Genomic DNA, 54,484 nt, shown 5'->3' on the forward strand with positions numbered 1-54,484 from the left:
CCTCCTCTGGCTCGAGACGCAGCACGATCGGGCCGAGGCGCGCCTCGCCCTGGTCGCGGCGCGAGCCACCGGCCTCGAGGCGGTGGTCACCTTCACCCCCTCCGGCGGGCCGCCGTGGACGCTCACGGACGGCACGCCCGTCGAGGAGGCGCTCCTCGCGATGGCGTCGCTCGGCGCGAGCGCCGCGGGCGTGAACTGCGTCGCCCCCGGGGCGGCGCTCGCGGAGCTCGCGGCGTGGGCGCGGGGTGCCCTCCCCGTCCCCTTCGTGGCGAAGCCGAGCGCGGGGCTGCCGGGCGCGGTGCGAGCGCCGGAAGCCTTCGCGGCGGACCTCTCGCCCGCGCTCCGCGCTGGGGCGGCGCTCGCGGGCGGCTGCTGCGGCGCGACGGGCGATCACCTCCGCGCGGTCGCGGCGAGCTGGCGCGCGATCGCGTAGGCGAACGGGCTACGGGGTCCCGCCGCGCGGGTACGACCCGAGGAGCCAGAGCCGGTGCACGCGCGCGCGGACCCCGGCGAGCGCCTCCGCGCCCGCGGCGTCGAGCCGGTGCGCCTCGAAGTCCAGGAAGAAGACGTAGTGCCCGAGGGCCTGCTTCATCGGGCGGCTCTCGACCTTGGAGAGGTTGATCCCGCGGCTCGCGAGCTCGCCGAGGACCTCGTACAGCCCGCCCGGCCGATCCCGGTCGAGCGTGAAGGCGATGCTGGTGCGGTCGGCGCCGGTCGGCGCCTCGTCGGCCTGCGCGAGCAGGACGAACCGGGTGAAGTTCTCGTCCACGTCCTGGATCGACTCGGCGAGCAGCTCGAGCCCGTAGCGAGCGGCGGCCGCGCGCGAGCCGATGGCGGCCGCGCCCGCGCCCGCCTCTCCCGCCCCGACCTTTCGCGCCGCCTCCGCGGTGGAGTGGGTCGGCTCGAGCGTCACGCCCGGGAGCCGCTCGCCGAGGAAGCGGCTGCACTGCCCGAACGGCTGGGGGTGCGAGAGCACGCGGCGGACCTCCTCGAGCCGCGTGCCGGGGCGCGCGAGGAGGTGCTGGCGGACGGGCAGGAGCAGCTCGCGGCGGATGAGCGGCCCGGGCTCGTGCACGAGGAGATCCAGCGTCGCGCCGACGCTCCCCTCGATCGAGTTCTCGATGGGGAGGAGCGCGCCGTCGACCTCGCCCCGGCGGAGCGCGTGGTAGGCGTCGGCGAAGGTGGGCCGAGGGATCGCCTCGCCGCCGCGGACGAGGTCGCAGCGCGAGACGGCCTCCTCGCTGAACGTGCCGGGAGGGCCGAGGTAGGCGATGCGCATCCTCGACTCTTACCACGGCGCAGAGGCCTCGCCGCGCTCTCGCGCGCCGGCTTCGTTCAGACCTCGGAGGTGCAGGCGCGGCACCGGCGCGCGGCGGCGGGGATCGTCTCGAGGCACTGCGGGCAGGCCTTCGTCGGCGACGGCGCGGCGGGCGGTGGCGCGCGGACGAACGCCTTCAGGACGAGGAACACGACGAGCGCGATGACGCCGAACTCGAGCAGCCTGCCGAGCACCTCGCCGTAGCCGATCGCGTTCCCGCGACCGAGCTCGAGCTTCATCTGCCGCCACTCGTTCTGCCCCGGCAGCAGGAGCCCGACGATCGGCATCACCACGAGCTCGACGATCCCGGAGACGACCTTCCCGATCGCCGCGCCGATCACCACGCCCGCGGCCAGGGCGACCACGTTCTGCTTGAGCAGGAACTCCCGGAACTCCTTCGCGAAGCCGGTCCGGCGCGTCGCCTCGGTAGCGTCCACCATCGTGTCCTCCGTCCAGCGGAGCCGCGCGCGCGTTCGTGCCGCGGGACGGCCGCCCCGCGGGAGCGTAGCCCGGCGTGCGCGCGGGTGGGTGAGGAGCTGCTGCGCCCGGTGGGGTGCGAGCCGTCGCTCCCGGCGACGGCTAATGGCCGGCCGCCGCGGCGAGGGCCGGCAGCGGGGCGAGATCCTCGAGCAGCGCCAGGGCACCCGCGGCGAGGAGCCGCGGGCCATCGCACGCACCGTGGAGGACCCCGTAAGCCCTCACCCCCGCGGCGCGCGCCGCGACGATGTCATGTGGCGAGTCCCCGACGAGGATCGCCTGCGTCGGGGACCGCTCGAGCCGCGCGAGCGCGACGTGCACCGGCTCGGGATCCGGCTTGCACCGCGCGCAGGTGTCGGCGCCCACGATCGCCTGCATGTACCGCAGGAGGCCGGTGTGGCGGAGGGTCCTCAGCGCACCCTCCTCGGTCTTGGCCGTCACCACGCCGATCGGGTGCCCGCTCGCCGCGAGCGACTCGACCACCTGGAGCGCCCCGGGGAAGGCACGCGTCATCCGGTCGTGATTCTCGACCCAGAACTCGCGGTAGCGCGCCACCAGGGGGTCCACGTCCTCCGGGCGGCGCACGAACGAGGCGACCTGCGCCCTGAGCGGGGTGCCGATCCCTGCGATCCACTGGGCGTCGGTCGGGCAGAGGCCGTAGCCCTCGAACGCATGCCGGACCGAGGCGAGGATGAAGGGGACGGTGTCGACGAGCGTGCCGTCGAGGTCGAAGAGGATGGCGATGGGGTCGCGTGCCGACAAGGGACGCGGAGCATAGTGCAAATTCTCCCCTTGCGCCGCGCAGCGAGTGCCTAACGTTCCTTCGAGATGACGGGCGCAGCGATCGTTCGATGGCAGGCGGGGGACGCGGTCGTGCTGGCGGTCCACGGCGCGTTCGACGGCGCGTCGGCCTGGGCGCTGCGCCTCGCCATGGAGGAGTCGGAGGCCACGCGCTTCGTGGTCGACCTCACGCACGCCGAGGAGGCGTTCGAGTTCGCCGCGAGCATCCTCGCGACGTTCAGCCGGCAGTGCTGGCGAACGAAGCAGATCGCCTTCCTGCCGGGCAGCTCAGATCACGCCCGCCTGCTCTCCGGCTTCGGGCTCGAGGTGCTCGAGGACGAGGTCGCCGCCGGGCTCCCCCTCGCGCTGGCGTGGTCGGCCGAGGACCTTGAGCCGGGCGCGACCGCCTGACGATTCACCCTCAGTCCAACGCGGCCTCGCGCCGCGGACGGGCCGTCGCAGGGCCAGGGGCGCGAGATCACGAGAAGAACACCGCCCCACACAGCGGCCTACGACCGGGATCGTGGGACTCCCGGGTCGGAGGTTCTGCGCGAATACTCGCAAGCGTTGGTTCCGCGACCCGGTCCGCCGTAACCCGATTCCGGAGGAACCATGGACCGCATCCACTTCGTTGCGAAGAACGCGGCGCTGTGCGGAGCAGTCGAGGCACGCTGGTGCACGATCCTCCAGGAGACGGTCACCTGCGCCGAGTGCCGGCGCCGGCTGCGCGAGCGAGAAAGGTCCCAGGACTCGCGCTGCGAGCTCCCGGCGCTCACGCCGAACACCTGAGCGGGCGGGGAGCGCCAGGCGGCGGGGCCGGTGCGCGGGCCCTGACGCAGCTGCTCCCTCCGCGAGCTCGTGCGGCGCGGGCTTGCGTCCTCGCCCGAGCGTGCGCGTTGTTTCCCCCAGAGCCTGGGAGGTGGTCATGGAGGGAGCGCACGCGGCCGAGCCGCCGCTGACCGGTCGCGGCGAATACGCCGCAGCGGAGGCGCCGCGCCTCGTGACCGTCGAGCCGGCGCGGTACCTCGCCAAGGTCGGGCGGGGCGAGCCCGGAGGCGGCGCCTTCCAGGCGGACGTGGCCGCGCTGTTCGCGGTGGCCGGCGAGCTGGCGCGCCGCGGTGTCCCGACCGAGCCCGGGTTCCTCGAGGCGCTCTGGTGGACCCCCGACGTCACGCGGGGGACGTTCACGTGGGAGCTGCTCCTGCGCCTCGCCGACGCCGCGCCCGGACGCGTCGCGCTGGCCGAGGCCGCTGCCGCCGTCGCCGAGGCGTCGCCGCTCGCGCGCGACGTCCGCATCCAGGAGCTCTCCGAGGGTGAGTGCCTGCAGACGCTCCACCGCGGGCGCTACGACGCCGTGGGCCCGGCCGTCGCGCGCCTCGAGGCCGCGGCGCAGGAGGAGGGGCGCCGCCTCGCCCCTCCGATCCACGAGATCTACCTGAACGGTCCGCCCACGCCGCCGGACGCGCTGCTCACCATCGTGCGCCACCCGCTCGCGCCGTTCGAGCACTGAGGACCGAGGGCGCGCTGCTCGGCACGCCGTGCGCGATCGCGGTGGCGCGCCGACGCGCCCGGCCGCGCGCGAGGCGAGCGGGACTCGAGCCGCGCTACACTCGCGCCATGGACCTCGGCCTCAGCGGGAAGATCGCGATCGTGACCGGCGGTAGCCGCGGGATCGGGCGCGCCATCGCCGTCGAGCTCGCACGCGAGGGAGCGCGCGTCGCGATCGGCGCGCGGGGGGAGGCCGCGCTCGGCGAGACGCTGCGCGCGCTCGAGGCCGAGGGACCCGGGCCGCACCTCGCCCTCCCCTGCGATCTGACCACGGCGGAGGGGGTCGACGCCCTCGTCCGGGCGGCGGCGGAGCGCCTGGGGGGCGTGGATCTGCTCGTGAACAACGTGGGCGGCTCGGGCGCGCGCCGCCTGGCCGAGGCGGACGAGGCGGACTTCCGCGCGGTGCTCGACCGGAACCTCTTCCCCGCGCTGCGCGCGAGCCTGCGGGTCATCCCCGAGCTGCGGCGCCGCGGCGGCGGCGCGATCGTGATGATCGCGTCGATCTGGGGACGCGAGGCCGGGGGCGGGCCTTCCTACAACATCGCGAAGGCCGCGGAGCTGAGCCTCGCGAAGGCCCTCGCCGGAGAGGTCGCCGCGGACGGGATCCGCGTGAACGCGGTCGCGCCCGGCTCGATCGAGTTCCCCGGCGGCGGCTGGGAGCGCCGCCGGCTGGCCGACCCGGAGGGCATCGCCGAGTTCGTGCGCCGCGAGATCCCGGGCGGGCGCTTCGGGCGTCCCGAGGAGGTCGCCGCGGTCGTGGCCTTCCTCTTGTCGCAGCGCGCGAGCTGGGTGAACGGTGCGTGCTGGGTGGTGGACGGCGGTCAGAGCCGGACGTTCTGAGCCGAGGCGGCCGCGATCGAGGACGGCGGTCAGGCCGCGCCGCGCGAGCCGCCCGCCTCGCAGCGGTGCACCTCGACGGTGACGTGCGCGAGATCCGGGAAGCGCGCGAGCCGCTGCTTGTAGGCGGCCGGGGGGCGCGGGTCCTCGGTCACGACCGAGACGATCGCCCCGAGGTGGCGCGGGCCGACGCGCCAGACATGCAGATCCGCGAGCCGATCGCCGCCCTCCTCGAGCGCCGAACGGATCTCCTCGCGACGTCCGGGCGCCACCTCCGCGTCGAGCAGCACGGCGGAGGTGTCCCGCAGGAGCCCCACGGACCAGCGGGCGATGACCAGCGCACCGACGATGCCCATCACCGGATCCATCCAGGTCCAGCCGAGCGTCTTGCCCGCGAGGAGCGCCACGATCGCGAACACGGAGGTGAGCGCGTCGGCGAGCACGTGGAGGTAGGCAGCGCGGAGGTTGTGGTCTCGGTGGCCGTGGCGGGACGCGTGGGCGTGCCCCGCGCCGGGATCCCCGGGGCCGGGGTGGTCGTGCGCGGGGTCCTCCTCGTGATCCTGATCGTGGTCGTGATCGTGGGCATGGCCGTGGTCGTGCCCGTGGTCCTCGCGCAGGAGGAACGCACAGAAGAGGTTCACGGCGAGGCCGATGCAGGCGACCAGGATCGCCTGATCGAAGCGGATCGAGACCGGCGAGGCGAGCCGGACGGAGCTCTCGGCGAGCACGAGGAACGCGATGACCGCGAGCCCCACCGCGCTCGCGAACCCGCCCAGGGCGCCGACCTTGCCGGTGCCGAAGGTGTAACGCGGGTCGGCGGCGTGCCTTCGTGCGTAGGCGTAGGCGAACGCGGCGACCGAGAGGGCCGCCGCGTGCGTTCCCATGTGCCAGCCGTCCGCGAGGAGCGCCATCGACCGGAACAGCATCCCGGCGGCGATCTCCGCGACCATCATCGCGAGCGTGAGCCCGACCACCCAGCGGGTGCGCCGCTCGGCGCGCGCCGGCTCCTGCCCGACGAAGGCGTGCTCGTGCCGCCAGCTCTCGACGCTCTCCGCGTGCATGTCGCCCTCCGCCCGGGCCTGAGCCCCGAGCGGGCGCACCATAACGCAGCCGTGACCCGCGCGCGCGCTCCGCGTGCGAGCGGCTGCTCCCCTGGTGTCAGCCCGGCGTGGCGGCCTCAAGAAAGCAGGCTTGCGGTCACCTCCCCGCCGTGGCCGTGCAGGGGGTCGTCACAGCGGGTGCGACCGGGTTTCACGCACAGTCGTTATCACGGGTTGTGCGGACCATCCCGGAATCTCCGCTGCATTCGACACGTTGCACGCGCCGCAGGGGTCGTCACCTACGGTGGAACCCGTCGCCTGGTCCATGGACGGCGGGATACCGGGCGATGGCTCGCCTGCCTAACTCCCCCCCTGCGCGCCAATCAAGGCCGCCTCTTCCAGGACAGGGGAATCAGATGAAGCTCCTCAGCAAGCTGCTCGTGGCGTTCGTCGTGCTCTCCGGAACTGCGTACGCGCAGTCCGCCAAGGTCGACATGGGGATGGGAGTGCTGAAGGCGCTGCCGAAGGCGGCGGCCGCCGGCGCCGGTGAGTGGCAGACCCTCATGACGGGCAGCATCCACACGTCGTCCCAGAAGGACCTCATGTTCGGCGTGTCGCTCGTCACCTCGCTGTTCACCGACACCACGGTGGCGAGCAGCCAGTACCGCAAGAGCGAGGCCGAGGCCGAGGCGAAGATCGAGGTCCGCGTGCTGGTCGACGGCAACGAGGCGGCGCCCAACGAGGTGACGTTCGATCGCCGGCGCCAGTACCTGATGGCGCAGTTCGACGGCTTCAGCTGCCAGATCCTCGCCGACGGCACCGTCGCGCTCGACGGCTGCGCGTATCAGGACGAGATCCTCCAGCTCGTGCTCGACACCGAGGCGGCCCACGCGTTCTTCTTCGGCGCCGCGAACGTGGACGTCGGCTACCACACCATCACGGTCCAGGCCCGCACGACGACCTCCACGACCGGCCTCGCGAACGCCCAGGCGCTCATCGGGAAGGCCGCGTTCACGGTCGAGGAAGTGCGGCTCGTGAACGGCGCCACCATCGAGCTCAAGTAGCCTGCTCGAAAAGCCCCGCGGTGAGGGCGCCTCGCACGAACGGGGGCGCCCTTTGCTCGTCCGTCGCATTCGAATGCCGTCCGAGCGATCCGGGCCGTCCCGCATGGGCCGCGAGGAGCGCGCTATAGTGCACCTCGACCTGCGGTCGGAGGCGCGATGAGCCGCTCGGGCACGACGGGGCCGCGCCTGGTCGCCATCTTCCTGATGGGCGGCGCGCTGCTGAACTACCCGATCCTCTTCCTCTTCGCGCGTCCCGGCGAGCTCGCCGGGATCCCCCTGCTCTACGCCTACGTGTTCGCGGTGTGGATCCTGATCATCCTCCTCATGGCGCTCGTCATCGAGCGGGCGCGGGTCTAGGAGCGGGGCCCATGCTCCAGCGCTGGGTGATCGGCGTCGCCTCGTTCGCCTACCTCGGCGTGCTGTTCGCGATCGCGTACTACGGCGACCGGCGCGCCGCCGCCGGCCGGTCGCTCATCGCGAACCCGTACATCTACGCCCTGTCGCTCGCGGTGTACTGCACCACCTGGACGTTCTACGGCAGCGTGGGCCGCGCGGCGTCGAGCGGCGTCGGCTTCCTCCCCGTCTACCTCGGGCCGACGCTCATGGTGCCGCTGTGGTGGTACGTGATGCGGAAGATCCTCCGCATCAGCAAGGCCTACCGCATCACCTCGATCGCCGACTTCGTCGCCTCGCGCTACGGCAAGAGCCAGCTGCTCGGCGGGCTCGTGACGATCATCGCCGTGCTCGGCGTCATCCCCTACATCTCGCTCCAGCTCAAGGCGATCTCCGGCAGCTTCACGATCCTCCTGCACTATCCGGGCATCGTCATGCCGGGCAAGGCGCAGGCGCAGCCGTTCCTGCAGGACAGCGCCCTCTACATCGCGCTCATGCTGGCCGCCTTCACGATCCTGTTCGGCACCCGCCACCTCGACGCCACCGAGCGCCACGAGGGGCTCGTGGCGGCCATCGCCTTCGAGTCGGTCGTGAAGCTGCTCGCGTTCCTGGTCGTCGGGGCGTTCGTGACGTTCGGCATGTACCGCGGCTTCGGCGAGGTCTTCCGGCTCGCCGAGCGCACGCCGGAGCTGCGCGGGCTCCTCACCGTGCCGAGCACGAGCGGCAGCTACGTGACCTGGGCGTTCCTGACGCTCCTGTCGATGCTGTCGATCATGTTCCTGCCGCGGCAGTTCCAGATCACCGTCGTCGAGAACGTGGACGAGGACCACCTCGGCAAGGCGATCTGGCTCTTCCCGCTGTACCTCCTGCTCATCAACGTCTTCGTCCTGCCGGTCGCCATCGGCGGGCTCTCCCTCCTCGCTGAGGCGGGCGTGGACGCGGACACCTTCGTGCTCACCCTGCCGATCTCCCAGCAGAAGGAGGCGCTGACGCTCTTCGTGTTCATCGGCGGTCTCTCCGCCGGCACCGGGATGGTGATCGTGGAGACGATCGCGCTCTCCACCATGGTCTGCAACGACCTCGTCATGCCGGTGCTGCTGCGGCTGAAGTCCCTGCGCCTCAACGCGTGGCGCGACGTCTCGGGCCTCTTGCTCTCGATCCGCCGGCTGGCGATCGGGGCGATCCTCCTCCTCGGCTACGTCTACTTCCGCGTCGCGGGCGACGCGTACGCCCTCGTCGCGATCGGCCTCATCTCCTTCGCGGCGGTCGCCCAGTTCGCGCCGGCGATCCTCGGCGGCATCTACTGGCGCGGCGGCACCCGCTCCGGCGCGATCGCCGGGCTCTCCGGCGGGTTCGTCGTCTGGGCCTACACCCTGCTCCTCCCGTCCTTCGCCAAGTCGGGGTGGCTGCCCGCGCGCTTCCTCACCGACGGGCTCTTCGGCCTCGCCCTGCTCCGGCCCCAGGAGCTGTTCGGGCTCGTGGGCATGGACGAGATCCCGCACGCCCTGTTCTGGAGCATGCTCGCGAACATCGGCCTCTACGTGGGCGTGTCGGTCGCGAGCCGGCCCGGCGTCGCCGAGACGAGCCAGGCGACCCTGTTCGTCGACGTCTTCGAGCGCACCCACGCCTTCGACCGGTCCCGCTTCTGGCGCGGCAGCGCCTCGGTGCAGGATCTGCTCCCCCTCACCGGGCGGTTCCTCGGACCGGACCGCGCGAGGGAGGCCTTCCTCGCCTACGCGCGGCGACGCGGGTGCGCGTCGCTCGACGCCCTGCCCGCCGACGCCGATCTCGTCCACTTCGCCGAGACCCAGCTCGCCGGCGCGATCGGGGGCGCCTCGGCGCGCGTCCTCGTCGCCTCCGTGGTGCAGGAGGAGCCGGTCTCGATCGACGAGGTGATGGACATCCTCGACGAGGCGTCGCAGGTGCGCGCCTACAGCCGCGAGCTCGAGCAGAAGTCGCGCGAGCTCGAGACCGCGACCGCCGAGCTGCGCGCGGCGAACGCCCAGCTCCAGGAGCTCGACCGGATGAAGGACGAGTTCATGTCCAGCGTCACCCACGAGCTCCGGACGCCGCTCACGTCGATCCGCGCCTTCTCCGAGATCCTCAGGGAGGATCCCCGCACGAACCTCGCCGACCGCTCGCGCTTCCTCGCCATCATCGTCAAGGAGACCGAGCGGCTCACCCGCCTCATCAACCAGCTCCTCGACATGGCGAAGATCGAGTCGGGCAGCGCGGAGTGGCACACCTCCGAGCTCGACGTGCAGGAGGCCATCCAGGACTCGGTCGACGCGACGAGCCAGCTGTTCCGCGACAGCGGCGTCGAGCTCACGGTTTCGTTCGCGCCGGCGCCGCGCGTCCGCGCCGACCGCGACCGCCTCGTGCAGGTGCTCATGAACCTCCTGTCGAACGCGGTGAAGTTCTGCCCGCGCGGCGGCCGCGTGGAGGTCCGGCTCGCGCCGGCGCCGGACGGCGTGCGGGTGGACGTGCAGGACAGCGGCCCCGGGATCGGCGCGGCCGACCAGGAGCTCATCTTCGAGAAGTTCCGGCAGGTGAGCGACACGCTGACCGGCAAGCCCCGCGGGACGGGCCTCGGCCTGCCCATCAGCCGCAGGATCGTCGAGCACTTCGGGGGACGGCTCTGGGTCGAGAGCGAGCCCGGCCACGGCGCGACGTTCTCGTTCGTGCTGCCGCTCGACGCGGGCGCCCGCGCCGCCGGCGAGGCTCCGCGCGTGGCGGAGCGGAAGGAGGTCGGGCGATGAGCAAGCGCGTGCTGATCGTGGACGACGAGCCGAGCATCGTCATCTCGCTCGAGTACCTCCTGCAGCGCGAGGGCTACGAGACGGCGGTCGCCCCGGACGGCGAGGCGGCGCTCGAGGCGATGGCGGCGGCGCCCGACCTGGTGGTGCTCGACGTGATGCTGCCCAAGCTGAACGGCTTCGAGGTGTGCGAGCGCATCCGCGCCGACCCGCGGTGGCGGGGGACGAAGATCCTCATGCTCACCGCCAGGGGCCGCGACACCGAGGTGGCCCGGGGGCTCCGGGCCGGCGCCGACGCGTACGTGACGAAGCCGTTCTCCACGAAGGAGCTCCTGGCGCAGATGAAGGACCTGCTCGGCGTCCGGCGCTGAGCCTCGCGCGAGCGACGGAGGAGCGACCGTGGGGACCGAGGGGCGACGCGCGACGCTGTCGATGTTCAGCCCGCTGGCGGCGATCATCCGCCGCCCCGCGGTGACGGTGCCGCTCGACGCGACCCTCCGGGTGGCGCTCGAGCGCATGGAGCGGACGCGCATCGACTCCATCGTGGTGACGGACCGGACGGGAGACGTCCCACTCGGCATCTTCACCCTGCGCGACCTCCTCCGGCGCGTCACGCTGCCCGGCGGCGACCTGCAGCAGCCGATCGCCGCGGCGATGACGGGCGGCCTCGTCACGCTCCGGCCCCAGGCGACCGCGCACCAGGCCGCGCTGCTGATGGCCCGGAACGCCATGGGACACGTCGTGGTGGTGGACGGCGAGGGGCGGCTCGCCGGCGTCGTGTCGCGGGACGATCTCTTCGGGCTCCAGCGGGTCGGCCTCGGCGAGGTGAGCGGCGAGATCGCCGCGGCGAAGGACCTCGCCGCGCTCCGCGGCGCGGCGGCGGAGATCCGGCACCTGGCGATCGGCCTCGTGGCCCAGGGCGTCGGCGCGGAGCTGCTCACCCACTTCACCTCGACGCTCACCGATCTGCTCACCATCCGGATCATCGACCTGACGATCGACGAGCACGACCTGCCGCCGGTGCCGTTCTGCTGGATCGCCCTCGGGTCGGAGGGCCGCCTCGAGCAGACGTTCAGCACCGACCAGGACAACGGCCTCGTCTTCGAGGCCGAGGAGGCGGACGCCGCGGAGGTCCGCGCGGCGCTCGTCCCGTTCGCGCGGGCGGTGAACGAGAAGCTCGACGCCTGCGGCTTCCCCCTCTGCAAGGGGGGCATCATGGCGGGCAACCCGCAGTGGTGCCTCACCCTCGACGAGTGGCGGCGCGCCTTCGGGCGCTGGATCCACGAGCCGCAGGCGCAGGCGCTCCTCCACGCCTCCGTCTTCTTCGACCTCAGGCCGATCCACGGGGCCGACCGCCTCGCGGAGCAGCTCCGGGAGTGGCTCCTCGCCGAGACTGCGGAGCGGCCGCTCTTCCTGCGCGTCCTGGCCGAGAACGCGCTCACGTGCCAGCCGCCGCTCGGCACGCTCCGCGACTTCGTCTTCGACAACCGGGCGAAGGACTTCCCCCACACGCTCGAGCTCAAGACCTACGGCTCGCGACCGTTCGTGGACGCCGCGCGCATCCTCGCGCTCGCCCACCGCATCCCGCACACGAGCAGCGCCGAGCGCCTCCGTGCGGTCGCGGACGCCGGGCACCTCGGCTCCGGCAGCGTCGCCGCCCTCGTCGACGCCTTCTACTTCATCCACCTGCTCCGCCTGCGAAACCAGGCGACGCACGCGCCGGGCGAGGGCGCGAACCGGGTGGACCCGAGGGAGCTCAACGACCTCGACCGCCACGTCCTCAAGGAGGCGTTCCGGCAGGCGCGCAGGCTGCAAGGCCTCGTCGCCCGCGAGTACGAGCTGTGATCGTGCGCGGGGCGCGACCCGGGGGGCGACGGGCAGGCGCTCTAGCCGACCGAGAAGGGCGAGCTCGGTCGTGATGGCGATGGCGCTCCGGAGCGTGCGGTACAGGGGGCACGCGTCCGCGAAGAAGCCGTGCACGCGCTCGGCGGTCTCCCGCTGCTCGGCGCTCCCTTTCAGCTCCAGGACCACGTGGATGCGCCGGATGACGAGCACGCGCTCCTCGAGCTCGACCTCGCCCGTGACCCGCGCACGGAGCCTGTCGCCGGTGGCCGGGATCTGGCGCGCCTCCAGCGCGCCTCCGAAGGTGCCGAGCAGTCAGCCGCCGGTGGCGCCGATGACGTAGTCGAGCGTCGTCGCATGGGGCTCGAACGTGCCGGGCGCCCTACCGTAGTGCTCCGCGACCGCGCCGTGGGTCCCGAAGAGCACGGGCTCGGGCTCGGCAGGGAGGTGGGCTCTCCGGATCGAGCCCGCGAGCCGCTCGATGACGATCTCCGGGCGATACGCGACGTCCGCCATGGCGGCCTCCTGGCGCGGGGCGGACGCGTCGTGCGCCGCGCGCCGCAACTCACCCTGTAGCAGGGCGCCTCGGTGCGCGCAGCCCCGCGAGCGTCCTGCCGGCGATGGCCCGTCCGGCCCCCGGAGGTCACCCTGGGTGACGCACGGCCACGCTCGGCAGCCGCGGATCGTCGCTGCCGAGAGGACGCGGGGTTTCCCGGCGGGTAGGCGCCCGAGGCGACCCTCCAGAAAAGGGAAAGGGGCTGGCGTCTCCGCCAACCCCTCGATCTTCTTGTGGGCGCTGCAGGTTTCGAACCTGCGACCCCAGCCGTGTGAAGGCTGTGCTCTACCGCTGAGCTAAGCGCCCCGGTGCAACGAGGCGGCGGAGTATGCCGTCGGTCCCGGGTCGTGTCAACGAGCTCAATGCGTCGTGGGACCGTCCGGTCCGTCGCCCGGCCGACCCGGCTCGTCGAGCCGGTGCGAGAGCTCCCGCGCCTTGCGCTTGATGCGGGCGAGCTGCTTCGCGAGCTCCTGGTAATCCTGCCGGCCGGGCACGCCCGCGGCCTTCATGAAGCGGGTCTGCGCCTCCTCGAGCCGCTTGCGACCGCGCTGCGCGGCGCCCACGGCGCGCGCCACGGCCTCCTGGCCGCGCGGGTCCTTGAGGACCGCCTCCGTCGCCTGGGTGACGAGCCGGGTCCCCGTCTCGAGGAGCCGCTCTGCGAAGCCCTTGCGCGCCATCCGTCTCCGCCTCCTCAGGGGAACTCGGTCACGACGGCGCAGAGCGCCGCATCGACCACGTAACGGAATCCGCTCCGCCGCACCAGCGCCTCGAGGTCACCTTCGACCCGGACGCGGCCGGAGATCGCGGCCTTCACGGGGTCGCCCCCGTTGAAGAGCCCCTTCCATGTGCCGTAGGGCGCGCGCACGACGTAGGCGGGCTCGAGCTCGAGGAGATCGTCGGGATCCTCGAGCAGACGCCACTCCACGATCTGCCCGCGCGCGTGGCGCGCGTAGGCCGCCACGTCCGCCTTCCAGGCGGGCCTCTCCGCCTCGACCACGAAGGCGGCGTCGGCGCCGAGCCCGGCGAGCGCCCTCGCGAGGTCCGGCTGCCGGTTGAGCGCGGCGGCGACCGCGTCGATCCACTCGCGAGATCCGAAGCGCATCGCTAGCCCCGCTTCAGCCACCCGAAGATGCCGCCGCGGCGCTCGCCCGCGTCGCCCTCGGCGGCGCGACCGCCCTCCCCCGCCGCCCGCCCGCGCGCGTCCTCGGCGAGCGCGCGCCGGATCGCCTCGGGCGTGTCGCGCGTCGCGAGCTCGAGCTCGGTCATGCCCTTCACCGGATCGTCGAAGCTCACCTTGAGCAGGCACTCCTCGTCGAGCCTGAAGTCGATGCGCCGGCCCGTCGCCGCCGCGGGCAGCCGGATCGAGCCGAGGAACTCGTCGTCCACCACGTGGTCCGAGTCGCCCTGGTAGATGTCGATCTCGATGGGCTTCCCCGGCTCGCGCGGCGGCGGGAGGCGGAAGCTCTTCGAGGCGGGGATGGTGGTGTTCTTCTCGAGCACCCGGCGGAACAGGTTCTGCGGCGTGGCGATGCCGATGGGCATCGACAGCACGTCCACGAGCGTCACCGAGTCGATCTGGCCGAGGGAGTCGCCCAGGATCGCCGCGCCGAGCGCGACGCACTCGTCGGGGTGGACGCCCTTGCGCGCCGGCTTGCCGAAGTGCTGCTGGATCTTCTGCTGGACGAGCGGCATCCGGCTCTGCCCGCCGACGAGGATGATCTCGTCGATGTCCTGCGGGCGGAGCCGCTTGTCGGCGAGCACCTGGTCGCACAGCTCGAAGGTGCGGTCGACGAGGTCCATCGTGAGGTCGTCGAGCTGCTGGCGGGAGAGCGGCACGCGGACGTCGAGCGGGCGCCCCTTCTTCTCCTCGATGTAGGGCAGGTCGATCGTGACGTTCGGGATGAGCGACAGGTCGATCTTCGCCGCCTCGGCGCCCTTCTTGACCCGCTGCATCGCGATGGGCGAGCCGGCGAGGTCGATCTTGTGCTGCCGCCAGAAGTCCTCGAGGACGTAGTCGATGATGCGGTTGTCGAAGTCCACGCCGCCGAGGAACGTGTCGCCGCCGGTCGCCAGCACCTCGAAGACGTTGCCCTGGAGCTGGAGCACCGAGACGTCGAACGTCCCGCCGCCGAGGTCGTAGACCAGGATCTTCTGGTCGAGCGCGCGCCCGAACCCGTACGCGAGCGCGGCCGCGGTCGGCTCGTTCACGATCCGTCTCACCTCGAACCCGGCCAGCCGTCCGGCCTCGCGCACCGCCTGGCGCTGGGCGTCGGAGTAATAGGCCGGCACCGAGATGACCGCCTCGTCGATGTCCTTCTGCAGGAACTGGCCGGCGATCTTCTTGATGTGCGCGAGCACCATCGCGGAGATCTCGGGGAGCGTGAGGATCTTGCCCCCCAGCGTCACCGCCGCGTCGCCGTTCGGCCCCTCGACGATGTCGTACGAATAGTAGTTGCGCAGCTCCTGGACGACCTTGGAGCTCCACTTGCGCCCGATGAGCCGCTTCGCGCCGTAGATGGTGTTCTTCGGGTTCGTGACGAGCTGGTCCTTCGCCACGGCGCCGACGAGGAAGTCGGCCTTGTCCGAGAGCGCCACGACCGTGGGCAGGATGAGGTTGCCGCGGTCGGTCGGGACCACCTTGGGGAGCCGGCTGCGGACGTGCGCGACGCAGGCGTTGGTCGTGCCGAGATCGATGCCGAGGACGGGCTTCTCGCGGGCGGCCATGTGCCCGGATCCTTAGCACGAATCTAGAACGGCACGTCGTCCCCGTCCCCGTCCCCGTCCCCGTCCTCGGGCCCGTCGTTCGCGGCCGGCAGCTCGCGCGCGGCGCTCCCGCGCGCGCCGAGGCGCGGCGCGTCGGCGGGATCGGGCGCGCCGAAGAGCGCCGGCACGACGCGCGGGTCGCGCGGCGGGAGCTGCCCGTGCGGCGGCGGCGCGGCGCCGAGCGCGGGCGCGCCGCCCCCCGGCTCGTCGAGCTGCCAGCGCTCGAACAGCTCCGGCTCGCCGGGGAGCTCCTCGACGAAGCGCGAGGCCTTCATGACGACGCGCTCGCGGTCGCGCGGCGCGGCGAGGATGGGGTACGTGAGGTACAGCTCGTCCTTGGCGCGGGTGCACGCGACGTAGAACAGGCGCCGCTCCTCCTCCTCCCCGTCGCGATCCTTGAGCGCCTGCGCCGACGGGAACCTCCCGTCGGAGAGCCACACCACGAACACCGCCCGCCACTCGAGCCCCTTCGCCTGGTGCACCGACGAGAGGATCATCTTCTCGTCCGGCTCGCCGCCCTCCGAGACCGTCTCGGCGGTGAGCTCGGTGAGGAGCGAGATCTCGGCGAGGAAGGTCTCGGTGTCCTCGTAGCCGCGCGCGTACTCGGCGAGCTGGCGGAGGTCCTCCACGCGCGAGTCGGCGTTCAGGAACTCGGCGCGGAGGTACTCCTCGTAGCCGCCCTCGATGACCTTCTCGATCGCCTCGCCCGGCAGGTCGGCGGTGGGCTTGCGCGAGAGCGCCCGCAGGAGCTCCGCGAGCTTGCGGTACCCCGTGCGCCCCTTGGGCGGCACGTGGGAGGCGACGTCCGGCGCGAGGAGCTCGTCCACCGTGCCCGCCCCGCGCCGCCGCCGCCCGAGGAACGCGTTCCAGACGGCCTCCGCGGTGGCGGTCCCGACGCCGGGGGTGATCTTGAGGCAGCGCTTGAGGGCGAGCTCGTCGCCGGGGTTGCGGACGAAGCGCAGGTGGGCGAGCACGTCCTTCACGTGCGCCGCCTCGAAGAACCGCACCCCGCTCCGCACGACGAAGGGGATGCCGCGCCGCGCGAGCTCGAACTGGATCTCCATCGCGTGGTGGTGCGCGCGGTAGAGGACCGCGATCTCCGGCAGCGGGATGCCCTCGTCGCGGAGCTCGAGCACCCGCTGCGCGACGAACGCGGCCTGCTGCTGGACCTCGCGGCAGGGCACGACCGCCGGGAGCGTGCCGTCGGCGCGGACGCTCGTGAGCTCCTTCTCGAACTGCCGCACGTTCGCGGCGATGGAGGCGTTCGCGAGGCCCAGGATCTGCGGGGTGGAGCGGTAGTTGACGGTGAGGTCGTAGCGGCGCGCGTCGGGGTAGCGCTTCTCGAACTCGAGGATGTTCGCGAAGTGGGCGCCGCGGAACGCGTAGATGCTCTGCGCGTCGTCGCCGACGACGCAGAGGTTCCGGTGCCCGGCGGCGATGAGGTCGACGACGTCGCCCTGGAGCCGGTTCGTGTCCTGGTACTCGTCCACGAGCACGTGGGCGTAGCGGCCTGCGACGGCGCGCCGGACGGTCTCGCGCTCGGCGAGCAGGATCTTCCAGTTGAGGAGCAGATCGTCGAAGTCCATCGCGTTGAGCTCGTGCTTCCGCTCTGCGTAGCGGCGCGCGACGCGGAGGACGTCGTCGGTCAGCGGGACGAACTGCGGGCGTCGGTCGGCGAGGACGTCGGCGAGCGGCGTCTGGGTGTTCACCGCCATCGAGACGAGGTCGATGAGGACGTCCGCCTTGGGGAAGCGGCGGGCCCCCACCGCGAGCCCGCAGTCGGCGATCGCCGCGGTCATGACGTCGCGCGAGTCCTCGCGGTCGAGGATCGAGTAGCCCTTCTGGTAGCCGAGCTCGCCGCCGTGCTCGCGCAGGATCTGGTGCGCGACGTGGTGGAACGTGCCGCCGGTGATCTGGCGCGTGTCGAGCCGGCAGACCTCGCCGACCCGCCGGAGCATCTCCTGCGCCGCCTTGTTGGTGAAGGTGAGGAGGAGGATCGACTCGGGCGAGACGCCGTCCGCGAGGAGCCGCGCCACGCGCCAGGTGAGCGTGCGCGTCTTGCCGGAGCCGGCTCCCGCCACGACGAGGATCGGCCCCTCGCCCGCCTCGACGACCGCGATCTGCTGGTCGTTGAGCAGGCCCTGGTAGTTGAGCGCGCGGGCCGGGGCGGCCTGGGACTTGAGCTGGTAACGCCGGGACATACGTTCAGGGACGTGCAACGTAGCAGGCGGGTCCGACACGGGTCCAGCCGGCCCCGGCCCCGGAGGCCAGGGGCGCGCTAAGATCGTCGCATGCCGAGCGCGCCCCTCCAGTTCTGGTTCGACTTCGCGAGCACCTACTCGTACGTCGCCGCGCTGCGGATCGAACCGCTCGCCGCCCGCGCGGGCGTTCCGGTCGAGTGGAGGCCGTTCCTGCTCGGTCCGATCTTCACCGAGCAGCTCGGGATCAAGGACTCCCCGTTCAACGCCTACCCGGTGCGCGGCCGCTACATGTGGCGCGACGTGGAGCGGCTCTGCGCGAAGTACGGTCTCCCGTGGCGGAGGCCCTCGCTCTTCCCCCGGAACGGCCTGCTCGCCGCGCGGATCGGCTGCATCGTCGCGGCCGAGCCGTGGGCGCCCGACTTCTTCCGCTCGGTCTTCCGCGCGAACTTCGCCGAGGACCGGGACATCGCGGACCCCGCGGTCGTCGCGGCGCTCCTCGCGGACGCCGGGCAGGACCCGCAGGCCCTCGTCGCGCGGGCGTCGTCCTCCGAGGTGAAGCAGGCCCTCCGCGACCGGACGGCCGAGGCGTCCCGGCTCGGCCTCTTCGGCGCGCCCGACTTCGTCACGCGCGGCGAGCTCTTCTTCGGCCAGGACCGGCTCGACGACGCGCTCGAGTGGGCCACCGGAACCTGACTCGACGCGCGATCCTTTCCAGGCTTCGGCTTCGCCGGACCCAGAGTGTTCGAGGACGCGGCGGCGTGCCTCGAAGCCGAGTGCCAACCCGAAGAGTTTCGACGCGTTGCGCACGGAGCCCGCCACCCGGCCGCGCGAGGAGCCCGCTGCGGCTGAATACGCGGAGCGCCGCCGGAGTCCCCGGTGTCGTACGAACCACCGCTTGCGGGCGGCCCCGAGCCCCTGCGACCCTGCGCGCCCAACCCGGAGGCCCCGATGCTGCTTCGACCCCGCACCCTCGCCCTTCTCGCCCTCGCCCTCGTGCTGCCCGCCGTCGCTACGGCGCAGGCGCGGTCGATCGATCCCTACGGCCGGCCCAGCGCGAGCCCGGTCTCGGTCGAGCTCGATCGCGGCCTGGTGGCGTCGTACCCGCTCGACGGCGACGCCGTGGACCGCGTCACGCGGAGGCCGGCGCGCGTGGTCGGCGCGCGCCCGCTCGAGGGCCACGATGGGCGGCCCCGGGGCGCGCTCTGGTTCGACGGTGCGCGCGCATGGGTCGTCCTCGGCGACGCGCTGCAGCTCCCGCGCTTCACCATCGCCGCCTGGATCCGGCCCGACGCGACCGACCGTGTGATGGCGATCGTCTCCAAGATCCGGAACCTCCCGGGCCACTACGAGAAGAACCTCGAGCTGCGCCTCGACCCCGGCGGCCGGCTCTTCCTGCACGTCCCGGGCGGTGGCGACTGGGACGCGGCGCAGGGGCAGCGCGCGCTCGAGCCCGGCCGCTGGGTGCACGTGGCCGCGACCTACGACGGCAGACGAGCGCAGCTCTGGGTGGATGGTGTCCGCGACGGCGCTCCGCTCGAGGTGGCGTACGCCCAGACCCGCACCGAGACCTTCATCGGCGCGCGCCCCGAGGGTGGTGGCCGCGACGGTCGCACGCCGGCGGGCCCAACCTTCGCGTTCCAGGGCGGCATCGAGGACGTGAACTTCTGGGATCGCGCGCTCGGCGACGCGGAGCTGCTGGCCGTGGCGGGCCGCGCGCCGCCGCGCTGGTGGCGTGGTACCCGCTCGACGGCGACGCGGCCGACCGGCAGGGCCGCGCCGACGGCAAGATCGTCGGCAAGGCACGCCCGGCGGAGGACCGCGGCGGCGACCCAGAGGGTTCGCTCGCCTTCTCCGGCAGGGACTACGTGGACCTCGGCCAGCGGGCGGAGCCCGATCGGTTCACCATCGCGGCCTGGGTCCGGCCCGGCCGCACCGACCGCGAGCAGGTGATCTTCTCGAAGGTCTCGTCCGCTGAGGGCCCACGGGATCGCTGGCTCGAGCTGCGGATCGACGCGGGCGGCAAGGTGGCCCTCGCCATCCCCGGCGGTGGGTACGGCTCGCGGGCGCAGGGCGTGCGGACCGCGCGCGCGGTGGCCAAGGGCCAGTGGGTCCACGTCGCCGCCACCTTCGATGGCGAGCGCGCAGCGATCTTCCTCGACGGGTCCGTCGAGGCCGAGGCGTCGCTCCAGCGGCTCGAGGGCTCGAAGGGCCCGGCCTTCCTCGGCGCCCGCCCCGACGCGACCGGGGCCCGCGCGCGGCTCGGGACCGGGCTCGAGGGGCGGCTCGACGACGTCCGTGTCTACCGCGGGGCCATCGCCGACGACGAGGTCGCAGCGCTGGCGCATGAGCGCACCGGCGGCTCGGGCGGAGGCCGGCCCGGGCGCGGGGGCGACGACGAGGAGGTGAGCGCGTTCCTGGTGAAGGTGGACCGGCTGCTCGCCCAGTTCGACACTGCCTGCGTCCGCCGGAGCGCCGACCTCGTCGCGCGGGTGGAAGCGAGGATCCTCGACGAGCTGGAGCGGGCCGAGCAGGCCGCCCGCACCGAGCGGAGCGGGCGCATCGCCGGGTACCTCCGCCGCGCCGCGCAGGAGTTCCAGGCCGGCCGCGGTCGCACGGACCCGATGAGCCTCGATCGCAAGCGCAGCGCGCTGTCCGGGCTCGCGGAGTCGCTCTGGAACGACCTCGCGCAGGATCTCGACGACCAGGGGCTGCGGCCGGGAGCAGGCGTGCGCCGCGACGATCTCTGGTACTGACGGCTGGCCCGCCGCGGGTCCCCCGGGTCGGCGCCGGGGGACCCGCCGTGGCCGCGCAGCGCGGGTGAGCAGGTGGTGCCGTCGGGCCGGCCGCTGAAGCCGCCGCCGCGCGTTGCGTCGCTGCCGGTGAGCGAGGCGCGCCCTGGGATCACTTCCCGGGCTTGACGCGCGCGAGCGGCTCGGCTGCATTCGCGACGCGGCGGGTGCGCCGCCCTGGCCCCGCGAGCGCCCGCGCGAGCGCCGCGTGTCGCGCTCCGACGCCCTCGATCTCCACGTGCCGCACCGACGGCGCCTTCGCGTCGTGCGACAGCGTGAGAATGAGCCGCTCGGCGGAGAGCGCCGAAGGGATCCGGTCCGCCCACTCCACGAGCAGCGCGCCCTCCCCGCCCACGAGGTCGCCGAAGCCGGTCCCGTAGAGCTCGTCCTCGTCGCCGATCCGGTAGAGGTCGGCGTGGTGCACCGGGATCCTGCCGCGGTAGGTCGCGACGATGGCGAAGCTCGGCGACGAGACCTCCTCCGCCGGGACCTCCGCGCCTTCGCAGGCGCCGCGCACGAGCTGGGTCTTGCCCGCGCCGAGCTCGCCCACGAGCGCCACCACGTCGCCGGGCTGGAGGAGCCCGCCGAGCTTCCTCCCGAGCGCGTAGGTCGCGCGCGCCGAGCGCGTCGTCCGCCGCGCGGTGAACCGCTCCGCCGTCATCGTCCCCACTCCGCCCAGACCTCCCCGATCGCCTCGCCCAGGTCGCCGGCCAGGAGCCCGCGCTGCCCGAGGCGCGCCGCCACCCGATCTCCCGCGCGCCCGTGCACCCAGGCGCCCACGCGCGCCGCCGCGCCGGGCGCGAGGCCGCCCGCGAGCAGCGCGCCGACGAGCCCCGCGAGCACGTCGCCCGTCCCGCCCGTGGCCATGCCGGCGTTGCCGGTCGGGATCACCGCCGCCGGACCCTCCGGGTCCGCGACCACCGTGCGCGCGCCCTTCAGCACGATCGTCGCGCGCCACTCGCGCGCCTTCTCGGCGGCGACGCCGAGGCGGTCCGCCTGCACCGCCTCGATCGTCGTCCCGCACAGGCGCGCCATCTCGCCGGGATGCGGCGTGAGCACGAGCGGCACGCCCAGGCCCGCGAGCCGTACGGGATCGTCCGCGAGCGCGTTCAGCGCGTCGGCGTCGAGCACGGCCGGGAGCCGCGCGCGCTCGAGGAGCGCGCGCAGGAGCTCGCCCGTCTCGTCGCCGCGCGGGATGCCTGGGCCAATGGCGAGCGCGTCCACGCCCTTCGCCGCGGCGAGCAGCGCCTGGAGGTCCGCGCGCCCGAGCGGTCCCGTCCCGGGCACCGCCGTGCTCATGGCCTCGGGGCGGCCGAACAGGGCGAGCGCCAGCGCCTCCGCCCGCGCCGCGAGCGTGACGAGGCCGGCGCCGCCGCGGAGCGCGCCCGTGAGCGCGAGGTGCGCCGCGCCGGTCTTGCCGGGCGAGCCGGCGACGACGAGGAGCCGCCCGGCGTCGCCCTTGTGCGCGTCGGGCCTGCGCGGCGGCAGGAGCGCGCGGGCCCCGTCCGCCTCGAGGAGCTCGCACAGGACCGCGACGCGCCCGGCCGCCTCCGGCGGGATGCCGATGTCGGCGACGGTCACCTCGCCCGCGAAGGACGGGCCGGGGTGCAGGACGAGCCCGCGCTTCTGGAACGCGAAGGTGACGGTCCGGTCGGCGCGGACGCAGGCCCCGAGCGGCCGGCCGGTGTCGGCGGAGAGGCCGGAGGGGACGTCGACGGCGAGGACGCGCGCGCCGGCGGCCCGCGCGGCGTCGACGCGCTCGATGGCCCGCGCGAAGGCGCCCTCGGGCGCGCGCGAGAGCCCGGTGCCGAAGATCGCGTCGACCACCACGTCGCCCGGCCCGGCGTCGAGCCCGCCGAGCGCGCCCGCCTCGTCGATGGGCACGCCCGCGCGCTCCGCCTCGTCGCGCGTCGCGCGCGCGTCCCCCGCGAGGCGGGCCGCCGCGACGAGGGAGAGGACCCTGGCGTCGCGCCCCGCCGCGCGGAGGATCCGCGCCGCGACGTAGCCGTCGCCGCCGTTGTTCCCGCCGCCGCAGACCACGACGAACCGGCCGTCCGGCGCCGCGAGCGCGCGCGCCGCCTCCGCCACTGCGCGCCCGGCGCGGTCCATGAGCGCGAGCGAAGGCACCCCGAACGCGTCGATGGCGGCGCGGTCGATGGCCCGCATCTCCGCGGAGCCGACGAGCCTCATCGCGCCTCCCCGTCGAGCACGACGGTCGCCGCGGCGACCCCGCCGTCGTGGGTGAGGGTGACGAGCACGCGCCGCACGCCGAGCCGTTCCGCCGCCTCCCAGGCCACGCCGCGGAGCGCGAGCGCGGGCGCGCCCTGCCCCCGGACCACCTCGACGTCGGTGAAGCGGATCCCGGCGGGCGCGCCGAGCGCCTTCGACGCCGCCTCCTTCGCGGCGAAGCGGGCGGCGTAGCGCGTCGCGCGGTCGCGGGCGGCGTCGCAGTAGGCGCGCTCGCCCTGGGTGAAGCAGCGCGCGAGGAAGCGGTCCGCGCGGCCGGGAGGGCCCGCGAGGACGCGCTCGATCCGCGCCACCTCCACGACGTCCATGCCGAGCCCGAGGACCACGTCGCCTCCCCTCGCCCGCGCCGCCCGACAGCTCAGGGCGAGCGGATCGAACCTACGGCCGCGCCTTCGCGATGAGCTCCCGCATCTCGCGGACGGCGCGCTCCATGCCGACCAGCACCGCCCGCCCCACGATCGAGTGGCCGATGTTGAGCTCCTCGATCTCGGGGATGGCCGCGACCGGCAGCACGTTCTGGTAGTTGAGCCCGTGCCCCGCCGCCACCTCGAGCCCCAGCTTCGACGCCGCCTTGCAGGCGTCCACGAGCCGCGAGAGCTCCTTGCGGCGATCCGGGGCGAGCCGCGCGTCGCAGTAGCGCCCGGTGTGGAACTCGACCGTGGACGCCTCGGCGCGGTGCGCCGCCTTCACCTGATCGAGATCCGGATCGATGAACAGCGAGACCTTGATGTCGGCGTCGCGCAGCGTCTTCACGACCTTGCGCACGTTGTCGCGGCCGCCGACGGCGTCGAGGCCGCCCTCGGTGGTGAGCTCCTCGCGCCGCTCCGGCACGAGCGTCACGACGTCGGGCTTCACCTCGTAGGCGATCTTCACCATCTCCTGGGTGGCGGCCATCTCGAGGTTGAGCCGGGTCGAGACGGTGCGCCGCAGGATCTGGAGGTCCCGCTCCTGGATGTGCCGGCGGTCCTCGCGGAGGTGGATGGTGATCTGGTCCGCCCCGCCCAGCTCGGCGAGCACCACCGCGGCGACGGGGTCCGGGTACGTCGTGCGGCGGGACTGACGGAGCGTCGCGACGTGGTCGACGTTGACACCGAGACGAGCTGGCATGGCCGGAATCTAACTCATTTCGTGCCGGAGGGACGCACACGGCGCGTCCCCCCCCGAACCCGCGCTCGGCTCCGGCGCAGCCTCACCCGGCTGCGCCTGTGCCCGCGACGGACCTTCGGTGGCCGCTACCCCAGCGCCTTGCGCAGCTCCTCGGCGATCTGCTCGGCCTGGGCCCGGATCCGCTTGCCGTCCGTGCCCTCGACGAGGACGCGGACCTTGTTCTCCGTGCCGGAGAAGCGCACGAGGACGCGCCCGTCCTTCCCGAGCGCCTTCTCCACCGCGGCGATGGCGCCCGCGACCCCCGGCAGGTCCGAGAGCGGCCGCTTCTCCTTCACCGCGACGTTCACGAGCGCCTGCGGCACCGGCTCGAAGCAGCGGGCGAGCTCCGAGAGCGGGCGCCCCTCGCGCTGCATCACCGCGAGCACGTTCAGGCCGGCGGCGACGCCGTCGCCGGTCGTGACGTGGTCGAGGAAGATGAGGTGCCCCGACTGCTCGCCGCCGAAGTTGTAGCCGCTGCGGCGCATCTCCTCGACGACGTAGCGATCGCCCACCGCCGTCCGGACCACCCGGCCACCCGCGCCGGCGAGGGCGCGCTCGAGGCCGAGGTTCGACATGACCGTCGCGACCACCGTCTTCTTGGCGAGCGCCTTCTGGTGGATGAGGTCGCGCCCGACGAGGGCCATGACCGCGTCGCCGTCCACGATGCGCCCGTTCTCGTCCGCCAGGATCACGCGGTCGGCGTCCCCGTCGAGCGCCAGGCCGAGGTGCGCCCGGTGCTTCTGGATGGCCTTCGCCATGCTCTCCGGGTGAACGGCGCCGCACCCGTCGTTGATGTTCTTCCCGTCCGGCTTCACGTTGAGCGCGATGACCTTGGCGCCGAGCTCCTCGAACACCGCCGGCGCCACGTGGTAGGCCGCGCCGTGGGCGCAGTCGACCACGATGGTGAGCCCGTCGAGGGTGAGGCTCTTCGGGAAGATCGACTTGAGGAACACCACGTAGCGGCCGATGGCGTCGTCGATCCGCTTCGCCTTCCCGATGCGCGTGGCCGTCGGGCGGAGCGCGTGGAACTCCTCGAGGCCCGACTCGCCGAGCACGAGCTGCTCGATCTGGAGCTCGACGGCGTCGGGGAGCTTGAACCCGTCGCGCGAGAAGAACTTGATCCCGTTGTCCTGGTACGGGTTGTGGCTCGCGCTGATGACCACGCCCGCGTCCGCCCGCATCGACTCGGTGAGGAACGCGATGCCGGGCGTCGGCAGGGGGCCCGAGAGCATCACGTCCACGCCCATCGAGCTGATCCCGGAGGCGATCGCCTGCTCGAGCATGTACCCCGACAGGCGGGTGTCCTTGCCGATGACGATGCGGTGCCGGTGCGAGCCGTTCCGCACCACGTAGGCGAGCGCCCGCCCGAGCTGGAGCGCCATCTCGGCGGTCATCGGGTGGACGTTCGCGACGCCGCGCACGCCGTCGGTGCCGAACAGCCGGCGAGCGACCGGCGCGTGGCTCCGGGCGCCGTTGCCGGAAAGGCCGTCGCGCAGGGTGTTCCGCGCCTCGTTGCGGGGGAGGCGCGCGCGCGCCGCGCCGTTCACGGCTGCGCGGGACGTCGGGGAGGGTTCACGGGTGGGCATCGCAGGCAACCTAGGGTTTGAGGGAGGAGCGTTCAACGGGCGTCCCGCCGGAGATCGATCGTGCCCTGGGCGGGGGTGATGGACTCGAGGCGCAGGCCGTGAGGGAGGCGCAGCGCCTCCGCCCGCGCGCGCCACGCGACCTGGCCGCCGCCGGCGCGCGTGACGTCGACGCGGACGGGGCCGAGGCTCGCCGGGTCGAGGACCCGGAGGCGCGCCCACGGCCCGTTCACCGCGACGGTGACCTCGACCGGGAGCGCGTCGAGAGGCGGAACGCGCGGTGGAAGCACCGCCTCGACCGGCACCGCGTAGACCGCGGTGACGCGCCGCTCGCCGCGCACCACGACGAAGAGCGCGAGCGCGATCGCGACGGCGAGGAGCGCGAGCGCGACGTCAGAGCGCCGCATGCGATCCTCCCTGCCGGCGCCTCGCGGGCGACGCCTCCCCCGGCCGGGCGACGGCGGCGAGACCGCCCGCCCCGCCGTGATCCGCGCCGAGGACGGCGGCGTAGAGCAGCGCGCGCAGGCGCTTCTCGTCGAGCCCGCGGTGCAGCGTCCCCTCGAGCGCGACGGAGATCTCGCCCCGCTCCTCGGAGACGACGACCACCGCGGCGTCCACCTCCTCGGCGAGGCCGAGGGCGGCCCGATGGCGCGTGCCGAGCTCGAGCGCGGTGGGCGCCGCGGAGAGCGGGAGCAGGCACGTCGCGGCGGCGGCCCGGCTCCCCCGCACCACGACCGCGCCGTCGTGGATCGGGCTCGCGGGCTGGAACAGCGCGACGAGGAGCTCGGGCGTGATCGCGGCGTCGAGGCGGAACCCGGAGCCGGCGAGCTCGGCGAGATCGGCGGTCCGCTCGACCACGACGAGGGCGCCCACCCGCCGCCGGGCGAGCTCGAGGGCCGCCTTCACCACCGCGTCGATCGTGCCGATCCGCGCGACCCGCTCGGCGTGCGCGCCGCGCTCGTCGTGGACGATCCTCGCCACCACCCGCGCCAGGCGCGGAGAGCGGCCCAGCTCGGCGAGCGCACGCCGGAGGTCCGCCTGGAACAGCACGATGACGCCGAAGATGAACGAGTAGCTGAGGAAGTGGCCGAGGAGCCAGGAGAGCGTGGCGAGCCCGGCCCCCTCGGCGCCCGCGTACGCGAGGCCGACGAGGGCGAGCCCGACGAGGATCGCGGTCGCGCGGGTGCCCCGGATGAAGCGGAGCACGTGGTAGCAGAGGAACGCCACGACGGCGACGTCGACGAGCGCGAGCAGCGCGTCGCGGACGGTGGCGTCCGGCCCGATGAGGAACGTGAGGACGGATTGCAACGGAGGTCTCCGGGCGCGGCAGTCTACCGTGAGGCCGACTTCAAGCCGAGCACTCGTCAGCGGGGCCGCGCGGCGTCCCGGATGGCCGCCGCCACCCGGGCAGCCTGGCGAGCGGGCGCCACGTCGTGGACCCTCAGCCACTCCACCCCGGCGAGCACCGCCGCCGTCACGGCCGCGAGCGTTCCGGGCAGCCGATCCTCCACGGGGGCGCCCGCGGCCTTGCCGATGAAGCTCTTGCGGGAGGGCCCGACGAGGAGCGGGCGTCCGAGCGCGCGCAGCTCTGCGACCCGGGCGAGGAGCTCGAGGTTGTGCTCCGGCGTCTTCGCGAAGCCGATGCCGGGGTCGAGGATGGTGTGCTCCGGATCCACACCCGCCGCCTCGGCCCGCCGCAGCACCAGGGCGAGCTCGGCGCGGACCTCGGCGGCGACGTCGCCGTAGCGCGCCCGCGACTGCATGTCCGCCGGCGTCCCGCGCGTGTGCATGAGCACGACCGGGACGCCCGCCTCCGCGACGACCCGCGCGAGCGCGGGATCGGCGAGGCCCGACACGTCGTTCACCAGATCCGCGCCGGCCTCGAGCGCGGCGCGCGCGACCGTCGCCTTCGTCGTGTCCACGGAGATCGGGAGCGCGAACCCGCGGGCGCGGAGGGCCGCGACGACCGGGACCACGCGCCTCTGCTCCTCGTCCGCGGGCACCGGCGGCGCGCCGGGCCGGGTCGACTCGCCGCCCAGGTCGACGAGGTCCGCCCCCTCCTCGGCGAGCCGGAACGCGTGCGCGACCGCCAGGTCCGGGTCGAGGAACCGGCCGCCGTCCGAGAACGAGTCGGGGGTCGCGTTCACGATCCCCATGAGATAGGGGCCAGGCCCGTCGAAGAGCCTGGCCCCGATCCGCATGCGCATCGCGCTAGGCCTTGGCCGGCACGGGCGCCGTGGCCGCGTCGAGGAGGCCGCCCTTCTTCTTCTCGGCGGCGGCCGCGGCGAGCGGCTTCGGCGGCGGCGGACGGCTGATCGAGCCGCCCGAGACGAGCAGGTCGATGTCCGACGCGTCGAGCGTCTCGTACTCGATGAGGGCGTCGGCGATCTTGTTGAGGATCGTCTGGTGCTCGAGGAGCACGCGCTTCGCCCGGTCGTACTGCTCGAAGACGATGCGGTGCACCTCGGCGTCGATGTCGCGGGCGGTCTGCTCGGAGAAGGTCTGGACCGTGTTCATCTCGCGGCCGAGGAAGACCTCGCCCTCCTTCTTGCCGAAGGCGAGCGGGCCCATCTTCTCGCTCATGCCCCACTCGCAGACCATGGAGCGGGCGAGGTTGGTCGCGACCTCGATGTCGTTGCCGGCGCCGGTCGTCTTCTGGCTGAAGGTGATCTCCTCGGCGAGCCGGCCGCCCATGAGGATCGCGACCTGGTTGAGCGCGTACTCCTGGGAGATGTTGAGCCGGTCCTCCTGCGGGAGCTGCTGGGTGAGGCCCAGCGCGCGGCCGCGGGGGATGATCGTGACCTTGTGGACGGGGTCCGTGCCCGGGAGGATCTTCGCGACGAGCGCGTGGCCCGCCTCGTGGATCGCCGTGGTGCGCTTCTCCTTCTCGGAGATGATCATGGAGCGCCGCTCGGTGCCCATGATGACCTTGTCCTTCGCGAACTCGAAGTCCTCGATCGCGAGCTTCTCCTTGTTGCGCCGCGCGGCGTAGAGCGCCGCCTCGTTCACCAGGTTCTCGATGTCCGCGCCGGAGAAGCCGGGCGTGCCGCGCGCGATCTGCGTGAGGTCCACCGCCGTGTCGAGCGGCGTCTTCTTGGTGTGGACCTTGAGGATGCCGAGCCGGCCGTTGAGATCCGGGCGGGGCACCACGATGCGCCGGTCGAAGCGGCCGGGCCGGAGCAGTGCGGGATCGAGCACGTCGGGCCGGTTCGTGGCCGCGATGAGGATCACGCCCTCGTTCGACTCGAAGCCGTCCATCTCGACGAGCAGCTGGTTGAGCGTCTGCTCGCGCTCGTCGTGCCCGCCGCCGAGGCCCGCGCCGCGGTGGCGGCCGACCGCGTCGATCTCGTCGATGAAGATGATGCAGGGCGCGTTCTTCTTGCCCTGCTCGAACAGATCGCGGACGCGCGAGGCGCCGACGCCGACGAACATCTCGACGAAGTCCGAGCCGGAGATGGAGAAGAACGGCACGCCCGCCTCGCCCGCGACCGCGCGGGCGAGCAGCGTCTTGCCGGTGCCCGGCGGCCCCATGAGCAGCACGCCCTTCGGGATCCGGCCGCCGAGGCGCGTGAACTTCTTGGGGTCCTTGAGGAAGGAGATGATCTCCTCGAGCTCGTCCTTCGACTCGTCGATCCCTGCGACGTCGGCGAAGGTGATCTTGTTGTGGTGCTCGGTCATGAGCTTCGCCTTCGACTTCCCGAAGCTCATCGCCTTCCCGCCGCCGGACTGCAGCTGGCGCATGAAGAAGAAGAACAGGAGGAACAGGAAGACGAGGGGGAGGTACTGGAGCAGCACCGTCACCCACAGCGAGCTCTGCTCGGGCTTCTCGAACGAGAGGTTCACGCCCTGCTGGCGCAGCTTCTCGGCGATCGTCGCGGACGCGTCGATGGGACCCGTCGTGACGAACTCGGAGCCGTCGCGGAGGTGGCCGATGTAGTCGAGGTCCTTGATGCGGACCTCCTTCACCTCGCCCGCCTCGACCTTCTGCATGAACTGCGACCAGTTGTAGGGCTTCGCCTGAGCGCCGCGCTGCTGGAACAGCTGCCACAGCGCGAGGAACATCACGATCAAGAAGACCCAGAGCAGGGCGGTCTTGTAGGACTGTCGCAAGGCTCTCTTTCCCCTTCGGTGGAGCGTCAGATCGTCGAAACCGACGGGATTCGCCGCGTCTTCCGCGGACCTGCACGTCGAGCCGCGCTCCGGACCAGGCGGACCTTATAGCAGCCCCTCACCCCTTTTGCAGTGCGGCCGGCGGTCCTACGGGTCGCTCACCAGGTGGACGGCGAGCCCTGCGCCCGTGGGGCCGAAGCCCGAGCCCACGGCCGCCAGCTCCGGGATCGCCACCACCTCCGCCCCGCGCGCCAGGAGGACCAGCCCGTCGCGCCGCTCGCGGGGGACCTTTCGATCGATGAGCCAGCGCTTGAGGGTCTTGGAGCCGCGGCCTCCGTCGGGGCGCCAGCGGTCGCCCGGCCGCCGCGTCCGGAGCGCGAGCGGCCAGGGCACGGCGCCCTCCCGGAGGCACTCGATCTCGACGGCGCACCTGTGCTCCGGCAGCGCATACCTTCCGGGGCCCCGGACCTCGATGGGCGCGAGGGTTCCTGCCTCGGGAGCGCGCTCGGACGGGAGGAGCTCGAGCCGACCGTACCGACAGCGGGCGAGGCGTCCACCCGGCAGCGTGACCTTCCCCGGGCGTTCGCGCCGCACGAGCGACAGGATCGCCTCGACGTGTCTCGCCTCCAGCGAGCCGCGCTGCCCGGTCGCCCGCGCCCAGAGCCGGCGGACGACGCGCCGCCGCACCGCGGGCGTCGCGCCGCGGAGCGTCTCGAGCGCGACGCTCGCGCCGTCGCCGGCGAGCGCGCGCGCGAGGCGCGAGAGCGCCCGCTCGTCTTCACGCGCGAGATCGGCGGCGCGCGCGATGGCGCGCTCGGCCGCCGGCGCGAGCGCGGTGAGCGCCGGCCACAGCTCGAGCCGGAGCCTGTTCCGCGCGAAGCGAGGCGTCGCGTTCGTCGGATCGACGCGCCAGGGGATCCCCCGCGCCGCGAGGTACTCGAGGCCCTCCTCGCGTGAGCGGTCGATGAGCGGCCTCACGATCGGGCCTCGGCGAGGCGGGATGCCCGACAGTCCCCGCGCGCCCGCGCCACGCATGAGCCGCAGGAGGACCGTCTCCGCCTGATCGGTCCGGGTGTGGCCGGTGGCGATGCGTGTCGCGCCCGCGCGGGTCGCGGCGGCCCGGAGGGCGGCGTAGCGGGCGCGGCGGGCCTCGGACTGCACGTTGCCTGGGGCGACGGTCACCCGGACCGCCTCGAAGGGAATGCCCAGCCGCTCGCAGATGGCGGAGGCGGCGGCTGCGTCCTCCGCCCCGCCCGGCCGGAGTCCGTGGTCGACGTTCAGCGCGGCGAGTCCCGTGGATGGGAGACAGCCCGTGTCGCGGAGCTCGGCGAGCGCGGCGAGCAGGGCGGTCGAGTCCGGGCCGCCCGACAGGGCGACGAGGACGCGGTCGCCGGGAGAGAGGAGCCGTCGCCGGCGAATCGTGGCCAGCACGGCGGCCGGGTAAGGATGGATTCTCGTGCGCACGGTGCGGCGCCCTCAGGCGCGGGCTTCTATAGTACCCGCGCGAACTCCGGGACGAGGCGCGACGACCGGGAATGAAGGCGGCGGGCACGCGGTTATGGAGGCAAAGCACGCGAGGGAGGCACACCGCGCAGGCCCGCGACAGGATTGCGATTTCTGAGCGGGAATGCGATGTTGGGTGCCAGGCGTTGACGTCGGCAGGGCGTGAGACAACTTACAGGCGCTGGGCCTAGGGGTCCCCCCCCTCCCCCTCTGGGCCCACGGAGAGCCGGCAGCAATGCCGGCTCTCCTCTTTTTCCCGGCAGACTTCGCTCGCACCCGCGCCGCGCACACCCTGCGCGAACCACGCACATGCGTTCCGCTCAGCGTCAAGGCCGTCCATCCGCGGTGACGTGGAGCGCCTCATCCAGCGGTTCCACGCTCCGTCCGCCCTACCTCCCCGGCCGAGGTGGACGAGCGCTTGACCCCAGGCGCGGGCCAGCGTACAAGGTCGCGGTTGTCCCACAGCACGGAGTACCGATGCCCGGCACTGACAAGCGCAAGCAGTCCCTGTACTTCCCCGAGGACATGCTGAACGAGATCCAGGCTGAGGCGAACCGGCAGGACCGTTCGCTGTCGTGGATCGTCCAGCAGGCCTGGCGCATCGCCCGGGGCGAGATCATGCGGTTCCCCTCCGTCAACGACGTGCTGTCTGGCGTTGCGCGCGAGGACGAGCGCGAGGAGAAGGGCGGGTAACCACACCCGTTCCGCTCTCTCGCCGGACAGTTACGACGCGCCCGCGCCGGGATTCCGGCTCGGGCGCGATCCGTTTTTTGGCCCTGGCGGGTCGAGGGCGCTACCCTTCGCGGGTCGCCTGCCCTCCCTGCTCCGATGCCCAGATCTCCGCTCATCGACCCTTCCGAAGCGTCCGACGAACCGCTCTCGAGCGAGAGCTTTCACGAGCTCCCTCCGGAGCTCGATGACGAGGAGTTCGACGCCGTCGACGTGCCGACCGGGGACGAGCCCCTGCGCTCCGCCCGCGTGCCGCGGCGGAAGCTGCTCCTTGCCGGCGCCGTCGTCGCAGTCCTGACGCTCCTCGCGGGCGGGCTCCTCGGCTACCGCACCCACCACCGACGGGCCGTGCTGCAGGACGGGCTCGCGCGCGCCGACACCCTGCTGCGACTCGACACCGCAGCCGGCTACCGGGGCGCCGCGACGCTGCTCGAGCCCCTCGCCCAGCTCGATCCCCTCGACGCCGGCGGGGCGCGGGCGTTCGCGCTCGCGATGCTCGCGACCGATTACCGCGACGCCTCGGCGGGGCGCACGGCGGAGCTCCTGCTCGTGGAGCCCATGCGGGCCGACGAGGTCCCGCCGCGGGCGAGCCTCGCGGCCGCGGCCCTCGCGCTCGGACGGCGGGAGGCGGGGGACGCGATGACGGCGGCGGTCCGCGCCGGCGCGCTGCCCGAGGCGCGCGTGATCTCCGGGCGGATCGCCCTGCTCGCCGGCAACATCGCCGCCGCCGTGGAGCCGGTCCAGTCGGCCGCCGAGGCCGGCGCGCCCGCCGCCCTCGCGCTCCGCGGCGACATCCTTCGCCGCACGCGCCGCGATCTCGGCGCCGCCCGCGCGTCCTACGGGGCGGCGCTCTCCGCGTCCCCGATGCACCCCCGCGCCGCCTTCGGGCTCGCGAAGCTCGCGCTCGCCGGACACGCCACGGACGGCGAGGCCGCGACCGCGCTGCGACGCGTCCTCGAGGATCGTGAGCGGACTCCCGGACCCGAGCGTGGCCGCGCCGCGCTCCACCTCGCGGCGCTGCGCCTGCGGGCCGGGGATCGCGCCGGCGCAGACGCGGCGCTCGACGCCGCCGCGCTCGACGCGAGCTCGCGGAGCTGGGCGGAGCGTGCCGCCGCCGTCGAGGCGGCGCAGCGCGGGCCCTACCGCGCGGTGGAGGGCGCGCCCGCGGGGATCCGCAGCGCCAGCGACGACGACCCGCCCGTGCTCCCCGCCGTGGCGCCCGCCCCGCCTCCCCCGCCCCCCGCCGTGGCTCCCGCTCGCCCCGCGCCGAAGCCTTCCGCCAAGGCCCCCGCGGCGAAGGCGAAGACGGCGACCGCGAAGCGCCCAGCCGTGAAGCCCGCCGCGAAGGCGAAGGCGGCGGCCGCCAAGAAGAAGTCCGGCGCCGCCCCGGCGAAGCGCGCGAAGAGCGCCGCTCCCGTGAAGCGGCCCACGAGCCGCACGGCCTCGACGCGGCGCTGAGGCGAGACCGTCGGGGGAGCTCGCTCCCGCGGCGAGGCGCGCCCCGGGGGCTTCTCCGGCGGCGCCAGCGTCCGACCTCACCCTGAGTGAGTACCGCCCGCGCGTCGCGCCGGCGCGCCGCGGCCGCGCGCCCGCCTGCCTGGGCGGTGTCAGCGTCGCCCGCCCGTGCACGACCGCGCGGCAGGGCGTGCCTCGGGCCCGGGCAGCGCCTGCCCCAGACCCGCGGGAATGCGCGCTTCGCAGGCGTTTCTCCGCCGGCATGTCGGCTGCAGAGCGACCCGTCCGGACTCACTCACCCCTGCCCCCCGCCCACCGGAGGACACCTTGAGAAAGCTGCTGCTGTTCGCCATCGCCGCCACGCTGCCCGCCGCCGCCTTCGCGGCCGACCGGGTCGACACCGGCGACACCGCGCTCGTGCTCGTCAGCGCCGGCCTCGTGATGCTCATGACCCCCGGGCTCGCCTTCTTCTACGGCGGGCTCGTCCGCTCCAAGAACGTCGTCCACACCATGAACCTGTCGATCGTGGTGATGGGCATCGCGGGCGTCATCTGGGCGCTCGTGGGCTACAGCCTCGCCTTCTCCCCGGGAGGCGCGCTCGACAAGGTGGTCGGCGGTCTCGGCTGGCTCGGGCTGCGCGGCGTCGGCGACGCGCCCGAGGCGTCGCTCGCGGCGACCGTCCCGCACTCGGCCTTCATGCTGTTCCAGGCGATGTTCGCGGTGATCACCCCCGCGCTCATCTCCGGCGCGATCGTCGAGCGCGTCCGGATGAAGGCGTACATCCTGTTCGTCGCGCTCTGGAGCCTCGTCGTCTACGCGCCGGTCGCGCACTGGGTCTGGGCGCCGGGCGGCTGGCTGCGCGGCCTCGGCGTGCTCGACTTCGCCGGCGGGACCGTGGTGCACATCAACGCCGCGTCCGCGGCGCTCGTGGGCGCGATCCTCATCGGCAAGCGCCGCGGCCTGCGGATGCCGTCCGTGATGCCGCACAACGTGCCGTTCGCGATCCTCGGCATGGGGCTGCTCTGGTTCGGCTGGCTCGGGTTCAACGGCGGCAGCGCGCTCGCCGCGAACGGCCTCGCCGCCACCGGCTTCGTGAACACGTTCTTCGCCCCGGCGGCCGCGGCGCTGACCTGGGGGCTCCTCGAGCTGTTCCTCTACGGCAAGATGTCCGGCGTCGGGCTCGCCTCCGGCGCGGTCGCGGGCATGGTCGCCATCACGCCCGCCGCGGGGTTCATCCAGCCCGTCTCCAGCCTCCTCATGGGCGGCCTCGCCGCGCTGGCCTCGTTCGGCGCGGTGCGCCTGCGCCCGCGCCTCGGGCTCGACGACTCGCTCGACGTCTTCGCCGTCCACGGGGTCGCCGCGACGCTCGGCGCGCTCCTCACCGGGGCGCTCGCCTCGACCGCCGTGAACTCCGCCGGCGCCGACGGCAGCCTCGCCCTCGTCGGGAAGCAGGCGCTCGGCGTGGCGGTGACGATGATCTACTCGGGAGTCCTCTCGTTCGGGCTCTTCAAGCTCGTCGCGCTCGTCACGCCGCTGCGCGCCGACGAGCAGGACGAGTGGACCGGCCTCGATCAGGCCGAGGCCGGCGAGCGCGGGTACATCTCGACCGATCTCGAGTCGTCGTCGGGCGCCGCCAGCCCTCACCACGCGCCGCCGATCGCGGCTCCCCAGCCCGCGGGCACCACCGCGGCGTAGTCCCGTCGCAGCTCCCACACACCCCGGAGACAGATCCTCGATGAAGACCGTCCTGAAGGCGCTCGTCCTCACCGCGCTCGTCGTCGCCGCCCCCGCTGCCCTGGCCACGCCCTCCACCGTGTTCTGGAGCCCGGCGACGACCTACGTGCAGCCGTACCTCGTGCCGCACCTCACGTACGACACGTACTTCGCCGAGCGCGGCGCCTACCAGATCGACACCGGCCTCACGCTCGGCGTGCTGCCGTTCGAGAAGCTGCAGGGCGAGATCGGGTTCGATCTGTTCTACCCGGGGTTCACGAAGAACGGGTTCCTCCTCAACGCGAAGCTCGCCGTGCCGGAGGGCGCGCTCGGCGCCGTCGCGCCGGGGCTGTCCTTCGGGATCCAGAGCCTCGGGTTCGAGAAGGACGTGAACGACTACGACATCCTGCACGCGACGGCGTCGAAGACGTTCCCCGTCGTCGGGACGCTCGCGGTCGGCGGGTACTACGGCCTCAACGACAAGCTGCTCGTGGACGAGAACGGCGGCAAGGAGAACGCCGGCTTCATGGCGAGCTGGACGGGGCCGGAGCTCAAGATCGGCGCGCCCGGCCTGCAGAAGATCGTCCCCTCGGCCGACGTGATGACCGGGAAGAGCGCGCTCGGCGCGGTGGGCGCGGGCGCCGCGTTCTACTTCACGCCGTCCGTGGCGCTGCTCACCGGGCCGGTGTTCTTCCTCAACTCGAAGGTGCAGCCGGGCGGCAGCGACTGGATGTGGTCGTTCCAGCTCGACGCCGACATCGAGCTCCTGGCGAAGCGCTGAGCCGCAGCGGGTGGGCCGCAGCGGTCCCGCGGGGTGTCTCCGGCGACGGGGGCGCCCCGCGGTCTTTTCTGGGACCAGCGGGCCGTCGAGAGGAGCCGCCCGGCCGCGTCCCGACGTGCGGCCCGGACGGCGCCGCGAAGCGACGGCCAGCTACGGCGCGAGCTGCGCGAGCAGCGTGTCGAACACGAACAGCTCGACGCGCTCGCGCTCCTCGGGCGAGAGCCCGATCATCTGGAACGAGACGCGGACGTTGCCCGCGTTCGGCTTCGCGTCGGTGACGCGCGCGTGGCCGGAGAGCGCCTCGGCGCCGGGCAGCCGCAGCGAGAAGCGGGCCTCGTCGCCGAGCGGCGGCGCCTTCGCGAGGAGGCAGGAGAAGCCCCCGGTCGAGAGGTCGAGCGTGATGGCGCGCTCACGCGAGGTGAGGAGATCGAGATCGAGCTGGAGGGCGCGCGCGACGCGGATCGCCTGGCGCGGCGGCTGCCCCTGGGCGACCGTGAGCCGCTGCGCCGCGAGGAGGGCGCGCGCGAGCTCGTCGCGGCCGGCGTGGTAGTCGTCCCGCTCGATCCCCACGAGCGTGCCCTTGCGGGCCTTCTCGTGCAGGGTCCGGAACGCGGAGAGCCAGGCGGCGAGGGTCGTCACGAGAGGCTCCTCAGAGCGACTTCTTGAGCTCGGGCGCCGGCTTGAAGCCGACGGTCTTGGTGGGGGCGATGCGGATCTCGGCGCCCGTGCGCGGGTTGCGACCGACGCGGCCGGCGCGCTTCTTCACGGCGAAGGTGCCGAAGCCGGGCATCGTGAACCGCTTGTCCTTGCGGATGCCCTTCGCGAGGTGCTCGAAGAGCGTGTCCACGAGCAGGCCCACCTGGCGCCGCGAGAGATCGCCGTGAGCCGCCTGCACCTTCTCGATGAGCTCCGCCTTCGTCATGCGTTTCCCCGGGAGAGGGAGCGGAAGCTAGCCTCGGCCCCGCGGGTCGGTCAAGCGACGCGCCGGCTTGACACGCGACGCCCCGCCCGCGCCGCCGGAGCGAGCGCGGCCCGCGGCCGGGCCCTCCCCGGGCGGCACCTCAGGCGATGCCGAGGATGCGCCGCGCCTCCGCCGGCGTCGCGAGCTCGCGCCCGGCGCGCGCGGCCAGGTCCACCGCGAGCGACACGAGCGCGTCCGAGCCCTTCGCGAGGACGCCCTTCGCGGCGTACAGGTTGTCCTCCAGGCCGACGCGCACGTGGCCGCCCAGCGCGAGCGCGAGCTCGGCCATGGGCAGCTGGAACCGCCCCACGCCGGCGATGCTCCAGTGGGTGGGCTCCGGCAGCCCCTCGAGCAGGAACCGGACGTTGCGCTCGCTCGCGGACATGCCGCCCGGCACGCCGAGCACGAACTGCACGTGATAGGGCGCGGCGAGGTGGCCCTTCTCGAGGAGCCAGCGGAGCGTGTCGAGCATCCCCGCGTCGTAGACCTCGCACTCCGGGACGAGGCGACGCTCGCGCAGCCGCCCGGCGATCCGGACGATGTCGGGCCGCGCGTTCTGGAAGACCTCGTCCCCGAAGTTCATCGTGCCGAGGTTGAGGGTGCCCATCTCGGCGCCGTCCACGAGCGAGCCGAGCCGCTCGTCCACGGACATGCCGACCGCGCCGCCGGTGGAGCACTGGATCACGACGTCGCTGCCCGCCTGACGGATGCGGTCGATGATCTCGCGGAAGTGCTCGGGCCGCTGCGAGGCGCGGCCGTCCGGCCAGCGCGCGTGCAGGTGGACCGCCGCGGCGCCGGCGCGCCAAGCGTCCACGGCGGCCCGCGCGATCTCGGCGGGCGTGTAGGGCACGGCGGGGTTCTGCTCGCGCGTCACCTCTGCGCCGACCACGGCGGCGGTGACGATCACCTTCTCGGCCATCGTGGCTCCTCCTACCGCAACGGGCCGCGCCCTCGCCCGTTCATGACGGATGTCGCCGGATCAACGCACCTCTACCTCGGGAACCGCTGCTTGTCCTTGGGGACGACGCAGGTGCCGGTCGCCCGGCAGACCACCACCGGCGGCGCGAGCACCTCGGCGGCGCTGTCGGACAGGTCCGGGCGAGGCGAGACGACCTTCCGCGCCTCGAACCGCATCGCGCGCGAGGTGTTCCCCGCCTTCACGATCTCGCCCTCGGCCTCGACGTAGTCGCCGGCGTGGACGGGCGCGAGGAACTCGACCGCGTCGTACGCGCGGAACAGCCCCTCGTCGCCGTCGTGGCGGATGAGGAGCTCCGTCGCCACGTCGCCGAAGAGCGCGAGCATCCGCGCGCCGTCGACGAGCGCGCCGCCGTAGTGCGCGTCCGCCTGGGACATGCGCAGCCGGAGGGTCACCTTCTCGTGCAGCGGCATCAGTGCATCTCCTTGCCCATGCGCTTCAGCACCGCGCCGACGATGAAGTTCGCCACCTCCGACGGCCTCGTGCCCGGGCCGAAGCCGGCGTCGTAGCCGAGCTCGACGGCGAGGCGGTGATCGATGCGCGGCCCGCCCAGGATCGCCGTCACCCGGCCGCGGATCCCGAGCCGCTCGAGCTCGCGGAGGAGCTGCCGCGCGTTCTCCTTGTGGACGTCGCGCTGGGTCACCACCTGCGAGACAAGCACCGCGTCCGCCTCCCGCTCCTTGCAGACACGCGCGAGCTGGGCGTTCTCCACCTGCGCGCCGAGGTTCGCCGCCTCGAAGCAGGCGTAGCGCTCGAGCCCGTAGTCGCCGGCGAAGCCCTTCATGTTCATGATCGCGTCGATCCCGACCGCGTGCGCGTCGGAGCCGGTGCACGCGCCGATGACCACCATCCGCCGCCCGACCTCGCGCAGCGCGTACTCGTTCAGCTCGTCGAAGCCCTTCTTCCGGACGACCACCTCGGGGACGGAGAGCGCGGCGTAGTCCACCGAGACCGAGGTCCGGCCGTAGACGACGAAGAAGGTGTACTGCTCCGCCGCCGGCTCCATCGAGGCGACGTGCACCTGGTCCATCCCCATCTTGCGGGCGAGCTCGGCCGCGGCCTCCCGCGCGCGCTCCCCCGGCGGCACGGGCAGGACGAACGAGAGCTGCACGACGCCGTCGTCGCGGCGGTCGCCGTAGGGCCGGACGATCTGCCCGGGCTCCCAGTCGCGCGGCCTCACGCCTGCCCTCCGATCTTCGCGCTCTGCACGAGCGTGCGGTACGCCTCCACCGCCTCGGCGGCCGCGGGCGAGCGCGCGGTGAAGAAGAGCTGGTACTGGGTGCCGCCGTCGCAGGCCGCGTACGCCCAGACGTGCCAGCCGCCGGAGTCGCCCTCGAGCGTGACGGCGCTGACGCCGGCGAGGCGGGTCGGGTGCCGGCGCACGCGCTCGAGCGCCGCTCCGCGCTTCAGGAACTCCTCGGCGCCGGCGAGGCAGGCCTGCTCGTCGGCGTAGCTCGTGCCCGGCGTCGAGATCTCCATCCGCGCGCTGCCGTCCGGCGCCTCGAGGGTGAGGTGCTGCTCGCCGCCGGACGCCCCCCAGGCCGCGGGCGCCTCGAAGCGGAGGGCGTGGACCGAGTAGACGAGCCAGCCGTCCCTCCCGCTCGGCACGCCCCTCGGCGCGGGCGAGAGCGCCTGGCGGACGGTGGCGCACCCGGAGAGCGTCGCGACGGCGACGCAGAGGACGAGGGCGGCGCGGGTGGCGCGCGGAAACGCGGAGTGGCTCATCTCGCCTCCATGATCTCGAGGAACGGGTTGAAGTAGCGGGGGCCGCGCTCGAGGACGCCGGCGAGCCCCTTGCCGCCGTCCTCCTCGCGCGCGACGTCGCCGAAGCGCGCCTTCCCGATGGCCCGGAAGAGCCCGTCGCGGGCGACCTCCTCGAGGAGCGCCAGCGCCTCGCGGAGCGTCTCCTGGGCGCGGCGCTGCACCATGCCGTCGGGGCGGAACGTGATCTCCGCGCCCATCGAGCGCCAGGCCCGGTAGACGTAGTCGGCGCTCTTCAGCGCGACGTAGCGATCCATGAGGAAGGGGTTGTGCATCGCCTCGGTCATCATGCCGAGGAGCTGGATCCCCTGCCCCGTCACGTAGCCCACGACGTCCGCCATGACGTCGTACGCGTGGCTGAAGAAGATGTCGCCCTGCTTGTGCTTCGTGGGCGGCATGTACTTGATGGGCGCCTCCGGGAAGAGGGTGCGGACGAGGAGCGCCTGCGCGAACTCGCGGGCGACGGTGTCCTCGCGCGCCGGATCGATCTCGAAGGAGTGGCCGAGGCCGATGAGCCGGTCGGGGAGGCCGGCGCGGTGGGCGAAGCTCTCGTTCACGAACTGGGAGGCGATGACGGTGTGCGCCGCCTCGTCCGCGTCCGCGGTGGTGATGTAGTTGTCCTCGCCGGTGTTGATGACGACGTCCGCGAGCGCGCAGATGCGGCGCGAGAAGTACTGATCGCAGAGCGTCCGCTTCATGTTGATGTCGCGGAAGAGGATGCCGTACATCGCGTCGTTGAGCAGCATGTCGAGCCGCTCCCACGCCGCGGCGAACGCGATCTCCGGCATGCAGAGCCCGGAGGAGTAGTTCGTGAGGTGCACGTAGCGCCTGAGGCGGCGCGACTCGTCGTCGAGCGCCTCGCGCATGATGCGGAAGTTCTCCTGCGTCGCGTACGTGCCGCCGTACCCCTCGGTCGTGGCGCCGTGCGGCACGTAGTCGAGGAGCGACTGCGCCGTCGAGCGGATCACCGCGATGACGTCGGCGCCGGACTGGGCCGCCGCGAGGGCCTGCTCCACGTCGTCGTGGATGTTGCCGGTCGCGACGATGAGGTACTTGTGGGGCCGCGGGCCGACGCCCAGCTCGTCCCTGAGCGCGTCGCGCCGGCGGACGCGGGCGCGGAGCTCGTCCACGTTCGCGCGCGCCTCGCGGCGCATCTCCTCGAGCATCGCCCGCTCCTCCGCCTCGGGGAGCGGCTCGGGGCTCGAGGGCAGCGCCACGAGCCGCTCGACGACACCCATCGGATCGGTCGCGCCGCGCCGCAGCGCGTAGCCCATCCAGTAGGCCGCGCCGCGCCCGAGGAGCCGCTTCTCGTGGAGCGCGTCCACCGCGAGGTTCACGAGCGGCACGCCGCGCGGGCCGGCGTCGTGCAGGCCGTAGAGGCGCAGCACCGTGCGCTCGATCGAGACGGTCGAGTGGCGGCCCACGAACTCCAGCACCTGGGCGGTGACCTGGTCGGCGAGCGCGCGGCAGCGGTCGACGACGGCGCGATCGAGCGGGAGGTCCGGGACTTGGCGGCCGTCGGGGAGCAGCATGGCGCATGGATTAGGCCGGACGGCCCACGAGGGCAAGGTTCCGGCCGGGCCTCGGCGGGGCGTCACGAAGAGCGCGGAGGTGGGTCCGTCCGGACGCCCCCGCAGACCTCCCCGTCGTCGCCGCGGACCCGGACGCGGACGAGGGCGCCGCGCGCGTCGCCTGCCGCCGGATCGGCCGCCCACCGCACCGTCGCGTACTCGCGCGAGGTGCCCCGCGCGACGCCGTCCTCCACCCGCTCGACCACGACCTCCAGCTCCCGGCCGCGCAGGCCGCCGAGGAAGGCCCGCCACCGGCGGTCGGACAGGGCGATGAGCTCCCGCGCGCGGGCCCGAGCGACCGCCGCGGGCGCTGCGCCGGGGAGCGCCGCGGCGTCCGTGCCGGGCCGCGGCGAGAACGGGAAGACGTGGAGATACGCGAGCGGGAGCGCCTCGACGAGCGCGACGGTGGCGCGGTGGTCCGCGTCGGTCTCGCCGGGGAAGCCGGTGAGGACGTCGGCGCCGAGGCACGCGCCGGGGAGGCGCGCGGCCGCCTCGAGCACGGCGCGGCGGTAGCCGTCTGCGCGGTACGGCCGGCGCATGGCGGCGAGGACGCGATCCGAGCCGCTCTGGAGCGGCAGGTGAAGGTGCGCGCACAGTGAAGGAGTCACCTCGGGGTCGGCGAGGAGCTCCTGCGGGACCTCCAGCGGCTCGATCGAGGAGAGGCGGAGCCGCGCCGCGAGCCCACCGTGGACGGCCGCGCGGACGAGCTCCGCGAGCGAGGAGCGCGGGGAGAGATCGCGGCCGTACGCGCCGAGGTGGACGCCGGTGAGGACGAGCTCGGGGTTGCGCGCGCCGAGCAGCGCCAGCCGGCGGAGCGCCTCGTCGAGCGGGAGGGAGCGCGAGCCGCCGCGCGCGAGCGGCACGACGCAGTAGCTGCAGCGCGCGTCGCAGCCGTCCTGGATCTTGACGAACGGGCGGGTGTGACGGGCGCGGACGAGCGGCGCGTTCCCCCACTCCGCCGCGAGGGCCGCGGCGGCCTCCCCCACCCGCTCGCCGGGCGCCCCCGGCGCGACGGCGCCCGGGCCGCGCGCGACCAGCCGGGCGACCGTGCCCGCGACCTCCGCCTGCGAGCGCGCCCCGATCACCGCCGCGACCCCGGGCAGCGCGGCGAGCACCTCGGGACGGACCTGCGCGTAGCACCCCGCGGCGACGATGGCCGCCCCCGGGTGATCGCGCGCGGCCCGGCGGATCGCCTGACGGGCGGCCGCGTCGGCGTCGGCCGTGATGGTGCAGGTGTTCACCACGACCACGTCGGCGCGCTCGCCGGCGCGCGCGACCGAGAGGCCGTCCCCGAGCGCGCTCGCGAGGGCGTCCGCGTCGGCCCGGCTCACGCGGCAGCCGAGCGCGATGATCGCCACCCGCGGGCGGAGCGGCTCAGACGATGCGTCCACCGCCGAGCACCTCGTCGCCGCCGTAGAAGACCGCCGCCTGGCCCGGCGCGACCCCGCGGACGGGCCGCGCGAGCCGGACCTCCGCCCCGCCGCCCGACGGCGTCACCGTCCCGAGCTCGCCCTCGTGGCGGTGGCGGATCTTCACGCGCGCGGAGAGCGCGCCCGGCGGCGGCGCGCCCGCGACCCAGCGCACCTCCGCGACCTCGAAGCGATCGCGAGACGCCTCCTCGGAGCTGCCCACCACGACCCGCGCGGCCTCCGGCTCGAGGCGCACGACGTAGCGCGGCGCGGGGCCGGCGATCCCGAGCCCGCGCCGCTGGCCGACCGTGAAGCGGTGCACGCCGTCGTGCCGCCCGAGCACCTCGCCCGCGGTGGAGACGATCTCCCCCGCCCGCACCTCCCCAGGCGCGCGGAGCGCGACGAAGTCGCCGGCGTCGCCCTGCGTCACGAAGCAGATCTCCTGCGACTCCGCCTTCCCGGCGTTGGGGAGCCCCGCCCGCGCCGCGGCGGCGCGGACGTCGCGCTTCGCGAGGTCGCCGACCGGGAAGAGCACGTCGCGCAGCGCGTCCTGGCCGAGGCCGTAGAGGAAGTAGGTCTGGTCCTTCGCCGGATCGCCCGCGGTGCAGAGCGCGAGGCGGCCGCCGCGCCGCTCGACGCGCGCGTAGTGGCCGGTGGCGAGCTTCGCGCCGAGGGCGCGCGCGCGGGCGAGCAGCCAGTCGAACTTCACGTCCGAGTTGCACGCCACGCACGGGTTCGGGGTGCGGCCCTCGACGTAGTCGCGCACGAAGGGATCGATGACCCGCTCGCGGAAGCGCGCCTCCACGTTGGCGACGTAGAACGGGATGCCGAGCCGGCGGGCCGCGGCCCGCGCGTCCTCCAGATCGTCGGGGGCGCAGCAGGACCGGCCGCGCCGGGCGTCCGAGTAGTCGGCGACGCGCATGGACACGCCGATGACCTCGTGCCCCTCGGCGACGAGGAGCGCGGCGGCGGTGGAGGAGTCGACTCCCCCGGAGAGGGCGACGAGGACGCGCATCGGTCGAGAGGCCTCGGCGGGCGGTGTACCCGCCTCCGGCCGCCGGATCAAGCGAGGGTGGCGGCGGGCGTGGTGCTGCCGGTCGCGGGCCGATCGGCCGGCCGCACCGGGATCTCGAGCACGAACTTCGAGCCGGTGAACTGCCGCGTGAGGGAGCCGGGCTGGGTGCGCGGCGGACTCTCCACCCAGACGCGCCCGCCGTGCGCCTCGGCGATGCGGCGGGCCACCGGCAGGCCGAGGCCCGAGCCCGGCGCGCGCGCGTCGTCCCGCCCGCGCGCGTGCGCGTGGTGGAGCGGCTCGAAGATCCGCTCCTGCTCGCCGCCGCGGATGCCCGGCCCCTGGTCGTACACGGTGTAGCGAACCTTGCCTGGGGGGCGCGTGACCTCTACCAGCACCTCGCCGCCGTGGGGCGAGAACTTCACCGCGTTCGACACGAGGTTCGCCACGGCCTGGCGGAGCTTGCGCGGATCGGCGATCACCACCCCGCCTCCGCCGTGCGCGACCACGACGTGCAGCCGCGCGTCGCGGATCATCGAGCGCTGCTCCGCGACGGCGTCGTCGGCGAGCTGGTCCGGATCCACCGGTCCCTCGAGGACGGGTGCCTGGCCGGCCTCCAGGCTCGCGAAGTCGGAGAGGTTGTCGACGATGCGGGTGAGGCGGGTCACCGACTGGATCATCGAGTCGACGATCCGGCGCTGCTGCGGCGACATGGGCCCGAGCTTCTCGGACGAGAGGATGCGCAGGTAGCCGGCGAGCGGCGTGAGGGGGGTCGAGAGCTCGTGGGCGAGGTTGTGCATGAACGCGCTCTTCAGCGCGTCCGCCTCGACGAGCCGGGCGTTCGCCCGCCGGGAGCCGCTGACGGCGGACTCGAGGTGCGAGGCCATGAGGCCGGACAGCGCGCGCAGCCGCTCTCGCTCGCCCTCCGCGGGGAGCCGCTCGCGCTTGCCCGCGAGGAACTCGCGGACCTCCTCGGAGAGCGTCCCGTCGAGGCGGTCGCGCTCGAGGAAGCCGTCCGCGCCCGCCGCGAGCGCGACGTCGTGATCGTCGCGCGACTCGCCCACCGCGACGATGGGGACCTCCTCGAGCGCCTTCTCGCGCTTGAGGCGCGCGGCGAGCTCGAACCCCTCGAGGTCCGGCAGGTGGACGTCGGCGAGGATGAGGTCGGGCCGGGACGTGAGGGCGCGCTCGATGCCCTCGAGCCCGGAGGCGCTCGTGTCGACGGCGTAACCGTCCTGCTCCAGGCGGGACTTCACCCGCGCCCGGACGTCGGCGTCTCCCTCGATGCACAGCACGCGGCGCGGCATGTCGTTCGCCCCGCCTGCATTATAAGCTTCGGCCTTCCGCGTCCCACCATCGACGGAGCGCGACGGTGAGCCGCTCCTCGTCGTTCTCCTCGGGGTGCTCGAGCACCCTTTCGAGCAGGTGACGGAGCGCCTCGCCGACGTGCGGTCCCGGAGCGGCGCCCAGGATCCGCATCACCGCGCGCCCGTCGAGCGCGAGCTCCTGCGGCGTGAGCGGATCCCCGGCGCGCCGGATGTGGGCGATCGTCTCGGTGAGCGCCTCGAGCTCCCGCTGCGCAGGCTCCGCCTCGTCGGGGGCGAGCGCTGCGGCCTCGGCGCGGGCGAGGTCGAGGAGGGGCGCGGCGCGCGCGGGCCCTGCCGCGGCGAGCCAGCGCCTGACCTCCGCGGCCGCCGCCGGGAGCGCGTGCCCCCGCCCTGCGAGCCGGCAAGCGTGCGCGCGCACGAGCGCCGCCGTGTCGTCTGAGATCCGCCGCGACAGGCGCAGGTGCAGGAGCGTGCGTCCGACGTCGCCGGCCGGCAGCGTGTGCAGGAGCGCGGCGAGCCGGAGCGCCGGCTCGGCGGGCGTCGCGGCGAGGACCGCGACCGCGTGGCTCACCTCCGGGGCCGGGCGGGCGGCGAGCGCCGGGAGGACCGTCTCGAGGAGGCCGGTGGTGCGCATGAGCTCGACCGCCCGGGCCGCGTCGGGCGCGACGACGAGCCGCGTGAGCTCGTCGGCGATGCGCTCCAGGGAGACCTTGCGGACGACGGGCAGCGCGCCGGGGATGGCGGCCTGGGTCGCGGGGTCGAGCTCGTAGCCGAGCTGGGCGGCGAAGCGGACCGCCCGCATCGGGCGCAGGCCGTCCTCGCCGAAGCGGGCGACCGGATCCCCGACCGCGCGGACGAGCCGCCGCCGGAGGTCGGCCTCGCCGCCGAACGGATCGCGCAGCTCGCCGGCGAGCGGGTCGAAGGCGAGGGCGTTCATGGTGAAGTCGCGGCGCGCGAGGTCGGCCTCGAGGTCCTCGTGGAAGGTCACCGACTCGGGCCGGCGGCCGTCCGTGTACGCGCCCTCGCCGCGGAAGGTCGTCACCTCGATCGGCTCGCCGCCCACGAGCACGGTCACCGTGCCGTGCTCGATGCCGGTCGGGATGACCTTGGGGAAGAGCGCCGCGACCTCGTCCGGCCGCGCGGGGGTCGCGACGTCGAAGTCGTTCGCGTCGCGGCCGTGATGGAGGAGGAGATCCCTGACCGCGCCGCCGACGAGCCACGACCGGTGTCCCGCCGCGCCGAGCCGGCGGAGGACGTGGAGGACGGGCTCCGGGAACGTCGCGCGCGCGAGGGCGTCCGGGAGCGGCATCGTCAGTGCGTCAGGCCGCGCTCCTGCTCCGCGCGGTCCAGGAGCCGGAAGTAGAGCCGGATGAGGGCGAGCCGCGCGTCGGGCGCGAGCCCCTCGACCGCGAGGCGGGCGACCTCCAGCGGATCGCGGCAGATCGAGAGGAGCACCTCGCCCACCTCGTCGGCGTCCTCGCGGGCGACCGCGCGATCCGCGACGGCGAACGCCTCCCGGATCTGGTCCGCGTCGAACAGCAGGTGGTGGCCGCGGAGGCCTTCCTGGATGCGGAGGGACAGGTGTCCCGGCGCGAGCTTGTCGTCCATCGGCGTCCCCCTCCCCGCTGCGCCGCCACCATGCCGCCCCGCGTGGGCGCGTGCAAGCGGAGAAGCGCGGGCGCGCCCGGTGGTATCGGGCGGTTCCGCGCGGGTACGCAGGGGCTCGGCTCGCTCGCCGGGAGATTCCGCCGACGCCGGAGCGGCACACTCGCCGAACCGAGCGCCGCGTCGGGGAGCTGAGACGGCCGACCTCCCCCTCGGAGCGCGAGCCGGGCCGGCGCAGGGCGCCCCCGCCCCCGCGCCGCCGTCCGCGCGCTACGACGCGTGCGGCTGGGAGATCTCGCGCGACGCGACCTCGCGCAGCGTGCGCCCCGCGACCTCCTCGTCCTCCTCCTCGGCGATGTCCGACAGGCTGATGACGCCCTGCAACCTGCCCTCCTCGTCGCAGACCATGATGCGGGACTTGCGGTGCTCGCGCATGAGGCGCTCGGCGTCACGCAGGTCGTCGCCGATCTTGCAGCTCACGACCTCGGGGGTCATGACGTCCTCGAGCTTCGCATCCAGCAGGCGCCCCTCGGCGAGGATCCGGAGCGCGAGATCGCGATCCGTGATGGTGCCGACGGGCTCGTCCGCCTCGTTGCAGACCGGCACGAAGCCGATGTTCTCCTCCTTCATGAGGCGCGCGCAGTCACGCGCCGTGTCGTCAGGCCGGCAGCACATCGCCGACTTCATCACCGTCTCCACCCTGGCCATCGGATCCTCCTCGCCCTCGCTCCTCGGGCGCTTCACGACTGTCTCCCGCACGGGACGTTGCGGCGTGCGCGCCGGCCCTGCAACGTGCCGGCGCGAGTGAGCGCGCGGTGGGGCGCGCGTCCTCCGCACGTCCGGCAGCGCGCCGGCCGGCGGCCGTCTGCCGGGCTCATCCGCCGCCGTCCGGGACACCGCGCCGGGCGAGCTGGCGGCGGCACGGAGCCAGGGCGCTCCCGGGAGCGCGGGAGGGTCCTGCGGCTCGCCCTCGAGCAACCTGCCCAGCGCGTCGAGATCGGGCGGCTTCGCCAGGTGCGCACGTCCAGAAGCGCCCGCGCCGGCAGCGCGGGCGCCGGACGGAGGGCCGCGGCTCACCTCAGCTTGAAGTTCGCGCTCCGCGTCGAGCCGTCCGCGAGGACGAGGTCGAGACGCCAGCAGGTGCCGGGCAGCTTCGGCGTCTGCCAGTTCAGCACGTACTGCGCCGCGGTGAAGTCGTAGCGGAGCGCCGTGCCGCCGGTGGTCGTGAGCTCGATCTGCGACTCGAGCGAGGTGAGCGCGGCGCAGGCGATGCTCTGGACCTTCGTGCTCTTCAGGTCGACGGCCGAGAGGTCGGTGATCTCGACCCCGCCCTGCCCCTGCAGCTTCCACTTCACCGGCACCGTGGCGCCGTTCTTCACGGCGTTCACGAGCGGGAGGTCGTCCACCGGCTGGAAGAAGCCGAGGAACGCGAACTGGACGGTCACGGTGAACGTCTTCGGCGTCGCCGCGTTCCCGCGGGAATCGCTCGCGGTGCAGGACACGGTCGTCGTGCCGGGGGCGAAGGTGCTCCCGGACTGCGGCGTGCAGCTCGCCGTCACGGCGCCGTCGACGAGGTCGGTCGCGGAGGCGGCGAACGACACCGGCGCACCCTGCGCGCTCGTCGCGAGCGTCGTGAGATCGCCGGGGACTGTGACGGCGGGCGGGGTCGTGTCCCGGACCGTCACCGTGAACGTCTTCGGGCCGCTCCCGTTGCCGTGCGCGTCGGTCGCCGTGCAGGAGACCGTGGTCGTCCCGAGCGCGAACGTGCTGCCGGAGGCGGGCGTGCACACGGGCGTCACGGCGCCGTCGACGAGATCCGACGCGGAGGCGCCGAACGTCACCGCGGCGCCCGCGGCGCTCGTCGCCTCCTCCGTGAGGCTCGCCGGGACGGTCACGTCCGGCGGCGTCGTGTCGACGATCGACGCGGTGAAGCTCGCTCCCGTCCTGTTCCCTGCCTTGTCCGACGCCGCGCACTGCACGACGCTATCCCCGAGCGGGAACGTCGTGCCGGATTGCGGGACGCACACGGCCGGCACCTCACCGTCGAAGGCGTCGTCGCCTTTGATCGAGAAGACGACGGTCGCCCCGGAGGCCGAGGTGGCCTCACGCGTGATGTTCGGCGGGTTCAGCACCGGCGCGGTCACGTCCTTCACGACGACCTCGCAGCTGTCGGTGCTGAACAGGCTGCCGTTGTCGGTGACCTTCAGCTCGAACGTCATCGTGTCGCCATGGCCCACCGTGAGCCGGGGCGCATCGAAGGCGAGCGCGGGGTACGACAGCGCCTCCGCCGCGAGGTTCGCGTCCGGGCCGCCCGAGGTCTGGCGCCAGGCGTACGAGGCGATGCCGTCGTCGGGATCCGTGGAGGGCTTCGAGGGAGATGCGCCGTCCAGCAGGATCGAGGCGCCCTCGTTCACGGGGGACGTGCACACGGCGTTCGCGACCGGCGGGTCGTTCACCCACTTGACCGTGACGACCACCTCCGCCGAGCTCGAGAGCGAGCCGTCGGAGACCGTGAGCCGGTACGTGAAGCTGGCGCCGCCGGGGTAAGGCACCGGGGGCGCCGCGAGCTCGACCGCCGCCGTCGTCCCGACCTGCTCGACGCTCCCCGCGACGACCCGCTCCCAGCGGTAGGTCAGCGGATCACCGTCGGGATCGCTCGAGCCGCGGCCGTCGAGGAGGAACAGGTCACCTTCGTTCACGGACGACGGGGCGCTCGCCGCGGCGAGCGGCGGGCTGTTGACGTCCGTGATGGTGACCGTCGTCGTCGCGGTCTGGGTCTGGAGCGGGTCGCAGCCCCTCACGGTCACGGTGAAGTGGAGGGTGGTGCCCGCCGCCCGGACGTTGGGAGCGGTGAAGGTCGGCTTCGCGGCGCCGGGATCGCTCAGGACGACGGCGTATGCGTCGTTCGCGTCCTGAGCCCACGAGTACGCGACCGCCTTCGGCTGTGACGGCTCCGCGTTGAGCGTGACCGTAGTCGGAACGAACGTTCCACCCGAGATCGCCCCCTCCGTCACGGACTGATCGCCGGACGTCCTGGCAGTCACCTCGCATCGGGGCGCGCCGGCTCCGAGCGCAGGAGCCGCCGCGAGCGCGCCGATCAGTGCCGAAGCGAGCCAGAGAACCCTTCGAGAACAGAGCTGCATTGGGACCCCCACCGAGACGAGCCAATCGATTCGTGCGTGCGGGCAGGCGCCCACCTCTTCGAGTCCAGGGCGACCGTATGGACGCACGCCAGTGGGGGAGAGGCTTGCACCGAGAGCACATGGAACCAAGTCACCTACACGCGGGGTGCCTGGCGGGGGCGTAAGCGCCGCGCCGGCTACCTGAAGCGCCGGCTACCGGGCGACCACCGGAAGGGGCGCTCTTTAACGGACAGTGCGGGCGGGGGTCATGCCCCCGGTACCATCGCCCAGGGGTGAACCGTGAGAGCAACTACTGCGCTGTCACTTTGGCTCGTCGTCGCCGGCTCGTCCGGCTGTGCTGCGTCCCGCGTCGCATCGGCCCACGGCGGAACGACGAGCTTGTCGCCATTCCTCATCAGCGCGGTCAGGTTCGATCACGGCTGTGCGCAGGACCAGATCGTCGAGCTGCGCAAGGCGGGCCCCCAGGCAGACCTCGACGTCTGCGGCTCCGTCCGCCGCTACAAGATGGTCCACCGCGGGGAGAGCTTCGAGACCTGGCTGGACGTCACGGCGCTGTACCCACCCGCGTCGCTCGAGGGGTCAAGACCTTCCACTTCCCACTAGCCGCGCGACCAGCGTCTCCATCCACTCGGCGAGCGGAGCCGGAGGGCGCTCCTGTCGCAGGCGCGAGAGGACCTTCGCGACGTTGCCTTGGCTCATCCCCAACGCAGCCGCGATGTCGCGGTGCGAGAAGACCTGTGCGCGACTCAGCGCCCACACCGCCAGGCGCCGCGCCGGATTCGCGCCGGGCCCCATCTCCCGCTCCTTGACGTCGGCGACCGTGCACCCCGCCACCTGCGCTACCTGCTTCAGCACCTCGCCGATGCTGACCGCGGTCGTCGATGCCCTGCGCGCCGCGCCGACCTGCCGCAGCCGCTCGGTCCGCTCGGCCGTCCGTATCCAGCCGGCCTCGCGATCCAGGCCCTCCGGCCACTGATCCCGGCGCTTGCGCCGCGCTCTGATCGCCTCGCCGATCGCCGCCCTTCCCCCGAAACGTTCAGTGAAGACCTCCGTCCGGAGCCACGCGGGCGCGCGCTCATTGCCCAGGTAGGCGCGCAAGCTCGTCCAGCACGGATCGTCGATGCGAGTGGCGAGCCCCGCGTGGAATGGGTTCAGGTGGATGTAAGCGAAGACGTGTTCCAGGTACGAGTCGTCGTCGACGATCTGGCTTCGAAAGCGCCCGCGAAAGATCGGCCCGTCCCAGCCATGTCGCAGGTTCACGCGCTGCGTGTACGTCGCGTTGACGTGCCTCATGCAACGCGAGAGATTTCCCAGAGGAGTGCGGACGAGCAGGTGATAGTGATTCGGCATCAGCGAATAGCCATGCACCTCGAGCCCGTGATGCTCGACTGCTTCTTCGAGGCTTTGCAGGAACAGCAAGCAGTGATCATCGCGCCGGAAGATCGGCTCGCGCCGTGCTCCCCGGTGCATCACGTGATGCCACGCTCCTGGCATATCGAGACGTCGCGCCCGCGCCACGGGGCGAAGTTACTCTCCGTCGATCATGTGTCAAGTGGCATGTCTTGACCCCCAATGGCCATCCCGACGCTCACTACGGAACGCCTCGTCCTCCGCCCGTTTCGTCTGGACGACCTCGACGCGTACGCCGCGATGAATGCCGACCCGACGGTCATGCGGCACATCGGCGAGGTGCAGGACCGCGCCGCGGCGTTCCGCTCCCTGTGCGCGGCGCTCGGTCACTGGCACCTCCGCGGCTTCGGGCCGTGGGCGATCGAGGAGCGCGCCACCGGCGCATTCGTGGGGCGCGGCGGGCTCGTGCAGTTCGAGCCCTGGACGGACGTGGAGGTCGCCTATGCGCTCGTCCCCTCCGCGTGGGGGAAGGGATACGCCGGCGAGGTGGCGGCGCGGTCGCTGCGCTTTGCGCACGAGGTCGTCGGCGCGCGCCGGGTCGCGAGCCACATCCTCGCCGGGAACGCGGCCGCGATCCGCGTGGCGGAGCGGCTCGGCGCGAGGTACGCAGGCGAGGCGGATGTCCAGGAGGGGGCCACGCCCCTGCGCGTCTACGTCTATCCGGACCCGGACTGAGGGTCGGTCGAGCAACCGGCGTCTGGACCTGGCCGATCATCGGCGCGGGGAGCCCCCGCGAAGCGTCCAGGCGCCCAGCGGTCATGTGTCAAGTGGGATGACTTGACCCCAAAAGTGGCCCCGGCGGGACTCGAACCCACGGCCTACGGTTTAGGAAACCGCCGCTCTATCCAGCTGAGCTACGGGGCCATCGACTACGGGTCGGCGGATATAGCACAGGGGAGGCCGGAACGCCCACGCGCACGTGCCCCTCACACCCCCGCCAGCGTCAGGGCCCAGCGGACGGCCCCGGCGGTGACGAGCACGAGGACGGGGCTCATCCGGAAGCGCGACAGCGTGAGCGTGGTGGCGACGGCGATCCCGACGTCGGCGGGGCCGCGCATCGACGCGCCGAGGGTGACCGCGGCGGCGGCCATGAGCCCCACGACCGCCGGGGTGAGGCCGCGCAGCGCGGCGCGGATCGCCCGCCGCGAGCGCATGCGCAGGAGCCAGCCCCCGAGCACGACCACGAGCGCGAACGGCGCGGCGAAGATCCCGACCGTCGCCACGATCGCGCCGGGGAACCCGCGCGCGACGTAGCCGATGAAGGTCGCCATGAGGAGCACCGGCCCCGGGGTGAGCTTCCCGACGGCGATGGCGTTCCTGAACTGCTGCTCGGTGATCCAGCCCGCGTCCACCACCGTGGCGTGCAGGTGGGGCACGATCGCGAACCCGCCGCCGTATGCGCCGAGCCCGATGCGGAAGAAGAGCGCGCCGATCGCGACGAGGCCGCCGACGCCGGCCTGGGTGAGGAGGCCGAGGGGAGCCACCACGGCGAGCGGAGCGCCCCCGTCCGCGCCGCGCGTCTCGTGCAGCGGCTCGAGCGGCTGACCCTCGTCCGGCAGCGCCACCGGCGGAGACGGCTTGCGGGGCGCCCGGCGGATGCGGGCGAGCCGCGCGCGCTTCAGCATGAGGTCGATGACGAGCCCGGAGGCGATCCCGAGCGCCGCGATCTCGCCGGAGGCCGCCCCGCCGGCGATGCTGAGCAGGAGCGCCACCGCCGCGACGCCCATCTGCCACGGCCGTCCGATCGACGTCCGGACCATGCGCAGCGCGAGCGCCGCCACGATGCCCACCACGGCCGCGTTGAGGCCCGAGAGGACCACCTCCGCGCGCGGCTGCACGCCGAACCGGACGTAGGCCCACGCGAGGGCGAGCGTGAGGAGCGCCCCCGGCAGCACGAAGCCGACGTAAGCCGCGAGCGCCCCGCTCATCCCGCGCAGCCGGAGGCCGACGTGCGCGAGCGCGTTCGCGGCGGCGCCGCCCGGGAGCATCTGCGACACCGTGGTGGTGTTGGCGAACTCCCGCTCCGTCAGCCAGCGGCGGCGATCGACCGCGAGGTGCCCGATCATCCCGAGCACGCTCACCCCGCCGCCGAACCCGATCGTGCCGAGCCACAGCGAGGCGCGGGCGAGCTCCCAGTGGGTGGGGATCGCGCGGGTGGCGGTCGCGGTCCGCTCGCCGCCTCGATGGCCCTCGGTCCTCGCCCTCAGCATCGTCAGGTGTCCGAACGCTGAAACCGGGCGGCGCCGTCCCCTCGTGGTGGCCGCCCTCGACCCGCGTGTGCATACCAGGGTCCTCGTCCCGTCGCCACGAACCTCCGCGCTTCCCGCTGGCTCTCCCGGGAGCGAGACTCCCGACATGCCCCTCCCCGGCGACGCCCCCTCGCACCTCGACCGCGCGCTCGAGGCCCGGTACTCCCCCCTCGCCAGCACGGCGGGCTCGCTCTCCTGCGGGAGCGTGCTCGAGCACGCCGCGCCCGGCGCGGGCGAGACGCTCGTGGATCTCGGCTGCGGCCGCGGGCGCGAGCTCCTGCGCGCGGCCGAGGCCGTGGGCCCCGGCGGCCGCGCGATCGGCGTCGACGCGAACGCGGCGATGATCGCGGCGGCGCGCGAGCTCGCGGGAGGCCTCGCGCAGGTGCGGCTCGTACGCGCGGACCTCGCCGCCGTGACGCTGCCGGACGGCGAGGCCGACGTCGTCGTCTCGAACTGCGCCATCAACCACGCGCCGGACAAGGCCGCCGTGTACCGGGAGGTGCACCGCCTGCTCCGCTCCGGCGGGCGCTTCGTCGTCTCCGACGTCGTCTCGGAGACCGCCCTCCCCGACTCCGTGCGCAACGACCCGGCCGCCTGGGCCGCATGCTACGGGGGCGCCATCCCGGAGGCGGACTACCTCGCCGCCATCGCCGCGGCCGGCCTCGCCGAGGTGAGCGTGCTGCGCCGCACGGCGCCCTACGAGAAGGGCGGCGTGCGCGTCCTCTCGATCACCTTGAAGGGCCGGCGCCCTTAGCGCCGGGGAAGGCCTCGATGCGCCTCTCGCGCTCCACCCTCGTCGCGCCCATCCCCGGCTCCGCCCAGGTGCTCCTGGTGCAGCCGCTCACCGGCCAGGCCGCGCTCGTCGGCGCCGAGGACGCCGCCGCCCTCCGCGCGCTTTACCGGGGCGGGCCGCTCCCCGCGTCGCTGCCCGAGGAGACGCTCCGCGCCGCGGCCTTCGTGGTCGAGTCCGACGACGACGACCGCGCGCTCCTCGCGCGGGCGCGCGCCGACTTCGAGAAGGAGGCCGCGCGGGCGCCGACGCAGCTCATCGTGGTCCCGAGCTTCGGCTGCAACCTCGCGTGCACCTACTGCTACCAGGAGGTCTTCGACCCCTCCGCGGCGACGCTCATGCGGCCGGAGGCGGTCGAGGCGTTCTTCGCCTACGTGGACGCGAACCACGCCGCCGAGACGCCGCGGCCCTACGTGACGCTCTTCGGCGGCGAGCCGCTGCGTGACACGCCCGCGCACCACGAGCGGATCGGACACTTCCTCCGCAGCGCGGGGGAGCGGGGCCTCTCGCTCGCGTTCGTCACGAACGGCCACGATCTCGAGGCCTTCCTCCCCGCGCTCGCCGCGGGCCCGGTCAAGGAGGTGCAGGTCACGCTCGACGGCCCGCGAAAGGTCCACGACGCGCGGCGGCCACACGCG

56 protein-coding genes and 2 tRNA genes (1 of these 58 cut by a window edge) are annotated in these 54,484 nt (G+C 73.7%); 21 read left to right on the top strand and 37 right to left on the bottom strand.

Annotated features, from left to right (window positions below; translation table 11 throughout):
• Positions 1-433: homocysteine S-methyltransferase family protein (locus MNY60_RS04945; RefSeq protein WP_242360116.1), on the top strand; the 433-nt coding region annotated here is incomplete at its 5' end.
• Positions 434-442: 9 nt separating this feature from the next.
• Here the strand turns inward: MNY60_RS04945 and pheA are convergent.
• The 3 genes from pheA to MNY60_RS04960 form a co-directional block, all read right to left on the bottom strand.
• Positions 443-1,279 carry a prephenate dehydratase gene (pheA, locus tag MNY60_RS04950; RefSeq protein ID WP_242355530.1) on the bottom strand — a complete coding sequence of 279 codons (837 nt, stop codon included), beginning with the start codon at positions 1,277-1,279 and terminating at the stop codon, positions 443-445.
• A gap of 56 nt (positions 1,280-1,335) precedes the next feature.
• A complete protein-coding gene (mscL, locus tag MNY60_RS04955; RefSeq protein WP_242339976.1) occupies positions 1,336-1,758 on the bottom strand; it encodes a large conductance mechanosensitive channel protein MscL in 423 nt (140 codons plus the stop codon).
• Positions 1,759-1,897: 139 nt separating this feature from the next.
• Positions 1,898-2,557 (bottom strand): HAD family hydrolase, encoded by a 660-nt coding sequence (locus tag MNY60_RS04960; protein ID WP_242360117.1) that lies wholly within the window; start codon positions 2,555-2,557, stop codon positions 1,898-1,900.
• A gap of 66 nt (positions 2,558-2,623) precedes the next feature.
• On the opposite strand from MNY60_RS04960, the gene MNY60_RS04965 reads away from it, so the two are divergent.
• The 4 genes from MNY60_RS04965 (at position 2,624) to MNY60_RS04980 (ending at position 4,963) form a co-directional block, all read left to right on the top strand.
• Positions 2,624-2,986, top strand: coding sequence for a hypothetical protein (locus tag MNY60_RS04965; RefSeq protein WP_242339974.1), 363 nt, complete (start codon positions 2,624-2,626; stop codon positions 2,984-2,986).
• 201 nt (positions 2,987-3,187) lie between these two features.
• Positions 3,188-3,364: a hypothetical protein gene (locus MNY60_RS04970; RefSeq protein ID WP_242339973.1), complete on the top strand. Its 177-nt coding sequence runs from the start codon at positions 3,188-3,190 to the stop codon at positions 3,362-3,364.
• Positions 3,365-3,500: 136 nt separating this feature from the next.
• Positions 3,501-4,085, top strand: coding sequence for a GyrI-like domain-containing protein (locus tag MNY60_RS04975; RefSeq protein WP_242355523.1), 585 nt, complete (start codon positions 3,501-3,503; stop codon positions 4,083-4,085).
• A gap of 107 nt (positions 4,086-4,192) precedes the next feature.
• A complete protein-coding gene (locus MNY60_RS04980) occupies positions 4,193-4,963 on the top strand; it encodes an SDR family NAD(P)-dependent oxidoreductase (protein WP_242355520.1) in 771 nt (256 codons plus the stop codon).
• Between the two features lie 29 nt (positions 4,964-4,992).
• Here MNY60_RS04980 and dmeF read toward each other — a convergent pair whose 3' ends face one another.
• On the bottom strand, positions 4,993-6,021 hold the full coding sequence (gene dmeF / locus MNY60_RS04985) for a CDF family Co(II)/Ni(II) efflux transporter DmeF (protein ID WP_242339970.1): 1,029 nt from the start codon (positions 6,019-6,021) through the stop codon (positions 4,993-4,995).
• A 395-nt stretch (positions 6,022-6,416) separates the two neighbouring features.
• Here dmeF and MNY60_RS04990 point away from each other — a divergent pair, with 395 nt between their 5' ends.
• From MNY60_RS04990 to MNY60_RS05010, 5 genes are all read left to right on the top strand, one after another.
• On the top strand, positions 6,417-7,064 hold the full coding sequence (locus tag MNY60_RS04990; RefSeq protein ID WP_242355518.1) for a hypothetical protein: 648 nt from the start codon (positions 6,417-6,419) through the stop codon (positions 7,062-7,064).
• A 156-nt stretch (positions 7,065-7,220) separates the two neighbouring features.
• Positions 7,221-7,421, top strand: coding sequence for a hypothetical protein (locus MNY60_RS04995; RefSeq protein ID WP_242339967.1), 201 nt, complete (start codon positions 7,221-7,223; stop codon positions 7,419-7,421).
• 11 nt (positions 7,422-7,432) lie between these two features.
• Positions 7,433-10,216 (top strand): sensor histidine kinase, encoded by a 2,784-nt coding sequence (locus tag MNY60_RS05000; protein ID WP_242339966.1) that lies wholly within the window; start codon positions 7,433-7,435, stop codon positions 10,214-10,216.
• Positions 10,213-10,584 (top strand): response regulator transcription factor, encoded by a 372-nt coding sequence (locus tag MNY60_RS05005; RefSeq protein WP_242339965.1) that lies wholly within the window; start codon positions 10,213-10,215, stop codon positions 10,582-10,584. The genes MNY60_RS05000 and MNY60_RS05005 overlap by 4 nt, the downstream gene beginning before the upstream one ends.
• Positions 10,585-10,612: 28 nt before the next feature.
• Positions 10,613-12,058, top strand: coding sequence for a DUF294 nucleotidyltransferase-like domain-containing protein (locus MNY60_RS05010; RefSeq protein WP_242360118.1), 1,446 nt, complete (start codon positions 10,613-10,615; stop codon positions 12,056-12,058).
• Positions 12,059-12,370: 312 nt separating this feature from the next.
• On the opposite strand, the gene MNY60_RS05015 is transcribed toward MNY60_RS05010, so the two are convergent.
• The 6 genes from MNY60_RS05015 to MNY60_RS05040 form a co-directional block, all read right to left on the bottom strand.
• Positions 12,371-12,571 (bottom strand): hypothetical protein, encoded by a 201-nt coding sequence (locus MNY60_RS05015; protein ID WP_242339963.1) that lies wholly within the window; start codon positions 12,569-12,571, stop codon positions 12,371-12,373.
• A 274-nt stretch (positions 12,572-12,845) separates the two neighbouring features.
• Positions 12,846-12,917, bottom strand: a tRNA-Val gene (locus MNY60_RS05020).
• A 53-nt stretch (positions 12,918-12,970) separates the two neighbouring features.
• A complete protein-coding gene (locus MNY60_RS05025) occupies positions 12,971-13,288 on the bottom strand; it encodes a hypothetical protein (RefSeq protein WP_242339962.1) in 318 nt (105 codons plus the stop codon).
• A 14-nt stretch (positions 13,289-13,302) separates the two neighbouring features.
• A complete protein-coding gene (locus tag MNY60_RS05030) occupies positions 13,303-13,713 on the bottom strand; it encodes an SCP2 sterol-binding domain-containing protein (protein WP_242339961.1) in 411 nt (136 codons plus the stop codon).
• Between the two features lie 2 nt (positions 13,714-13,715).
• Positions 13,716-15,335 carry an Hsp70 family protein gene (locus MNY60_RS05035; protein WP_242339960.1) on the bottom strand — a complete coding sequence of 540 codons (1,620 nt, stop codon included), beginning with the start codon at positions 15,333-15,335 and terminating at the stop codon, positions 13,716-13,718.
• Between the two features lie 23 nt (positions 15,336-15,358).
• A complete protein-coding gene (locus tag MNY60_RS05040; protein WP_242360119.1) occupies positions 15,359-17,575 on the bottom strand; it encodes an ATP-dependent helicase in 2,217 nt (738 codons plus the stop codon).
• Between the two features lie 90 nt (positions 17,576-17,665).
• On the opposite strand from MNY60_RS05040, the gene MNY60_RS05045 reads away from it, so the two are divergent.
• The 3 genes from MNY60_RS05045 to MNY60_RS05055 all read left to right on the top strand — a co-directional run bounded on the left by MNY60_RS05045 (position 17,666) and on the right by MNY60_RS05055 (position 20,328).
• On the top strand, positions 17,666-18,268 hold the full coding sequence (locus MNY60_RS05045) for a 2-hydroxychromene-2-carboxylate isomerase (RefSeq protein ID WP_242338025.1): 603 nt from the start codon (positions 17,666-17,668) through the stop codon (positions 18,266-18,268).
• Positions 18,269-18,523: 255 nt separating this feature from the next.
• Positions 18,524-19,525 (top strand): LamG domain-containing protein, encoded by a 1,002-nt coding sequence (locus MNY60_RS05050; RefSeq protein ID WP_242360120.1) that lies wholly within the window; start codon positions 18,524-18,526, stop codon positions 19,523-19,525.
• Positions 19,441-20,328: a LamG domain-containing protein gene (locus tag MNY60_RS05055; RefSeq protein WP_242338029.1), complete on the top strand. Its 888-nt coding sequence runs from the start codon at positions 19,441-19,443 to the stop codon at positions 20,326-20,328. Before MNY60_RS05050 ends, MNY60_RS05055 begins: the two co-directional genes overlap by 85 nt.
• A 148-nt stretch (positions 20,329-20,476) precedes the next feature.
• On the opposite strand, the gene tsaE is transcribed toward MNY60_RS05055, so the two are convergent.
• From tsaE to tilS, 10 genes are all read right to left on the bottom strand, one after another.
• Positions 20,477-21,025 carry a tRNA (adenosine(37)-N6)-threonylcarbamoyltransferase complex ATPase subunit type 1 TsaE gene (gene tsaE, locus MNY60_RS05060; protein WP_242338120.1) on the bottom strand — a complete coding sequence of 183 codons (549 nt, stop codon included), beginning with the start codon at positions 21,023-21,025 and terminating at the stop codon, positions 20,477-20,479.
• Complete coding sequence (locus MNY60_RS05065; protein WP_242338031.1) at positions 21,022-22,554, bottom strand: NAD(P)H-hydrate dehydratase; 1,533 nt, start codon at positions 22,552-22,554, stop codon at positions 21,022-21,024. Before MNY60_RS05065 ends, tsaE begins: the two co-directional genes overlap by 4 nt.
• A complete protein-coding gene (gene acpS, locus MNY60_RS05070) occupies positions 22,551-22,937 on the bottom strand; it encodes a holo-ACP synthase (RefSeq protein ID WP_242338032.1) in 387 nt (128 codons plus the stop codon). The genes MNY60_RS05065 and acpS overlap by 4 nt, the downstream gene beginning before the upstream one ends.
• Before the next feature lie 52 nt (positions 22,938-22,989).
• A complete protein-coding gene (locus tag MNY60_RS05075) occupies positions 22,990-23,718 on the bottom strand; it encodes a pyridoxine 5'-phosphate synthase (protein WP_242338035.1) in 729 nt (242 codons plus the stop codon).
• Positions 23,719-23,843: 125 nt separating this feature from the next.
• Positions 23,844-25,253: a phosphoglucosamine mutase gene (gene glmM, locus MNY60_RS05080; protein WP_242355534.1), complete on the bottom strand. Its 1,410-nt coding sequence runs from the start codon at positions 25,251-25,253 to the stop codon at positions 23,844-23,846.
• 122 nt (positions 25,254-25,375) lie between these two features.
• Positions 25,376-25,747 (bottom strand): hypothetical protein, encoded by a 372-nt coding sequence (locus MNY60_RS05085; RefSeq protein WP_242338037.1) that lies wholly within the window; start codon positions 25,745-25,747, stop codon positions 25,376-25,378.
• The gene (gene cdaA / locus MNY60_RS05090; protein WP_242355509.1) at positions 25,734-26,648 is read right to left on the bottom strand and encodes a diadenylate cyclase CdaA; all 915 of its coding nucleotides are present in this window, start codon (positions 26,646-26,648) and stop codon (positions 25,734-25,736) included. Before cdaA ends, MNY60_RS05085 begins: the two co-directional genes overlap by 14 nt.
• Positions 26,649-26,704: 56 nt before the next feature.
• Complete coding sequence (gene folP, locus MNY60_RS05095) at positions 26,705-27,547, bottom strand: dihydropteroate synthase (RefSeq protein ID WP_242355507.1); 843 nt, start codon at positions 27,545-27,547, stop codon at positions 26,705-26,707.
• Positions 27,548-27,551: 4 nt separating this feature from the next.
• On the bottom strand, positions 27,552-29,450 hold the full coding sequence (ftsH, locus tag MNY60_RS05100) for an ATP-dependent zinc metalloprotease FtsH (RefSeq protein ID WP_242338043.1): 1,899 nt from the start codon (positions 29,448-29,450) through the stop codon (positions 27,552-27,554).
• Positions 29,451-29,597: 147 nt separating this feature from the next.
• Positions 29,598-30,914, bottom strand: coding sequence for a tRNA lysidine(34) synthetase TilS (gene tilS, locus MNY60_RS05105; RefSeq protein ID WP_242355505.1), 1,317 nt, complete (start codon positions 30,912-30,914; stop codon positions 29,598-29,600).
• Between the two features lie 516 nt (positions 30,915-31,430).
• Between tilS and MNY60_RS05110 the strand changes: the two genes are divergently transcribed.
• From MNY60_RS05110 to MNY60_RS05125, 4 genes are all read left to right on the top strand, one after another.
• Complete coding sequence (locus tag MNY60_RS05110) at positions 31,431-31,646, top strand: TIGR04563 family protein (protein ID WP_012097128.1); 216 nt, start codon at positions 31,431-31,433, stop codon at positions 31,644-31,646.
• 135 nt (positions 31,647-31,781) lie between these two features.
• The gene (locus MNY60_RS05115; RefSeq protein ID WP_242355503.1) at positions 31,782-33,140 is read left to right on the top strand and encodes a hypothetical protein; all 1,359 of its coding nucleotides are present in this window, start codon (positions 31,782-31,784) and stop codon (positions 33,138-33,140) included.
• Between the two features lie 324 nt (positions 33,141-33,464).
• Entirely contained in the window at positions 33,465-34,832 is a 1,368-nt protein-coding gene (locus tag MNY60_RS05120) for an ammonium transporter (protein WP_255821266.1), read from the top strand.
• 40 nt (positions 34,833-34,872) lie between these two features.
• A complete protein-coding gene (locus MNY60_RS05125) occupies positions 34,873-35,631 on the top strand; it encodes a hypothetical protein (protein ID WP_242338049.1) in 759 nt (252 codons plus the stop codon).
• Between the two features lie 150 nt (positions 35,632-35,781).
• Here MNY60_RS05125 and MNY60_RS05130 read toward each other — a convergent pair whose 3' ends face one another.
• From MNY60_RS05130 to MNY60_RS05195, 14 genes are all read right to left on the bottom strand, one after another.
• Positions 35,782-36,270 carry a PilZ domain-containing protein gene (locus MNY60_RS05130; protein ID WP_242338051.1) on the bottom strand — a complete coding sequence of 163 codons (489 nt, stop codon included), beginning with the start codon at positions 36,268-36,270 and terminating at the stop codon, positions 35,782-35,784.
• Between the two features lie 10 nt (positions 36,271-36,280).
• Entirely contained in the window at positions 36,281-36,553 is a 273-nt protein-coding gene (locus MNY60_RS05135) for an HU family DNA-binding protein (protein WP_242338053.1), read from the bottom strand.
• Between the two features lie 139 nt (positions 36,554-36,692).
• Positions 36,693-37,511 carry a 3-keto-5-aminohexanoate cleavage protein gene (locus MNY60_RS05140; RefSeq protein ID WP_242360121.1) on the bottom strand — a complete coding sequence of 273 codons (819 nt, stop codon included), beginning with the start codon at positions 37,509-37,511 and terminating at the stop codon, positions 36,693-36,695.
• A gap of 71 nt (positions 37,512-37,582) precedes the next feature.
• On the bottom strand, positions 37,583-37,981 hold the full coding sequence (locus tag MNY60_RS05145; RefSeq protein ID WP_242338057.1) for a hotdog domain-containing protein: 399 nt from the start codon (positions 37,979-37,981) through the stop codon (positions 37,583-37,585).
• Positions 37,981-38,748, bottom strand: coding sequence for an OAM dimerization domain-containing protein (locus MNY60_RS05150; protein WP_242338058.1), 768 nt, complete (start codon positions 38,746-38,748; stop codon positions 37,981-37,983). The genes MNY60_RS05145 and MNY60_RS05150 overlap by 1 nt, the downstream gene beginning before the upstream one ends.
• The gene (locus MNY60_RS05155) at positions 38,745-39,293 is read right to left on the bottom strand and encodes a hypothetical protein (RefSeq protein WP_242338060.1); all 549 of its coding nucleotides are present in this window, start codon (positions 39,291-39,293) and stop codon (positions 38,745-38,747) included. Before MNY60_RS05155 ends, MNY60_RS05150 begins: the two co-directional genes overlap by 4 nt.
• A complete protein-coding gene (locus MNY60_RS05160) occupies positions 39,290-40,861 on the bottom strand; it encodes a lysine 5,6-aminomutase subunit alpha (protein ID WP_242338062.1) in 1,572 nt (523 codons plus the stop codon). Before MNY60_RS05160 ends, MNY60_RS05155 begins: the two co-directional genes overlap by 4 nt.
• A 62-nt stretch (positions 40,862-40,923) precedes the next feature.
• On the bottom strand, positions 40,924-42,291 hold the full coding sequence (locus MNY60_RS05165; protein WP_242360122.1) for a MiaB/RimO family radical SAM methylthiotransferase: 1,368 nt from the start codon (positions 42,289-42,291) through the stop codon (positions 40,924-40,926).
• Complete coding sequence (mnmA, locus tag MNY60_RS05170; protein WP_242338066.1) at positions 42,275-43,324, bottom strand: tRNA 2-thiouridine(34) synthase MnmA; 1,050 nt, start codon at positions 43,322-43,324, stop codon at positions 42,275-42,277. The genes MNY60_RS05165 and mnmA overlap by 17 nt, the downstream gene beginning before the upstream one ends.
• 47 nt (positions 43,325-43,371) lie before the next feature.
• The gene (locus tag MNY60_RS05175) at positions 43,372-44,628 is read right to left on the bottom strand and encodes a hybrid sensor histidine kinase/response regulator (protein ID WP_242338068.1); all 1,257 of its coding nucleotides are present in this window, start codon (positions 44,626-44,628) and stop codon (positions 43,372-43,374) included.
• Between the two features lie 19 nt (positions 44,629-44,647).
• Positions 44,648-45,958 (bottom strand): CCA tRNA nucleotidyltransferase, encoded by a 1,311-nt coding sequence (locus MNY60_RS05180; protein ID WP_242338070.1) that lies wholly within the window; start codon positions 45,956-45,958, stop codon positions 44,648-44,650.
• Positions 45,959-45,960: 2 nt separating this feature from the next.
• Positions 45,961-46,257 (bottom strand): hypothetical protein, encoded by a 297-nt coding sequence (locus tag MNY60_RS05185; RefSeq protein WP_242338072.1) that lies wholly within the window; start codon positions 46,255-46,257, stop codon positions 45,961-45,963.
• A gap of 267 nt (positions 46,258-46,524) precedes the next feature.
• A complete protein-coding gene (locus MNY60_RS05190) occupies positions 46,525-46,962 on the bottom strand; it encodes a CBS domain-containing protein (protein ID WP_242338074.1) in 438 nt (145 codons plus the stop codon).
• 365 nt (positions 46,963-47,327) lie between these two features.
• Positions 47,328-49,298: a PxKF domain-containing protein gene (locus tag MNY60_RS05195; RefSeq protein WP_242338077.1), complete on the bottom strand. Its 1,971-nt coding sequence runs from the start codon at positions 49,296-49,298 to the stop codon at positions 47,328-47,330.
• 477 nt (positions 49,299-49,775) lie between these two features.
• On the opposite strand from MNY60_RS05195, the gene MNY60_RS05200 reads away from it, so the two are divergent.
• Positions 49,776-50,000 carry a hypothetical protein gene (locus tag MNY60_RS05200; RefSeq protein WP_242356109.1) on the top strand — a complete coding sequence of 75 codons (225 nt, stop codon included), beginning with the start codon at positions 49,776-49,778 and terminating at the stop codon, positions 49,998-50,000.
• On the opposite strand, the gene MNY60_RS05205 is transcribed toward MNY60_RS05200, so the two are convergent.
• Entirely contained in the window at positions 49,977-50,891 is a 915-nt protein-coding gene (locus MNY60_RS05205) for a transposase (RefSeq protein ID WP_308197115.1), read from the bottom strand. The two genes, MNY60_RS05200 and MNY60_RS05205, sit on opposite strands and share 24 nt — an antisense overlap.
• A 78-nt stretch (positions 50,892-50,969) precedes the next feature.
• On the opposite strand from MNY60_RS05205, the gene MNY60_RS05210 reads away from it, so the two are divergent.
• A complete protein-coding gene (locus tag MNY60_RS05210) occupies positions 50,970-51,482 on the top strand; it encodes a GNAT family N-acetyltransferase (RefSeq protein WP_242356112.1) in 513 nt (170 codons plus the stop codon).
• Between the two features lie 115 nt (positions 51,483-51,597).
• Here the strand turns inward: MNY60_RS05210 and MNY60_RS05215 are convergent.
• Together MNY60_RS05215 and chrA are read right to left on the bottom strand one after the other, a co-directional pair.
• Positions 51,598-51,671: transfer RNA gene (locus MNY60_RS05215), tRNA-Arg, on the bottom strand.
• Positions 51,672-51,733: 62 nt separating this feature from the next.
• Positions 51,734-53,017, bottom strand: coding sequence for a chromate efflux transporter (gene chrA, locus MNY60_RS05220; RefSeq protein WP_242356114.1), 1,284 nt, complete (start codon positions 53,015-53,017; stop codon positions 51,734-51,736).
• A gap of 145 nt (positions 53,018-53,162) precedes the next feature.
• Here chrA and MNY60_RS05225 point away from each other — a divergent pair, with 145 nt between their 5' ends.
• Both MNY60_RS05225 and MNY60_RS05230 read left to right on the top strand, forming a co-directional pair.
• On the top strand, positions 53,163-53,810 hold the full coding sequence (locus MNY60_RS05225; RefSeq protein ID WP_242360125.1) for a methyltransferase domain-containing protein: 648 nt from the start codon (positions 53,163-53,165) through the stop codon (positions 53,808-53,810).
• Positions 53,811-53,827: 17 nt separating this feature from the next.
• Positions 53,828-54,484, top strand: partial view of a radical SAM/SPASM domain-containing protein gene (locus MNY60_RS05230; protein WP_242360126.1) — the 5' end (the start) only. It continues 696 nt past the right edge of the window; only the first 657 of its 1,353 coding nucleotides appear in the window; its start codon is at positions 53,828-53,830; its stop codon lies off the right edge, out of view.

The sequence above is a fragment of the Anaeromyxobacter sp. SG17 genome (genome assembly GCF_022690695.1).
In the GTDB taxonomy this organism is placed as follows: domain Bacteria; phylum Myxococcota; class Myxococcia; order Myxococcales; family Anaeromyxobacteraceae; genus Anaeromyxobacter; species Anaeromyxobacter soli.

What these genes read in the sequence shown, in the direction of transcription:
- pheA (WP_242355530.1), bottom strand. Translation starts at nt 1,279, where the DNA reads ATGCGCATCGCCTACCTCGGCCCTCCCGGCACGTTCAGCGAGGAGGCC.
- mscL (WP_242339976.1), bottom strand. Translation starts at nt 1,758, where the DNA reads ATGGTGGACGCTACCGAGGCGACGCGCCGGACCGGCTTCGCGAAGGAG.
- MNY60_RS04965 (WP_242339974.1), top strand. Translation starts at nt 2,624, where the DNA reads ATGACGGGCGCAGCGATCGTTCGATGGCAGGCGGGGGACGCGGTCGTG.
- MNY60_RS04970 (WP_242339973.1), top strand. Translation starts at nt 3,188, where the DNA reads ATGGACCGCATCCACTTCGTTGCGAAGAACGCGGCGCTGTGCGGAGCA.
- MNY60_RS04975 (WP_242355523.1), top strand. Translation starts at nt 3,501, where the DNA reads ATGGAGGGAGCGCACGCGGCCGAGCCGCCGCTGACCGGTCGCGGCGAA.
- MNY60_RS04980 (WP_242355520.1), top strand. Translation starts at nt 4,193, where the DNA reads ATGGACCTCGGCCTCAGCGGGAAGATCGCGATCGTGACCGGCGGTAGC.
- dmeF (WP_242339970.1), bottom strand. Translation starts at nt 6,021, where the DNA reads ATGCACGCGGAGAGCGTCGAGAGCTGGCGGCACGAGCACGCCTTCGTC.
- MNY60_RS04990 (WP_242355518.1), top strand. Translation starts at nt 6,417, where the DNA reads ATGAAGCTCCTCAGCAAGCTGCTCGTGGCGTTCGTCGTGCTCTCCGGA.
- MNY60_RS04995 (WP_242339967.1), top strand. Translation starts at nt 7,221, where the DNA reads ATGAGCCGCTCGGGCACGACGGGGCCGCGCCTGGTCGCCATCTTCCTG.
- MNY60_RS05000 (WP_242339966.1), top strand. Translation starts at nt 7,433, where the DNA reads ATGCTCCAGCGCTGGGTGATCGGCGTCGCCTCGTTCGCCTACCTCGGC.
- MNY60_RS05005 (WP_242339965.1), top strand. Translation starts at nt 10,213, where the DNA reads ATGAGCAAGCGCGTGCTGATCGTGGACGACGAGCCGAGCATCGTCATC.
- MNY60_RS05015 (WP_242339963.1), bottom strand. Translation starts at nt 12,571, where the DNA reads ATGGCGGACGTCGCGTATCGCCCGGAGATCGTCATCGAGCGGCTCGCG.
- MNY60_RS05025 (WP_242339962.1), bottom strand. Translation starts at nt 13,288, where the DNA reads ATGGCGCGCAAGGGCTTCGCAGAGCGGCTCCTCGAGACGGGGACCCGG.
- MNY60_RS05030 (WP_242339961.1), bottom strand. Translation starts at nt 13,713, where the DNA reads ATGCGCTTCGGATCTCGCGAGTGGATCGACGCGGTCGCCGCCGCGCTC.
- MNY60_RS05035 (WP_242339960.1), bottom strand. Translation starts at nt 15,335, where the DNA reads ATGGCCGCCCGCGAGAAGCCCGTCCTCGGCATCGATCTCGGCACGACC.
- MNY60_RS05040 (WP_242360119.1), bottom strand. Translation starts at nt 17,575, where the DNA reads ATGTCCCGGCGTTACCAGCTCAAGTCCCAGGCCGCCCCGGCCCGCGCG.
- MNY60_RS05045 (WP_242338025.1), top strand. Translation starts at nt 17,666, where the DNA reads ATGCCGAGCGCGCCCCTCCAGTTCTGGTTCGACTTCGCGAGCACCTAC.
- MNY60_RS05050 (WP_242360120.1), top strand. Translation starts at nt 18,524, where the DNA reads ATGCTGCTTCGACCCCGCACCCTCGCCCTTCTCGCCCTCGCCCTCGTG.
- tsaE (WP_242338120.1), bottom strand. Translation starts at nt 21,025, where the DNA reads ATGACGGCGGAGCGGTTCACCGCGCGGCGGACGACGCGCTCGGCGCGC.
- MNY60_RS05065 (WP_242338031.1), bottom strand. Translation starts at nt 22,554, where the DNA reads ATGAGGCTCGTCGGCTCCGCGGAGATGCGGGCCATCGACCGCGCCGCC.
- MNY60_RS05075 (WP_242338035.1), bottom strand. Translation starts at nt 23,718, where the DNA reads ATGCCAGCTCGTCTCGGTGTCAACGTCGACCACGTCGCGACGCTCCGT.
- MNY60_RS05085 (WP_242338037.1), bottom strand. Translation starts at nt 25,747, where the DNA reads ATGCGGCGCTCTGACGTCGCGCTCGCGCTCCTCGCCGTCGCGATCGCG.
- folP (WP_242355507.1), bottom strand. Translation starts at nt 27,547, where the DNA reads ATGCGCATGCGGATCGGGGCCAGGCTCTTCGACGGGCCTGGCCCCTAT.
- MNY60_RS05110 (WP_012097128.1), top strand. Translation starts at nt 31,431, where the DNA reads ATGCCCGGCACTGACAAGCGCAAGCAGTCCCTGTACTTCCCCGAGGAC.
- MNY60_RS05115 (WP_242355503.1), top strand. Translation starts at nt 31,782, where the DNA reads ATGCCCAGATCTCCGCTCATCGACCCTTCCGAAGCGTCCGACGAACCG.
- MNY60_RS05125 (WP_242338049.1), top strand. Translation starts at nt 34,873, where the DNA reads ATGAAGACCGTCCTGAAGGCGCTCGTCCTCACCGCGCTCGTCGTCGCC.
- MNY60_RS05135 (WP_242338053.1), bottom strand. Translation starts at nt 36,553, where the DNA reads ATGACGAAGGCGGAGCTCATCGAGAAGGTGCAGGCGGCTCACGGCGAT.
- MNY60_RS05140 (WP_242360121.1), bottom strand. Translation starts at nt 37,511, where the DNA reads ATGGCCGAGAAGGTGATCGTCACCGCCGCCGTGGTCGGCGCAGAGGTG.
- MNY60_RS05145 (WP_242338057.1), bottom strand. Translation starts at nt 37,981, where the DNA reads ATGCCGCTGCACGAGAAGGTGACCCTCCGGCTGCGCATGTCCCAGGCG.
- MNY60_RS05155 (WP_242338060.1), bottom strand. Translation starts at nt 39,293, where the DNA reads ATGAGCCACTCCGCGTTTCCGCGCGCCACCCGCGCCGCCCTCGTCCTC.
- MNY60_RS05160 (WP_242338062.1), bottom strand. Translation starts at nt 40,861, where the DNA reads ATGCTGCTCCCCGACGGCCGCCAAGTCCCGGACCTCCCGCTCGATCGC.
- mnmA (WP_242338066.1), bottom strand. Translation starts at nt 43,324, where the DNA reads ATGCGCGTCCTCGTCGCCCTCTCCGGGGGAGTCGACTCCTCCACCGCC.
- MNY60_RS05175 (WP_242338068.1), bottom strand. Translation starts at nt 44,628, where the DNA reads ATGCCGCGCCGCGTGCTGTGCATCGAGGGAGACGCCGACGTCCGGGCG.
- MNY60_RS05180 (WP_242338070.1), bottom strand. Translation starts at nt 45,958, where the DNA reads ATGCCGCTCCCGGACGCCCTCGCGCGCGCGACGTTCCCGGAGCCCGTC.
- MNY60_RS05185 (WP_242338072.1), bottom strand. Translation starts at nt 46,257, where the DNA reads ATGGACGACAAGCTCGCGCCGGGACACCTGTCCCTCCGCATCCAGGAA.
- MNY60_RS05190 (WP_242338074.1), bottom strand. Translation starts at nt 46,962, where the DNA reads ATGGCCAGGGTGGAGACGGTGATGAAGTCGGCGATGTGCTGCCGGCCT.
- MNY60_RS05205 (WP_308197115.1), bottom strand. Translation starts at nt 50,891, where the DNA reads ATGCCAGGAGCGTGGCATCACGTGATGCACCGGGGAGCACGGCGCGAG.
- MNY60_RS05210 (WP_242356112.1), top strand. Translation starts at nt 50,970, where the DNA reads ATGGCCATCCCGACGCTCACTACGGAACGCCTCGTCCTCCGCCCGTTT.
- chrA (WP_242356114.1), bottom strand. Translation starts at nt 53,017, where the DNA reads ATGCTGAGGGCGAGGACCGAGGGCCATCGAGGCGGCGAGCGGACCGCG.
- MNY60_RS05225 (WP_242360125.1), top strand. Translation starts at nt 53,163, where the DNA reads ATGCCCCTCCCCGGCGACGCCCCCTCGCACCTCGACCGCGCGCTCGAG.